The following is a 54995-nucleotide window of genomic DNA, read 5'->3' on the forward strand; positions in this document are numbered from 1 at the left end:
GCAACGCCGGTGATCACCTCAATGCGGGTGGGTCTGTCGTTGGGCATAAGCATGTCCCCAAGCACAGGCTTGAGCCTTCCATGGTCATGCCAGGCTGTCCGGTCGAAATGGGGGGCAGTTCAGTCGGATCACATCCGGATGAGCGAAGCAATGGCGTGCTGAGAAATACAGAGTTATCCCCAGAATTAGCCACGGTTAATTGGGGTACTTGTGCACAGAGGGCTTACTATGGCCTATGCCACCAAACAACTTGACGGCGCTTCCAACGGCTTCGACGGAACAACAGTATTTGTTATGACGGATGGCAGCATATATCGTCAGACCGAGTACTACTACCACTACAGGTATGAGTGGCGTCCCAAAGCGACGGTAATCAATGACCGGGAGATCCTGTTGGCAGGCATCTCCAAAGTCGTGCGTGTAGAACGACTTCGGTAAAGAACGGTCATATCGTGATCTGGTAAATCGAGGGCGAACACAGCCCCCGGCGCGGAACAGCGGCCGCAGGCCGCCGCGCATCGCCGGGCCGCCCCCCGGCCCGGCGATCTGGTGGGGCCGGGCGCTCGGTTTTGGACGTCTTCGGACGTGGCCGGGATAAACCAAGGGGTTCCCCGGTCGAAATCGCCGCGCTGCGGCCCGACGACGCGCGGCTTCGCTCTGCAAGCCCGAGGGCAGGGCGCAATTCGGACCGTATGGCTCCCTGGCCGGCGACGACCTCCATAGAGACGAGGCGTTCGGGCAAGGCCGCCGGCGCGGAACAAAGGCCGCAAGGCCGCCGCGCATCGCCGGGCCGCCCCCCGGCCCGGCGATCTGGTGGGTCTGGGCGCTCGGTTCTGAACGTCTTCGGACGTGGCCGGGATAAACCAAGGGGCTCTCCGGTCGGGATCGCCGCGCCGCGGTCCGACGCTGCGCGGCTTTGCGTCTCGCTGCGGGCGGCAGGAGACTCCGCGGTCATTGCGGCGACGCGACCGGCTCCACGACGCAATTCACGCGGAGCCGGCACTTTCCGGTGGCCCGCTCCCTTGCCCGGGCACGCGCCGTTCAGGCGGTGTGGGACAGCACGTTGACCAGCGTGCCGGCCGGGTCGCGCAGGAAGAAACGCCGCACGCCCCAGGGCTCGGTCACCGGGCCGTAGACCAAAGCGTGGCCCAGGGCGGTGGCGCGCGCCTCCACCGCATCGACATCGTCGACCTCGATCGACAGCGCCGGAACCTCGGTGCCCGAACCGCCCTCCGAGGCGATTCCCAGTTGCGTCAACGCGGTTTCGCCGGAGGCCAGCGTCACCATCCAGCCGTGGTCCATCACGGCCTCGAGGCCGAACAGCTCGGCGTAGAAGGTGCGGATCCCGGCGACATCCGGGGTGGCGATGTTGGCGACAATGCGGCGGACGGTCATGGCGGCTCCTCCGGGCTTGGCCCCGGAGACATAACACCTTGCCGCGCCGCCGTCCTGCCGGGCGCCCGCAGACGAAAACCGCCCGGAGCCGAGGGGCGCCGGGCGGGACAGGGATCGGAAACCGGGGGCGGTCTCAGTGCAGCAGCCGGCCCATCGCCGCCGCGGTGTCGGCCATGCGGGCCGAGAAGCCCCATTCGTTGTCGTACCAGGCCAGGACGCGCACCATGCGGCCCACCACCTTGGTCTGGTCGGGGGCGAAGATCGAGCTTGCCGTGGTGTGGTTGAAATCGACCGAGACCTTGGGCTCGGGATCGTAGGCCAGCACCGTGCCCATGCGGCCGGCGGCGGCCTCGCGGACGATCTCGTTGACGTCGTCCACGGTCACGTCGCGGCCGGCGAAGAAGGTCAGGTCGACGGCCGAGACGTTGGGCGTGGGCACCCGCATCGCGGTGCCGTCGAGCTTGCCCCTGAGGTTCGGCAGCACCTCGCCCAGCGCCTTCGCGGCGCCGGTCGAGGTCGGGATCATCGCCATCGCCGCGGCGCGGGCGCGGTAGAGGTCCTTATGGCGGCGGTCGAGCGTCGGCTGGTCGCCGGTATAGGAATGGATCGTCGTCATGATGCCGGATTCGATGCCGATCGCCTCGTCCAGCACCTTGGCCAGCGGCGCCAGGCAGTTCGTCGTGCAGGAGCCGTTGGAGATCATCCGCTCGTCGGCCATCAGGTCGCGGTGGTTGACGCCGTAGACCACGGTGCGGTCGACGTTCTTGGCCGGGGCCGAGATCAGCACCTTCTTGGCGCCGCGGTCGAGATGCACGGCGCTCTTCTCGCCGTCGTTGAAGTTGCCGGTGCATTCCAGCACCACGTCGCAGCCCGACCAGTCGAGCTCGGAGGGATCGTAGGTGGAGAACATCTCCATCGGGCCGCGGCCGAGATCCATGGTGTTGCCGGAGACGCGGACCTCGCCGGGGAAGCGGCCATGCACGCTGTCGTAGCGCAGGAGATGCGCCGAGGTCTCGATCGGCCCGGTGGCGTTGATCTTCACCACCTGCACGTCGTTGCGGGCGCTCTCGGCGATATGCGCCAGCGTGCAGCGGCCGATGCGGCCGAAGCCGTTGATCCCAAGCGTCACGGTCATGGCGGGGTCCCCTTTCCGATCATGTCGGACAGGCAGTTACGCGTCACTTCACCGGAAGGAAAGGCAAAAAGCCTTTTTTGACAATATGTTATCGCAAACAGGCTGGGTCTGTGGCGTGATGGCGCTAACCGCTGCGGCCCGTTCGCGCTAACGCGGCCGGATCGTCGCGGCGGCGGAAACCATGGTGCGGGACGGGCCCGAATCCTCCGCCGCATGGGGCCCGCGCGGTCGCCGGTGCGGCGTCCCACGCTAGGTTCAGAGCGAACTTGCAGCGGGGAGGCGCCACGCTAGGATTCCGCGCGCAGCAGAAAGGGTGAATGATGAGCGGACTTCTGGCGCTTCTCGACGATGTCTCGGCCATTGCGAAGGTGGCCGCGGCCTCGGTGGACGACGTGACCGCGCAGGCGCTGAAGGCCGGCTCGAAGGCGGCCGGGGCGGTGATCGACGACGCCGCGGTGACGCCGAAATACGTCACCGGCTTTCCGCCGGGCCGCGAGCTGCCGATCATCTGGAAGATCGCTCGCGGCTCGCTGTTCAACAAGCTGGTGATCCTGACCCCGATCGGGCTGCTGCTGGCGGCCTTCGCGCCCTGGGCGATCCCGCCGCTGCTGATGCTGGGCGGGGCCTATCTGTGCTTCGAGGGGGCGGAGAAGATCTGGCACGCCATCGCGCATCGCGACGACCACGCCGCGACGCCCGAGAAGCAGCCGCTCGAGGCGCAGCATCTCGAGGAGCAGAAGGTCAAGGGCGCGATCAAGACCGACTTCATCCTGTCGGCCGAGATCATGACCATCGCGCTGTCGGCGATCCCGGAATCGAGCTTCTGGATGGAGGCCGGCACGCTGGCCATGGTCGGCGTGCTGATCACCTTGGCGGTCTACGGCGCGGTCGCGGTGATCGTGAAGATGGACGATATCGGGCTCTGGCTGGCGCAGACCGCGCGCACCGGGGCGGGGCGCGGCTTCGGCCGCTTCATCGTCAAGGCGATGCCGGTGCTGATGAAGGTCCTGTCGGTGGTCGGCACCGCGGCGATGCTCTGGGTCGGCGGCTCGATCATCGTGCACGGCCTGGCGCAGATGGGCTGGCACGCTCCCGAGGACATCATCCACCATGGCGCGGTGGCGGCGGCGGCGCTGACGCCGGAAAACCTGCACGGCACGGTGGAATGGACCGTCACCGCGGCGCTCGACGGCGTGCTGGGCATCCTGCTCGGGCTGGCGCTGATCCCGCTCGGCACCCGGGTGATCGGTCCGGTCTGGACCTCGGTCTTCGGCGGCAAGGAGGAAACGGCGGCGCAGTGAGCGCCGCCGCTCGGGCCTCAGCTGGCGCTGCCCGGGGCGATCCGGACGATCTCGCCATCGGCGAAATCCGTGATGGCGAGCAGGCTGCCGTCATCATCCACGGCAAGGTCGCGGACGCGGCCCAGATCCATGTGCAGGCGCTCCTCGGCGGTGACCCGGCCCTCCGAGATCTCCAGCCGCACGATGCCGCCGGGGTGGAGCGAGCCGATCAGCACATCGCCCTGCCAGTCCGGGAAGGCGTCGCCGTCATAGGTCAGCATGCCGGCGGGCGCGATCACCGGGTCCCAGAAATAGACCGGCTCGGTCATGCCTTCGGCGCGGGCCTCGCCGGAGCCCACCGGCGAGCCGTCGTAGTTCTGGCCGTAGCTGACGACCGGCCAGCCGTAATTCGCGCCGGCCTCGATGCGGTTCAGCTCGTCGCCGCCCTGCGGCCCGTGCTCGATGGTCCAGAGTTCGCCGTCGCGCATCATCGCGCCCTGGATGTTGCGGTGGCCCAAGCTCCACACGGTCGGCAGCGCGTCGGGGCGGCCGGCATAGGGGTTGCCCTCGGGCACGCCGCCCTCGGGGTCGACGCGCACGACCTTGCCGTAGGTCTTGTCGAGATCCTGCGCATAGACCCGGGTTTTCTGCGAGGAATGCTCGCCCGTGGTGATGTAGACATGGCCCTCGCCGTCGAAGACCAGGCGCGAGCCGAAATGCATCGGCGTCGAGCTTCCCGGCTCCTGCACGAAGATGTCGCGCACGTCCTCGAGCGCGGTCATGTCCTCGGACAGGGTGCCGTAGGCCGCGGCGGTGGCGGACAGGCCTTCGCCCACCGGCTTGGCATAGGTCAGGTAGACCCGGCGGGAGGTCTCGAAATCCGGCGCCAGCGCCACGTCGAGCAGGCCGCCCTGTTTCTCGGCCATCACCTCGGGGGTGCCGGAGATCGGGTCGTGCACGGTGCCGTCCTCGGCGACGTGGCGTAGCCGGCCGGGGCGCTCCGTGACGAGATAGCCCTGATCGTCCGGCAGCACCTCGATGCCCCAGGGATGCTCGAGGCCGCTGGCCAGCGCCTCGGTCTCGCCGGTCGTCTCGGAGGTTTCGAGCGCGGCGCGGAACTGTTCGTCGAAGGCCGGCGCGAAGTCGGTGTGGCGCGGGCCGCGTTCGAAGTCCTGCGCGGCGGTGGCGGTGGCCGCGAGAGCGGCGGCGGCGGTCAGCAGGCTGCGATGGGGCATCGTGTCTCCTTCGGGTTGTCCCGTAGGGGATACGCATGCGGCAGCGGAGGCGTTCGCTCACAACGCGGTGACGTCGCCGGGGGCCGCCCGGCTGATCGGGCCGGAGGGCGGGCGGCGCGCCGGCCCGGGGCCCACGGGTCAACCCTCGGCCGGCGGGCGCATCCCGCCCCGGGGGCCGTTCAGAGCAGCGCCTTGACCTTGGCGGCCGCCGCCTCGGCGGTGATGTCGAAATGCTCGAACAGGACCTCGGCCGGGGCGGAGGCGCCGAAGCCCTCCATGCCGACGAAATCGGCCTTGTTCGGGCGGCCGCGCTCGCCGGTCAGCCAGCGGTCCCAGCCCATCCGGCAGGCCGCCTCGATGGCCACGCGGACCGGGCCCGGCGGCAGGATGCGGCGGCGATAGGCCTCGTCCTGCTGCGCGAAGAGCTCCATGCAGGGCATCGAGACGACGCGGGTGCCGATGCCCTCGGCCTGCAGCGCCTCGCGCGCCGCCAGCGCCACCTGCACCTCGGAGCCGGTGGCGATCAGGATCGCCTGCCGCTTGCCCTCGGCCTCGGCCAGAACATAGGCGCCCTGGGCGGTCAGGTTCTTCGACTTGTGCTCGCGGCGCACCGTGGGCAGGTTCTGCCGCGACAGCGCCAGCACCGACGGCGTCGCGTCCTGGGTCAGCGCGATCTCCCACGCCTCGGCGGTCTCCACCGTGTCGGCGGGACGGAAGACCAGCGTGTTGGGCGTCGCCCGGCTGATCGCCAGATGCTCCACCGGCTGGTGGGTCGGGCCGTCTTCGCCGAGGCCGATGCTGTCATGCGTCATCACGAAGACCGTGGGCACGCGCTGCAGCGCCGCCAGCCGCATCGCCGGGCGGGCATAGTCGGTGAAGCACATGAAGGTGCCGCCATAGGGCCGGATGCCGCCATGCAGCGCCATGCCGTTCATCGCCGCCGCCATGCCGTGCTCGCGGATACCGTAATAGACGTAGCGGCCCTTGCGGTTCTCGACGTCGAAGACGCCCAGATCGGGGGTCTTGGTGTTGTTCGACCCGGTGAGGTCGGCCGAGCCGCCGAGGGTCTCGGGCAGGATCGGGTTCACCACCTCGAGCACCATCTCGGAGGATTTCCGCGTCGCCACCTTGGGCGCGGTCTCGACGATCTGCTTCTTCAGCGCCTTGATGGTGGCCGACAGCTTCTTCGGCGCCTCGCCCGCGAGCGTGCGCTCGAATTCCTTGCGGCGGGCGTCGGAGGCGCCCTCCAGCCGCTCGCTCCAGGCCTGGCGCTCGGGGGCGCCGCGGCTTCCGATCTCCTCCCACTGGCGCTTGACCTCGTCGGGCACTTCGAAGGGGCCCCAGGACCAGCCCCAGGCCTCCTTGGCGTCGAGCAGCTGCTGCGGGTCGGTCAGCGCGCCGTGGCCCTTGGAGGTGTCCTGCGCCGCATGGCCGAGGGCGATGTGGGTCTTGCAGGCGATCATCGACGGGCGCGGGTCGGCCTTCGCCGCCGCGATGGCGGCGTCGATCGCCGCCGGGTCGTGGCCGTCGATCGACTGCACGTGCCAGCCGGCGGCCTCGAAGCGCATCTGCTGGTTGGTGCGGTCGGAGATGTCGACCTTGCCGTCGATGGTGATCGAGTTGTCGTCCCAGAACACCGTCAGGCGGCCGAGCTGCTGGCGCCCGGCCAGGGTGATCGCCTCCTGGCTGACGCCCTCCATCAGGCAGCCGTCGCCGGCGATCACCCAGGTGCGGTGATCGACATGCTTCTTGCCGAAGCGCGCGCGCAGGGATTCCTCGGCCATGGCGAAGCCCACCGACATGGCGATGCCCTGGCCGAGCGGGCCGGTGGTGGTCTCGATGCCGCGGGCGAGGAAGTTCTCGGGATGCCCGGCGGTGCGGCTCTTGAGCTGGCGGAAGTTGCGGATCTCGTCCAGCGTGATCTCCGGATCGCCGGTCAGGTAGAGCAGCGAATAGACCAGCATCGAGCCGTGGCCGGCGGACAGGATGAACCGGTCGCGGTCGGCCCAGTCCGGCGCCGAGGCGTCGAACTTGAGATGCTTCTCGTAGAGCACGGTGGCGACGTCGGCCATGCCGATCGGCGCCCCGGAATGTCCGGAATTGGCGGCGGCGACGGCGTCCAGCGTGAGGGCGCGGATGGCGCCGGCGCGCATCCAGTGGTCGGGATTGCGGGTGCGGAGCGCTTCGATATCCATGAGGGGGCCTGTTCCTTCAGGTCGGCAAGATCGGTTGCGCCGTCCTTAGCAGCCGGGGCGCCAAGATCAAGCGCAGGGCTCAAAGCCTTGACTCGGAAGGGTGCGCGGATTTGCATCTGGCCTAGCGAAGGTCGATAGAGGGGCGCAGACGCGATTCGGGCGCGCTCCGGCCCGCGGCGGCGACGGCAATAGGGACAGGCGATGAGCGAGATCGACGAGCTGCAGCACAGGATCGCATCGGCGCTGGACCGGATCGCGGTGGGCGCCGAGGCGCTGGAGCGCGTGCGCCCGGCGGCCGACCCGGAGCCCCCCGCAACCGATCCCGAGGAGCTGGCCGAGCTGCGCGCCGCGCTCGAGGACGAGCGCCTGGCCAACCGCCAGCTCGAGGAGCGGGTGCGGGCGCTGAAGGAGCGCCAGGAGGGCCAGCTGGCCGAGCTGCGCGCCCAGATCGGCGCCGGCCGCGAGGGATTGCTGCATCTCGACGCCGAACTGCAGCGCATGCGCCAAGCCAACGAGACGCTCGAGGCGGCGACGCAGGAATTGTCCCGGGCGCTGGCCGAGGGCGCCGGCGACAAGGCGATGATCGACCGCGCCATGCTGGCCGAGCTCGAGAGCATCCGCGCCGCGCGCGCCGCCGACGAGGCCGAGGCCCGCGCGGTGCTGGGCGCGCTGACGCCGCTGCTGGCCGATGCCGCGCGCGCCGAGGCCGCGGACCAGAACGGGGAGACCGGCTGATGCCCGAGGTTGAAGTCAGCATCGGCGGACGCACCTTCGCGGTGGCCTGTCAGGCCGGCGAAGAGGAATATCTGCGCAGCGCCGCGCGCATGCTCGACGAGGAAGCGCAGGTCCTGGTCGACCAGATCGGCCGGGTGCCCGAGGGGCGGATGCTGCTGATGGCGGGCCTGATGCTGGCCGACAAGACCGCCGGGCTCGAGGACCGGCTGAAGGCGGCCGAGGCGCGCGAGGCGGCGCTGGCCCAGCAGGTCGCCGACCTGCAATCCCGCCCGGCGCCCGATCCGCAGCGCGTCGAGGTGCCGGTCCTGCCCAAGGGCGTGACCGACACTCTGGCCGAGCTGGCCGCCCGCGCCGAGGCGCTGGCCGGCGAGATCGAGGAACGCGCCGCCGCGGCGGCGGACGAGACCGGCACGCCCTGACCCGGGCCGGAGCCCCGGGCCGGGACGCGCCCATGGTCATGCGCGGTCCGGGGTCGTGAGCGGTCTGGCCGGACCCCAGGCGCCGGGCCGGGACCTCAGTTGACGCGCGGATCCTGGGATTCGTCGACATAGGTGATGTCGAACGGTCCCATGCCGTTGATCTGCAGCACGGTTTCCTCGTCGGTCCAGGCGTAATGCGGCTGGCCGGCCGGCATCCGCACGAAGCTGCCGGCGCTCAGGATGTGGCTGTCTTCGCGGTTCAGGGTCTCGCCGGCATTCATTCCCAGCGTCCCCGAGATCACCGTGACGTGCTCCTCCTTGGAATGCGAATGCGGCGGCACCTCGTAGCCGGCGGGAAATTTCAGCCGGATGACGAACGGGCCTTCCTCGGCCGGGGAGCCGAACAGCACCGCGACCTGCGCGCCCTCGGGGAGGGTGGCGGGGCCGGGGGCGAAGGTCACCTGGTCGCTCGGCATCACCTTGTGGGCCTGTTCGCCGGCACCACCGGCGCCGCCCACCAGGGCGGCCAGGCCAAGCCCGCCGGACACGGCGAGCGCTTGCAACATGAAACGGGTAACGGGCATGACGTTTTCCCTCCTGTAAGGACAGCGGGCCGGGACGCGCGCAACGGCGCGCGGCGGACGCCTCTGGCTGCCATCCCCATCATGCGCCCCGGCCCCGGGGGCGATCCAGTCCACGAAGTGTAGTGGCCCCCGCCCAATCCGAGATGGATCGGGGCGAGCCGGCATGCGACACTGCCACCGGGGAGGGTATGCGCATGTCCGAGGCATCCTATCCGCTCTTCTGTCCGGTGGCGATGGCGGCCGATCTGCTGGAGCCGCGCTGGACCCTGCTGATCCTGTGCGAACTCTGGGCCGGGTCGCGGCGCTTCAACGATATCCATCGCGGCGTGCCCGGCATGTCGCCGACGCTGCTGGCGCGGCGCCTGCGCGAGATGCAGGCCCGCGGCCTGGTGCGCCGCAGCGCCACGGGCCGGGGCGGTCCGCCCGGCTATGCGCCGACGGAGATGGCCGAGGAACTGGAGCCGATCGTGGCCGCGCTCGGGGCCTGGGCGCATCGCAACATCCGGCCCGAGATCGCGCTGGCCGATCTCGACGACCGGGTGCTGATGTGGAACGTGCGGCGCAAGATCGACACCCTGGCGCTGCCGGTGCCGCGCTGCGTGATCCGCTTCGCATTGACCGATCCGGCCGGGGCGCGCAGCCGCTACTGGATGGTGATCCGGCCCGGGCGGGCGCCGGATCTGTGCTATGTCGACAAGGGGTTCGACGTCGATCTCTATGTCGAGGCGACGCTCCGGGCGTTCACCGCGGCCTGGATCGGGCATTCGAGCTTCGGCGCGGAGATCGCCGCCGGGCGCATCGCCCTGATCGGCCATCGCGGGCTGGCCGACACGCTGGAAGGATGGCTGGTGCGCAGCAGCTTCGCGGCGTCGGGCGAAGCCGGGGCGGCGGGGTTGCCGCCGCGACCGGCCCCGGCGCCGCAATGCGGGCAGGGCCGGCCGGTCTCCTGAGCGGGATCAGCCGTTGGCTTCGCGGATCTTCGCGGCGGCGTCCTTGTCGAAGGCCACGCCGTTCTCCTCGAACAGCTTGTCGAGCTCGCCCGACAGGGTCATTTCGGTGATGATGTCGCAGCCGCCGACGAACTCGCCCTTGACGTAGAGCTGCGGGATCGTCGGCCAGTCGGAATAATCCTTGATGCCCTGGCGGATCGCCTCGTCGGCCAGCACGTTCACGTCGGCATAGTCGACGCCCATGTAGTTCAGCACCCCGGCGACGCGGCTGGAGAAGCCGCATTGCGGCATCGTCTTGGTGCCCTTCATGTAAAGCACCACGTCGTGGGCCTTGACGGTTTCCTCGATCTGGCTCTTGGCGTCGGTCGTCGTCATCTGGGGATCCTTTGCTCTTCCGGCCGGGGCGGGCCCGGCGGCGGGGGCGGTCAGTCGGGCGCTTTGGTGGTCAGGGCGAGGGCGTGCAGCTCGCCCTGCGAGCCGTCCATCTTGCCCTTCAGGGCGGCGTAGACGGCGCGCTGCTGCTGCACCCGGTTCTGGCCGCGGAAGCTTTCGTCGATGACCTCGGCGGCGTAGTGATTGCCGTCGCCGGCGAGATCGGTGATCGTGATCTTGGCCTCCGGGAAGGCTTCCCGGATCAGGTTCTCGATTTCCTGGGCCTCAATAGCCATCCTGCGCGCTCCGTGTTCTTCGCCCCTGATGTATGCGAGCCCCGCCAGCGGCACAAGGGCAGGGCGCGGGCGGAGGGGGGTGCCGATCAGGCGGCGAGATCGATCCAGACCGGGACGTGGTCCGAGGGCTTTTCGCGGCCGCGACGGTCGCGGTCGATGCCGGCCTCCAGAAGCAGGTCGGCGGCGGCCGGGCTCAGCAGCGCGTGGTCGATGCGGATGCCGTTGTCGCGCTCCCAGGACCGCGCCTGGTAATCCCAGAAGCTGTAATGCCCGGGGCCCTGCACGCGGGCGCGGAAGGCGTCGGTGAAGCCCAGGTTGAGGATGCGCCGGAAGGCGTCGCGGCTCTCGGGCAGAAACAGCGCGTCCTGCCGCCAGGCCTCGGGGCGGGCGGCGTCCTCGGCCTGCGGGATGATGTTGTAGTCGCCGGCCATCACCGCCGGCATCTCCGCGTCGAGGAGGTCGCGGGCGCGCGCCTCGAGCCGCGCCATCCAGTCGAGCTTGTAGCCGTACTTGCCCTCGCGCAGCGGCCGGCCCGCCGCGTCGAAGGCGACCGGGTTGCCGTTCGGCAGATAGAGGCCGCAAACCCGCACCGCGTCCCGTTCGCCGATCACCGTGGCCTCGATCCAGCGCGCTTGTTCGTCCTCGGGATCGCCGGGCAGGCCGCGGCTGACATCCTCGAGCGGCAGGCGCGACAGGATGGCCACCCCGTTGAAGCCCTTCTGGCCGTGCGTCTCGACCCGGTAGCCCAGATCCTCGACCAGCTCGCGCGGGAAGCTCTCGTCCTGCGACTTGATCTCCTGGAGCAGCGCCACGTCGGGGCGCTCCTCTTCCAGCCAGGCGAGCAGGGTCTCGATCCGCGCCTTCACGCCGTTGATGTTGAAGGTTGCGATCCTCATCGGCTCCCCCTGTCTGCGGACCGCGTCAAGCGGGCCGGCCCCGTTGCCCGGCCCCGTATCGCCGAGGCGTGAAGCGGTGACAAGCGCTGCCGGGGGCAGATGATTCGCGCGCCGCAGCCGTTAACCCGCCCGAAACCCGGCAACCGGCAGGTTCGGCTGGAAAAAAGTTCGTCTTGTGGATTGTTTCCGAGGAGGAAACCGACCCGAAAGTTTATCGCGTGACCTTTGTGTGAGTAAGCCGGGGACAACTCGTATGACGATAAAAAATCGTTGTATGACGCTAAAATCGTGGAAGCATCAAGGGCATTCACCTCAACAAAGGAACCCTGCCATGACCCTCGCGATGCCCTGCCTCCCGACCTCCGACAATGCCTGGAACAGCCCGTCCCGCGCCGCGGCCCAGGCCCCGGCGAGCCTGTTCGACGGCGCCGAATGCGGGCTCTTCACCTCCGGCTCCGCTCCGGCGGCGAGCCGCGCCGAGACCGGCGACGCGGTGGCGCTCTTCACCTCGGGTTCCGCTCCGGCGGCGAGCCGCGCCGAGACCGGCGACGCGGTGGCGCTCTTCACCTCGGGCTCCGCTCCGGCGACGAGCCGCGCCGAGACCGGCGATGCGGTGGCGCTCTTCACCTCGGGCTCGGCTCCGGCGACGAGCCGCGCCGAGACCGGCGACGCGGTGGCGCTCTTCACCTCCGGCTCGGCTCCGGCGGCGAGCCGCGCCGAGACCGGCGATGCGGTGGCGCTCTTCACCTCGGGCTCGGCTCCGCGGGGCAGCGGCGGGATGACCGGCGAAGCCACCGCGCTGTTCACATCCGGATCTTGATTGACACAACCGGGGACAGGCACTCTGAGCCTGTCCCTGGCAGCGCCGCGGAGACGTCGAGATGGCCAATATCCTGCCTTTCCCCATCGCCCCGCGCCCGGATGCGGCGGGCCGCCTCGCGCGCCTGCTCGGGGCGGTGGCCGAGCTGCGCCGCGATCCCGGCTGCGTGTTCTGGCTGAAGGAATGCGCCGAGCTGCTGAACGTGGCGCAGGCGATCGGCGCCCCCGCCGGGGAGGCGGCGCTGATCCCGTTGCGCGGCTTCTACGACAGCGCCCGCGAGCGCTTCGCGTTCTTCCCGCAATATTACCGCTTCCTGCTCTCCATCATCCTCGACCTCGAGGATCTGGGCCTGCCCGGGGGCCGGGGGGCGGAGCTGGTGGCCGAAACCGCGCGCCGCGGACTGGCCGAGGCCGAGCTCTCCGATCTCCAGCGCATGGAGGCGCACCGCCTGATGGCCCGCCGCGACGGCCGGCCGCTGCTGCGCGACGCCGCGCTGGTGGCCCGGCTGCGCGACTTCGCGGCGCAAAGCGCCACCTTCGCGCTGCCCAACAAGAAGGCGGCCTACGAGCTCACTCACATCGTCTTCTACCTCAGCGAATACGGCCGCCGCGATCCCGACCTGCCGCCGGCGGCGCTGACCTCGCTGCATTACGCCGGCCTTCTGGCCTTCATCGAGCGCAATTCCGACCTGATGGCCGAGATCTGCATCGCGCTGCGCTATGCCGGCCGCCGGCCGCCGCAGGCCTGGACCGCCTGGCTGGCCGAGGCCAGGGCGCGCTTCGTGCTCCGCGCAGCCCCCGGCGCACCGGTCGAGGATGCCTGGCACGACTGGCTCGTCGGGCAATGGTGGGCCGGCCTGTCCGGGGCGGCGCCCTTCGACGTCCGCCTGCCCGAGGGCGCGCTGCGCATTCAGCGCCGGGGCCCGGGCGCCGCGCCGCTGCGCGAGGTGTCGCAGGCGCTCTACGCCATGGGCGGGGCCCGCAGCGGCGACTGGCACCGGATGCGGCCGCGGCTCGAGGCCCGGCTGTCGGCCGACACCGCGGCGCTGCTGGACCGCGCCGCCGCCTCCTGCGACGGGCCGGAGGGCGTGTTCGAGGGCTTCTTCGAGGGCTTCGCCCGGCCCGCAGGCGGCCTCCGCGCCTTGGGGGTGCCGGCATGATCCGCCCTTCGGCCCTCTGCGCGGGATCGCTGCTGGTGGCGCTCTACACGCTGGTGATCGCCGCCGCCGACGGCATCACCAAGCGCATCGCCGGCGCCTACGAGGCGCCGCAGCTCTTCGCGCTCTCCGCGGCGATCGTGGTGGCGCTCTGCTGGCTCGGCGCGCAGGCCACGCAGCGCGGCACGGCGAGCCTCGCCACCTCCTGCCGCGGCGCCATGGCGGCGCGCGCCGCGCTCACCGTGGTGGCGGCGGCCGGCTTCTTCATGGCCTTCCGGCTGCTGCCCTTCGCCGACGTCTTCCTGTTCATCGCGCTGATGCCGGTGATCGCGGCGCTGCTCTCCGGCCCGGTCCTGGGCGAACGGGTCCGCCCGGCGGCCTGGACGGCGCTGGCGCTGGGCTCGGCCGGGGTGCTCTGCCTGCTGCCGGCCGGCCCGGGCACGGCCAGCGCCGGGCATTTCTGGGCGGCGCTCGGCGCGGTCAGCGGCACCGGCTCGATGGTCGCCTCGCGCTGGATCGGGCGGCGCGAACGGGCGAGCCTCGCGCAGGTCTTCTGGCCCAACCTCGCGATCCTCGCGGTGATGGGCGCGGCCTTGCCCTGGGTCTGGCGGCCGATGCCGGGCGCCGATTGGGGCTGGGTCGCGGCCTATGCGGTGCTGCTCTTCGCCGCCCGCTGGCTGGTGGTCGAGGCGCTGCGCCTGCTGCCGGCCTGGCTCGCCACGCCGCTGATGAACCTGCAATTCGTCTGGATGGTGGCGATCGGCGCGCTGGCCTTCGGCGAATGGCCCGATGCCGGCACCTGGACCGGCGTCGCGCTGGTCATCGCCTCGGGGCTCTGGCTGGTGGCGGGCGAGCGCCGGCGGCCGGTGCAGCGGCCGGTGGCCTCCGCCGGCTGAAGGCCGGCGGTCTCACATCCGGACCTTACATCGAGAAGCTGGTGCCGCAGCCGCAGGACGAGGCGACGTTCGGGTTGTCGATGACGAAGCGGGCGCCGATCAGTTCCTCGGTGAAGTCGATCACCGCGTTCTCCAGGAAGGGCAGCGAGACCTCGTCGATCACCACCTTCTCGCCCTGACCCTCGAGCACCAGGTCGTCCTCGGCCGGGTTGTCGAGCCGGATGTCGTACTGGAAGCCCGAGCAGCCGCCGCCTTCGACCGCCACCCGCAGGGCCTGGCCCTCGGCGCCGGCGCCGATCTCCTTGAGGCGGGCAAAGGCGCGGTCGGTGACTTTCGGGGGCAGGCGCATGGGCAATCTCCTTTCGCACCGGCGGGCGGCTTTGCTTCGCCGGGCGCCTGCAATATATGGCCCTCCGGCACAGGCGACAAGGACGGCCCCCGAGATGACAGCGCCCTACGCATCCGATCCGGCGCAGAGCCGCGGCCGGCTTCACCCCGAACCGGAAAGCGCCTTCCGCTCCTGCTACCAGCGCGACCGCGACCGCATCATCCACGCCTCGGCGTTCCGCCGGCTGAAACACAAGACCCAGGTCTTCGTCGAGCATGAGGGCGACTTCTTCCGCACCCGGCTGACCCATTCCATCGAGGTGGCGCAGGTCGCCCGCACGATCTCCAACGCGCTCGGCCTCAATGTCGACCTGACCGAGGCGGTGGCGCTGGCGCACGATCTCGGCCACACGCCGTTCGGCCATACCGGGGAGGACGCGCTCGACGCGCTGATGCAGCCCTATGGCGGCTTCGACCACAACGCCCAGACCATCCGCATCGTCACCGCGCTGGAGCGCCATTACGCCGGCTTCGACGGTCTCAACCTGACCTGGGAGACGCTCGAGGGCATCGCCAAGCACAACGGCCCGGTGACCGGGGAGATCCCCTATGCGCTGGCCGAATACGTGGCGCGCCACGACCTCGAACTGGCGAGCCACGCCTCGGCCGAGGCGCAGGTCGCGGCGCTGGCCGACGACGTGGCCTACAACAACCACGACCTGCATGACGGGCTGCGCGCCGGGCTCTTCACCGAGGCCGAGATCGCCGCCCTGCCGGTGATCGCCGAGGCCTATGCCGAGGTCGATGCCGAATGGCCCGGGCTGGAGGCGTTCCGACGCCGCCACGAGGCCCTGCGCCGGGTCTTCGGCGCCATGGTGGGCGACGTGATCGAGACCTCGCGGGCGCGGCTCGCCGCGTCGGGCTGCGCCACCGCGCAGGACATCCGCGACCTCGGCCGCCCGGTCATCGCCTTCTCGGACGCCATGGCCGGGGCCATCCGCGCCATCCGCAGCTTCCTGTTCGGACGCATGTACCGCGCGCCCTCGGTGATGGCGCAGCGCGCCCGCGTCACCGAGGCGGTGGAGGACCTGTTCCCGATCTACCTCGCCCGGCCAGACCTTTTGCCGCGGCGCTGGCAGGCGGATATCGCGGCCGCCACCGACCGCACGGCCTTGGCGCGGCTGGTCGCGGACTACATTGCCGGCATGACCGACCGCTTCGCGCTGCAGAGTCATGCCGAACTGACCGGGCGCGACGTCCTGGCCGACCGGGTCTGACCGGCGGCCACGGCGGCGCGGGCGGCGGGCGGCGGGCGGCGCATCAGGGGACAACGGAACGAGGGGTGGTGCGAGTGGCGACGGGTGCGGAGGCGGGGCTGGCCCCGGTCTTGAGTTTCGCGCTGGTGGGCGCGTTGGGGGTGGGATCGCAATGGCTGGCCTGGCGGCTCCGGATGCCGGCCATCGTGCTGATGCTGGCCGCCGGCCTGCTGGTCGGGCCGGGGCTGCAGATCCTCGACCCGGGCCGCGATCTCGGCGAGCTGCTGCAGCCGATGATCGCCATCGCGGTGGCGATCATCCTGTTCGAGGGCGGGCTGAGCCTCGACATGCGCTCGCTCAAGGACGCGGCCACCGGGGTCACCCGTCTGGTGGTGATCGGCGCGCCGCTGGGCTGGGCGGCCTCGACCCTGGTGCTGCACTGGGTCGCCGGGCTGAGCTGGGCCACCGCCACGGTGTTCGGCGGCATCCTGATCGTCACCGGACCCACGGTGATCGCGCCGCTGCTGCGCCAGGCCCGGCTGCGCCGGCGCCCGGCGGCGCTCTTGCAATGGGAGGCCATCGTCAACGACCCGGTGGGCGCGCTGGCCGCGGTCCTGGCCTTCGAGGTGGTGCTGGTCCTGCACACCGCCACCGGCGCCGGCGAGGCGGTGCTGGACCTGCTCTTCGGCATCGCACTGGCGACCGCGCTGGGCCTGGCCGCGGGCTGGGGCCTGGCCCGCGCCTTCGCGCGCGGCAGGGTGCCGGAATACATGAAGGTGCCGGTGCTCTTCGTCGCGGTGCTCTTCGTCTTCGGCCTGTCGGATTATGTGCTGCACGAATCCGGCCTCTTGGCGGTGACGCTGATGGGGCTGCTGATCGCCAACGTGGAACTGCCCTCCTATACCGAGCTGCGCCGCTTCAAGGAGCAGGCGACGGTGCTGCTGGTCTCGGGCGTGTTCATCCTGCTCGCCGCCGGCATGGACCGCGAGACCCTGCTGAGCTTCGACTGGCGGGCGCTGTGGCTGATCCTGGCGATCATCCTGGTGGCGCGCCCGGCCGCGGTGCTGCTGTCGCTGGCGGGCTCCGACGTGCCCTGGCCGGAGCGGCTGCTGGTGGCCTTCACCGGCCCGCGCGGCGTGGTGCTGGTGGCGGTGGCCGGGCTCTTCGGCGAACGCCTGGCCGAGACCGGGATCGCCGACGGCGCGCAGATGGGGCCGCTGGCCTTCGCGCTGGTGGCCGCCACCGTGGTGCTGCACGGCTTCGCCCTGGCGCCAATGGCGCGGGCGCTGGGCCTGACCGCGGCGGACCGGCCCGGGGTGCTGATCGTCGGTGGCTCGGCCTGGTCGGTGGCCTTGGCCGAGGCGCTGAAGAAGCTCGACCTGCCGGTGATGATCGCCGACCCGAACCGCGCCCGGCTGCGCGCCGCCCGCGAGGCCGGGATCGAGACCTTCTGGGGCGACGTGCTCTCCGAGGAGGCCGAGCACCGGCTCGAACTGGTGCGCTACGAGCAGGTCATCGCGGCCTCCGACAACGACGCCATGAACACCCTCGTCACCACCGACCTGGCGCCGGAATTCGGCCGCGAGAAGGTCTTCCAGCTGCGCCGCCACGCCGAAGGCCAGGCCCGCCACACCCTGCCCGCGACGCTGGGCGGGCGGGCGATCGGCCCCAACGACACCTTCCTCGAGGCGCAGTCCCGCATCGCCAGCGGCTGGGAGTTCCGCACCACCCGGCTGACCGAGGCCTTCGGGCTCGAGGATTGGCGCGCCCGCAACCCCGAGGCGGTGCCGGTGGCCGAGATCGCCGCCCCGGGCGAGCTGCGCTTCCTCGGGCCCGAGGACGCCCCGGAGGATGCCGAGGACGTCCAGATCCTGGCCCTCGCCCCGGCCCGCGAGGAGCGCCGCGAGGCCGCCGGCCAGGCCTGACCCGGCCGCGGTCTCCCGCCCCCGCAGGCCGCCCTTCTTCTGAGCCGAAATATCCCGGGGGAGCCGCCGCAGGCGGCGGGGGCAGCGCCCCCATCCCCGCCCGCCGCCGCTGCAGACGGCCGGGCAGGAGCGCCCCCGGCCGTCTGCGCCCCCGGTCCCGGCGATCCGGGCCCGGCCGCCCGGCCCCGGGCCGCGCCGTTGACCCCGCCCCCCCGCGTGATATGACCGCCGCCGGCAGATCAAGGTGACGTTCATGAACCTCTTTTCCGAAATCGGCACGCTGGTGACCGGCGCGATCGGCGCGCTCGAGGCCGAGGGCGCGCTGCCCGGCGGTCTCGATCTCGGGCCGGTCACGGTGGAGCCGCCGCGCGACGCCAGCCACGGCGACATGGCGACCAACGCCGCGATGGTGCTGGCCAAGCCCGCGGGCCGCAAGCCGCGCGACATCGCCGAGGCGCTGGTCGCCCGGCTGGCCGCCGATCCGCGCATCGTCTCGGCCGAGGTGGCCGGGCCGGGCTTCATCAACCTGCGGCTCGCCCCGGCGGTCTGGCAGGGTGTCGCCCGCACGGTACTGGAGGCCGGCGAGGCCTATGGCCGCGCCACGCTGGGGCGGGGGCGCCGGGTCAATGTGGAATACGTCTCGGCCAACCCGACCGGGCCCCTGCATGTCGGCCATACCCGCGGCGCGGTGTTCGGCGACGCGCTGGCGGCGCTGATGGATTATGCCGGCTGGGAGGTCACCCGCGAATACTACATCAACGATGGCGGCGCCCAGGTCGACGTGCTCGCCCGCTCGGTCTACCTGCGCTATCTCGAGGCGCATGGCCGCGAGGTCGAGTTCGCCGACGGCACCTATCCGGGCGATTACCTGATCGCCGTCGGGCAGGCGCTGAAGGACGAGGTCGGCGACGCCTTCGTCGATGCCGGCGAGGACGAGTGGCTGGAGACCGTGCGCGCCTTCGCCACCGAGAAGATGATGGACCTGATCCGCGAGGACCTGCATCTCCTCGGCGTGCGCATGGACCGCTTCTTCTCGGAGAAGTCGCTCTACGGCACCGGCCGCATCGAGGAGGCGATCGAGACCCTGCGCGGCAAGGGCCTGATCTACCGCGGCACGCTGGAGCCCCCCAAGGGCAAGCTGCCGGAGGATTGGGAGCCGCGCGAGCAGACGCTCTTCAAGTCCACCGCCCATGGCGACGACGTCGACCGCCCGATCATGAAATCGGATGGCGGCTGGACCTATTTCGCCCCCGACATCGCCTATCACTGGGACAAGGTGAGCCGCGGCTACGACCTGCTGATCGACGTCTTCGGCGCCGATCACGGCGGCTACGTCAAGCGCATGAAGGCGGCGGTGGCGGCGCTGTCGGACGCCCGCGTGCCGCTCGACATCAAGCTCTGCCAGCTGGTCAAGCTCTACAAGAACGGCGAGCCCTTCAAGATGTCGAAGCGCGCCGGCACCTTCGTCACCCTGCGCGACGTGGTCGAGGAGGTGGGTGCCGACGTCACCCGCTTCGTGATGCTGACCCGCAAGAACGACGCGGCGCTCGACTTCGACTTCGCCAAGGCGGTGGAGCAGTCGAAGGAAAACCCGGTCTTCTACGTGCAATACGCCCATGCCCGGGTGCATTCGGTGCTGCGCAAGGCGCGCGAGGCCGGGCTCGACGTCTCCGACGCGGCGCTGGCCGGGGCCGATCTGGCGCGGCTCGAGGACGCCGCCGAGATCGCCGTGGCGCGCAAGCTGGCGGAATGGCCGCGGCTGGTGGAGATCGCCGCCAAGGGCCACGAGCCGCACCGCGTGGCCTTCTACCTCTACGACCTGGCCTCCGAATTCCACACCCTGTGGAACCGCGGCAACGACGTGCCGGCTCTGCGCTTTCTGCAGGACGGCGATCCGGACACGTCGGCGGCCAAAATCGCGCTGGCGCGCGCGGTCTCGGTTGTCATTTCGGCCGGCCTCGGTATTTTGGGCGTCACCCCGGTCGAGGAAATGCGCTGAGATAACAGCGCCCGCCGGCGGTCGAGATCGAGCAGGACAGCGGCCGCCCCGGATCGCCGGAGGGGCCGAAGCGAGGCAGTGATGGCGGAGACCTACCAGGCCGGTCCGGTGACCGGCGTCGCACCCGGTCACGGATTGGCCCAGGGCATGATCGACGGCATCGCGCGCTGGACCAAGCGGTCGGGCGCAGTGATGTCGCTGGCGCTGATGCTGGGCATCGGCGTCTGGGGCACACAGCAGGTGCTGCGCGACGTCTCGGGCGTGCCGGTGGTGCTGGCCACCGAGGGCCCGATGCGGCTGGCGCCCGAGGATCCCGGCGGCCGGTTCGCCGACCATCTGGGCCTCGCGGTCAACGCCGTGGCGGGGCTCGGCCTGGCCGAGGGCTCGGCCGAGACGCTGCGCCTGGCCCCCGAGATGGCCGGGCTCAGCGACGAGGATCTGGCGCAGGCGGCCTTTGCCGCCGCGGAGGCCGAGGAGACTGCGGCCGACGCCCCCGGCCCGGCGCCGCTGCCCAGCCTGTCGGAGCTGACCGCCTCGGCCTATCCCGATCCCACCGGGCGCGACCTCGCCGCCGCGGCGCCGAAGCCGCCGCGCGAGGACGAGGCGACCGCCGCCAGCATCGATTCCGTTCTGGCCGAGGTGCTGGGCGTTGCGCAGCCGGTGCTCGCCGCGGCCATCGTGCCGGCCTCGGTGCCCGGCGTCGCGGTGTCGCTGCGGCCGTCGATCCGCCCGGCCGGGGTCTACCGCGCGGTGGCGCTGGCCCCGGAACGCGCCCGCCCGGCCGAACCCGCGGCGGTGAAGGAGATCGCCTCGGAGACGCTGTCGGCCGGCACCCGGCTGGTCCAGCTCGGGGCCTTCGACAGCCCCGAGACGGCGCGCCGCGAATGGCAGCGCCTGTCCGGCCGCTTCGAGGCCTTCATGGCCAACAAGGTGCGGGTGATCGAGCAGGCGAGTTCGGGCGGCAAGACCTTCTACCGCCTGCGCGCGCACGGCTTCGACGACCTGTCGGATGCGCGCCGGTTCTGCGCCGCCTTCGTGGCCGAGAAGGCCGATTGCATCCCGGTGGTCACCCGGTGAGCCGCTTCGGGGCGGCCATCCTGGGCTGCGCCGGCCTCGATCTCGGCGCGGAGGAGCGGCGGCTCTTCCGCGAGGCCAACCCGTTCGGCTTCATCCTGTTCGGCCGCAATCTCGGCGACGCGGAGCAGATCCGCGCGCTGTGCGCCGATCTGCGCGATGCGGTGGGCTGGCACGCGCCGATCTTCATCGACCAGGAGGGCGGCCGGGTGCAGCGCCTGCGCCCGCCGCTTGGGCGGGACTGGGCGCCGCCGCTCTATTTCGTGCGCCGGTACGGAGCAATGGCGGGCCGCGCCATGTATCTGCGCTACCGCATCATCTCGGCCGAGCTGACGGCGCTCGGGATCGACGGCAATTGTGCCCCGATGCTCGACGTGGCGCGCCCGGACACCCACCATTTCCTGCGCAACCGCTGCTACGGCGAAACCGCCGCCGAGGTCATCGAGATGGGCTGCGCGGTGGCCCAGGGCTGCCTCGACGGCGGCGTCTTCCCGGTCATCAAGCACCTGCCGGGCCACGGCCTGGCCGAGGCCGACAGCCATCTCGACCTGCCGCGCATCCGGGCCGGCGCCGAGGAGCTCGCGGCGGTGGATTTCGCCGCCTTTCGGCCCTTTGCCGACCTGCCGCTCGGGATGACCGCGCATCTGGTCTACGAGGCCTTCGATGCCCGCCCGGCCACCGTCTCGGAACGGATGATCGGCGTGATCCGCGACGATCTGGGCTTCGGCGGGCTGCTGATGACCGACGACATCTCGATGCAGGCGCTGTCGGGCAGCGTCGCCGACCGGGCGCGCCGCAGCCTCGCGGCCGGATGCGACGTGGTCCTGCATTGCAACGGCGACGCCGCCGAGATCGCCGCGGTGATGGCCGAGGCGGGCACGATGAGCGCCGCGGCCCAGACCCGGGCCGAGGCGGCGCTGGCGGCGCGGCCCACGGTGCCCGAACTTGACTTGGCGGGCCTGAGCGCCGAACTTGACGGCCTGTCGTCGGAACGGGACTGAGGCCGCGCCAGCATGACCGAGGCCGAGGGTTCAGGGCAGGGCGGCAAGCCCGGAGCGGAGATCGCGCATCTCAGCGTGGCCGACCGGCTGGCCGCCGAGGCGCTGATCGTCGATGTCGACGGCTTCGAGGGGCCGCTCGACCTGCTGCTGACGCTGTCGCGGACCCAGAAGGTCGATCTGCGCCGCATCTCGGTGCTCGACCTCGCTAGGCAATACCTCGCCTTCGTGGAGAATGCCCGCGACCTGCGGATCGAGCTGGCCGCCGATTACCTCGTCATGGCGGCCTGGCTGGCCTTCCTGAAATCGCGCCTGCTGTTGCCCCCCGATCCCGAGGAGGAGGGCCCCTCGGGCGAGGAGATGGCCGCGCATCTGGCCTTCCAGCTGGAGCGTTTGCAGGCCATGCGCGACGCCGCGGCGCGGCTGATGGCGCGCGACCGGCTGGGCCGTGACGTCTTTGCCCGCGGCGGCCCCGATCCGGTGGAACGGGTGCGCCGGGTGGCCTACTGCGCCACCCTGCTGGAGCTGATGCAGGCCTATGCGCGGCTGCGCACCCGCGACGAGTTCCGCCCCTTCGTGCTGGACCGCGACCGGATCTACACGATGGAGCAGGCGCTGGAGCGGCTGCGCGGGCTGATCGGCTTTGCCGGCAGCTGGACCGACATCGCGGGCTACCTGCCGGAAGATTGGCGCGACGACCCGGTCAAGCGCCGCTCGGCCACCGCGGCGACCTTCGCGGCGTCGCTGGAACTGGTCAAGGAAGGCCGCGTGGAACTGCGCCAGTCCGCCACCTTCGCGCCGATCGAGCTGCGCCGCCGGGAGCGCGACAGATGAGCGACGAGGCGTTCGAGGACGAGCCGGAAGACACCGCCGGCGCGGCGGCGCGGGCGCCACGGCCGGGCGGGAGCTTCCCGCCGCCGCCGCTGGCCGAGCAGGAGCGCATGGTCGAGGCCCTGCTCTTCGCCGCCCCCGAGCCGCTGAGCGTGCGTGCGCTGAACGACCGGCTGCCGGTCGGCTCGGACGCCGCCGAGGCGCTGGCGCTGCTGCGCCGGCGCTACGAGGGCCGCGGCGTGCACCTGATGCGGGCCGGCGACGGCTGGGCCTTCCGCACCGCGCCCGATCTCGGCTTCCTGATGCGCGAAGAGACCGTCGAGACCCGCAAGCTCAGCCGCGCCGCCATCGAGACGCTGGCGATCATCGCCTACCACCAGCCGGTGACACGGGCCGAGATCGAGGAGATCCGCGGCGTCACGGTCAGCCGCGGCACCGTCGACCAGCTGATGGAGATGGAATGGATCCGGCTGGGCCGCCGCCGCATGACGCCCGGCCGCCCGGTGACCTTCGTGGTGACCGACCGGTTCCTCGACCATTTCGGGCTGGAATCGGCGCGCGACCTGCCCGGGCTCAAGGAGTTGCGCGCCGCGGGCCTGCTGGAAAGCCGGCCGCCGCCCGACATGGCGCCGCGGCTCGGCGAGGGCGACGCCGATGCCGAGGAGGCCGCCGATACCGGGCAGAGCGAGCTGTTCGAGGATTGAGCGCGCTCGGACGCAAAAAAGCCCCGGCCGAAGCCGGGGCTTTCTTGGTCTCTGTCAGATCGCGATCAGCGCAGCACGTGCACGATGCGGCGGTTCTCCGGGTCGATGACCACGGTCTGCTGGTTCACGTTCAGGTAGGAGAAGTCGCTCTCCGGAACCGAATAGACCTCGATGTCTTCCGGGATGCCGGCGCCGACGGCCACTTCGCCGTTGAGATAGACCGGCTCGACCGGGTTCTCGCGGACATAGGTCACGGTCTTCTCCTCTACGGTGCTGGCGGCACCGGTGGCGGCACCGATGATCGCGCCTGCGGCGACGGCGGCGGGGCCACCGACCAACAACGACCCGGCAGCGGCACCCCAAGCGGCGCCGGCGCTGCCGCCCACGGCCTTGTTGCCGTCGTCATAGGTCACGGTCTGGATTTCCACCGAGGAGGGCGCCTCGGTCAGGACCATCGGCTCGTTCTCCACCGGGGTGGTCAGGTAGGCGGCATAGGCCCAGCCGGTCTGACCGTCGAAGGTGACTTCGCACCATTCGGTGTTCTCCAGGCAGCCATTCACGTCGACTGCGGTTTCGGCGGGAATGACCCCCTGGATCTCGTATTGCGGCCCGGGACCGGAGCGGAAGTTGAGATCGGTGGTGGCGGAGGCGCTCATGGCGGCCAAGGCGGGGCTGGCCAGAAGACCGGCGATCAGGGTCGTAGACAGCGCGACATTTTTCTTAGACAGCATGGATAACTCCTATCGTCTTATGAAAAGGCGAGTGCCTTTCGGTGTGACAAACGAGCTATCCGGGGGCTGGTTCCGCGGCGCAGGCGGAGGAATGCCGAAAATCGGAACTATTTCGCCGATCCCCGGGGGCATCGGCGAAGATTGGCCGCAAGATCCCGGAAACAAACGGTTTCAGATTCGGAAATGCTTTCCGAGCTTGAGCCCCTGACCCTGGTAGTTGGAGGCAATGCCGGCGCCGTAAAGCTGGGCCGGAGTTTCCGCCATCCTTTCGTAAAGCAGCCGGCCCACGACCTGGCCGTGTTCGAGCACGAAGGGCGCCTCGTGGCAGCGCACCTCGAGCACGCCGCGGGCGCCGCCGCCGCCGGCCGGGGCATGTCCGAAACCGGGATCGAAGAATCCCGCGTAATGCACGCGGAATTCGCCCACCATGGCCAGATAGGGGGCCATTTCGGCGGCATAGCCCGGCGGGATGTGCACCGCCTCGCGGCTGACCAGGATGTAGAAGGCGTCGGGGTCGAGGATGATCCGCCCGTCGCGGCTGCGCACTTCTTCCCAGAACTCGGCGGCCGGGTAGTGGCCGACGCGGTCGAGGTCGACCACCCCGGTATGCGGCTTGGCGCGGTAGCCCACGAGGTCGCCGCGCTCGGGGCGCAGATCGACCGAGAAGCCCAGCCCGTCGCGGATCACCGCCGGCCCGCCGCTGACCAGGGTCTCGGCGGCGTGCAGCGCCTCGAGCTCGCCATCGTCGAGCAGCGCGCGGCCCTCGCGGAAGCGGATCTGGTTGAGCCGCATGCCGGGCCGCACCAGCACCGAGAAGGAGCGCGGGCAGATCTCGGCATAGAGCGGCCCGCGATAGCCCGCCGGGATGCGGTCGAACTCGGTCCCGCCATCGGTGATCGTGCGGGTGAGCAGGTCGAGCCGGCCGGTCGAGGACTTGGCGTTGGCCACGGCCGAGAGGCCCTCGGGCAGGGCGAGATGCTCCTGCAGCGGCACGACGTAGACGCAGCCCTTCTCGAGCACGGCGCCGGGGCCGAGATCGACGCGGTGCATCTCGAACTCGGCGAGCCGTTCGGCGACGCTGCGGGTCTCCCCGGCGAGGAACGAGGCGCGGACCCGGTGCGCCACCGGCCCGAGCCGGAGATCGAGGCTCGCCGGCTGGACCTGGCCCGCCACCGGCGGGGCATCGCTGCGGATGGCGCCCCGGTCAAGGAGCGTCTCGATCTGCTGGCTGGCTAGGACCCCGGTCATCGCACCTCCCCATACGGACGGCGCGCGTCCGTGATCCGGACCCGAACGGCTGCGCCGGACGGTCCGGCGAGAAATTGGGAGAATTTGGTCGGGCTAGCAGGACTTGAACCTGCGACCTTCCGTCCCCCAGACGGACGCGCTACCAGGCTGCGCCATAGCCCGACTTTCGCCGTGTGTTTACAGGTTCTGCCGACAGGGGCAACCCCTTTCGGCAGGGAAATCGCGGCGCGTCTCACGCCCCGTCGAACAGCCGTTCCAGCCGCTGCACGAGCGGCCGCATGGCGTGCGCCCGGTCGGGGGCGATGCGGGTCAGATGGCCAAGGTAATGCAGCGGTCCGGGGGCGGGCTCCGCGGGCTCATCGGGCGCCTCGGCGCGTTCGGAGAACGGCCGGGCCAGGAAATCCGGCAGGTCCGGCTGCGCGGAGGCGCCCTCCGGGCGGGCGGGGGCCGGGCCGGCCGCATCCGCGTCGCTCGGCGCGGCAGCTTCGGGCGCCGGGGCGTCCGGCCGGGCCGCGGATGCCGCGTCCTCCGCGGCCGGGGCCGCCTCGTCCTCGCCCTGCTCGGCGCCGGCCTCGGCGCGCCCCCCGCCCGGCCGCGGGTCGGTCATCTCCGCCGCGACCGGAGCGCGGGCCGGGGTGCGCGTGCCGGCGCGCGGGGCCGGGGCGAAGGGCACCACGCGGGCCTCGCGCTGCTCCTCCTCGGCCTCGAGCGCGATCGGCGCATCGGCGATGTCCGCGTCCTGGTCGCGGTCGACCGGCGGCGACAGCGCCGCCACGGCCTTCACGCCGCGTTCCGAGAGCAGCTTCTGCACGCCCTTGATGGTCATGCCGTCCTCGTGCAGGAGCTGCTTGATGCCGCCCAGCAGCGTCATGTCGGAGGGCCGGTAATAGCGCCGCCCGCCGGCGCGCTTCACCGGCTTGACCTGGGTGAACTTGCTCTCCCAGAACCGCAGCACGTGGGCCGGCGTGTCGAGCCATTCCGCCACCTCGCTGATGGTGCGGAAGGCGTCGGGGGATTTGGTCATCGGTCGAGGCCTCAGCGTTTGTTGCCGGCGGCGACGCGGTCCTTCATCAGATGCGACGGCCGGAAGGTCAGGACGCGGCGGGGCTGGATGGGCACCTCCTCGCCGGTCTTAGGGTTGCGGCCGATCCGGGCGGCCTTGTCGCGCACCGAGAAGGTGCCGAAGGACGAGATCTTCACCTGTTCGCCGGCCACCAGGGCGTCGGACATGTGCTGCAGCACCGCCTCGACCAGATCGGCGCTTTCGTTGCGCGACAATCCGACCTCGCGGAACACGGCTTCGCTCAGATCCATCCGCGTGAGCGTTTTTTCACCCATCCGTATCCCTCCCCGGTTTGGCGAAGCATGGGGCGGCGGCTTTTCAAAGTCAATATCAAGGGCTTGCAGCGCGGGGCCGGAGCGGCGGATTATCCGCCCGCCGCCTCATCCTTCGGCGCGTTCGGCCAGGTCGAGCCATTCCTCCTCGGCGGCGGCGAGTTTCACCTGGCGTTCGGCCAGCGCCTCGCCGGCCTTGCGGAACTTCACCGGCTCGCGGCTGAAGAGATCGGGATCGGCGAGCAGCGCGTTCAGCTTGCCGATCTCGGCCTCGAGCCGGGCGATCTCGTCGGGCAGCGCGGCCAGCCGGTGGCGCTCGGTAAAGCTCAGCCCGGCCGTCGCGGCGGACCCTTGGGCCGCCGGCGCGGACGGCGCGGGCGCGGCCGGGGCGGGCCTGGCCGGCTTGGCGGGTTTGCGGGCCGGCTCGGGCGCGGGGGCGCTGGCCCGGCGTTGCGCCTGGTAATCGCTCCAGCCACCGGCATAGACCACGGCGCGGCCATCGCCCTCCATCGCCACCGTGGTGGTGGCCACCCGGTCGAGGAAGTCGCGGTCGTGGCTGATCAGCAGCACCGTGCCGTCATACTCGCCCAGCAGATCCTGCAGCAGATCCAGCGTCTCGACGTCGAGGTCGTTGGTCGGCTCGTCGAGCACCAGGAGGTTCGATTCCCGCGCCATGATCTTGGCGAGGAGCAGCCGCGCCCGTTCGCCGCCCGAGAGCGAGCGCACCGGCGCGCGGGCGCGCGCCTCGTCGAACAGGAAGTCCTTGAGATAGGCCACGACGTGGCGCGGCTCGCCGCGCACCAGCACCTGGTCGGCCTTGCCCGAGACCCGCATCTCCGGGTCGCCGGTCAGGTTCTCCCACAGGCTGGCCTCCGGATCGAGCCGCGCCCGGGTCTGGTCGAAGACCGCCGGCACCAGCGAGGTGCCAAGGCTGACGGTCCCGGCATCCGGCTCAACCTCGCCCGTCAACATCTTGATCAGCGTGGTCTTTCCCACGCCGTTCGGACCGACGAAGGCGACCCGGTCGCCGCGCAGCACGCGCAGCGAGAAATCGCTGAGCAGGGTGCGGCCGTCATAGGTCTTGGCGATCCGCTCGGCCTCGATGACCTTCTTGCCGGAGGTCGGCCCGGAGGCCAGCTCCATCGCCGCGGTGCCCTGGCGGCGGATCATCGCGGCGCGCTCGGCGCGCAGGTCCTGCAGCGCCCGGACCCGGCCCTGGTTGCGCTTGCGGCGGGCGCTGATGCCCTCGACCGCCCAGCGGGCCTCGGCCTTGATCTTGCGGTCCATCTTGTGGCGCTGCGCGTCCTCCTCGGCCCAGACCTTGTCGCGCCAGGCCTCGAACTGGGCAAAGCCCGCCTCCTGCCGGCGCACCGCGCCGCGGTCGATCCACAGCGTGGCGCGGGTCAGCTCGCTGAGGAAGCGGCGGTCGTGCGAGATCAGCACGAAGGCCTTGCGGGTCGCCCGCAGCGTCTCCTCGAGCCAGCCGATGGCGGCGATGTCGAGATGGTTGGTGGGCTCGTCGAGCAGCATCAGGTCCGGATCCTCGGCCATGATCCGCGCCAGCGCCGCGCGCCGCCGCTCGCCGCCCGAGGCGGTGGCGGTGTCACGGCCGGGATCGAAGGCGAGGCCCTCGGCCGCGGCCTCGACGCGCCAGGCCTCGGCCGCATCGAGCCGTTCGGCGGCATAGTCGCCCAGCGTGGCGAAGCCGGCGAAATCCGGGTCCTGCTCCATGTAGCCGACGCTGATCCCCGGCGGCACCACGCGGGTGCCGGCATCGGCCTCGACGCGGCCCGACATGACCTTCATCAGGGTCGACTTGCCCGAGCCGTTGCGGCCCACCAGCGCCACCCGGTCGCCGGGCTGGACCACCAGCGAGAGGTCGGAGAATACCGGATCGCCGCCGAAGGTCAGCGCGATGTCGGACAATTGCAGAAGGGGTGCCTGTGCCATGCGCCGCCGCTAGCGCCGGGCGGCGGCGCGGTCAAGCATCGCCGGCGGCGAGCGCGCGCAGCAGCCGGGCCCGGCCGGGCGGGATGCGCGCCACCTCGACGCCGACGAAGACGTGCAGCGTGTCGAGATCGGCATCGATGACGGCGAAGTCCGAGACCCAGCCGCCGAGCGCCAGGTAGCTGCGCAGAAGCGGCGGCAGGGCGCTGGGGTCGGGCGCTCCGCCGGGCCGGGCGGCAAAGCGGTGGACCGGCGCCGGGCCGGGGGCGGGGCGCCAGCGCTCGGGCGCCATATGATCCTTGGCCAGCGCCGCCAGGGCGCCGACATGGCGCGCCGGGTCGGCGCCGACGAAGGAGGCGCAGCCGAAGAGCAGCCCGGCGCCCCGGCGGTCGACCTCGGCACCGATCGCCGCCCAGGCGAGGCGCAGAAGGTCGGGATCGGGCCGGCCCGGACTGAGGCAGAAGCGCCCGAGCTCCAGCATCGGCGCCGGGAAGGCGCCGAGGCGCGTCAGGTCGTAGAATTGCCCGGCATAGGACTGCGTGATCTCGGTGCCGTGCCAGGACCGCAGGCGGAACACCGCGCGCGGCGCGCCGCCCTCGCGCGGCTCCACCAGCATGTGCTGGCTCGCCGCGTCATGGCGGTCGGCATCGGCATCGGCGGCCGCGGCGCGGGGCCGGAAGGCGCTGCTGCGCAGGGCCAGCGCCGCGGTCCGGTCGGCGGCGTCGCGCGCCGCCCGCACCCGGTAGCGGCCGCGCACCAGATCCGGCGGCAGGGCCTCGGCCCGGCTCACTGCGAGCGCAGCAGTTCCGTGGTGTCGAGCCGCCCGATATTGCCGAACAGCTTGCGGATGAAGCTGATGTCGCCGCCGCCGGAGCGGGTCACCCGGCGCGACAGCGGCACGACGCGGCCATGCTCCAGCCCGTAACGCTCGATGCCCGCGACGGTGTCGTCGGCGGCGAAGGTGATCGCCACCACCTCGCGGTCGACGATCTCGGGCTCCTGCCAGGCGAAGTGCCGCATCCGCGACGCCACGTAATAATAGCCGGCGCCGTCGCTGAGCCCGGTCACGCCGGGCACGCCGACCGAGGATTCGACGGTGGCGCGGGTGTCGATCCCGGGCACCAGCTCGGCCAGTTCACGCTCCTCGGGAACGTAGCCGTGATTGCGGAACTGCGCCGAGCAGGCGGCAAGCGTCAGCAGGCCGGCCGCGCATGCGACCCGGCCCGCGCGCCGGATGATAGAGCCCTTGCCGAGCATGCCGCCCCTCTTGTCATTGGACGTTTTCGCCTTTTATTCCGCTTACAGAAGGAAATCGTGGCGATCAAGCAGAGGAAGGGGTCCCGTCATGACTGCTGCCCAAGGCTCTCCCGGGCCGTTCCGGACCGCGGACCTGTCGCAGGCGCGGCCCACCGCTTTTGCCGTTGCGCCGGACGGGGCGGCGCGTGCCGCGCTGGCCGAAACGCTGGGCTTCCAGGCGCTGCGCAAGCTCGCCTTCTCGGGCGAGATCGTGCCGCGCGGCAAGCAGGGCTTCCGACTGACCGGCGCCCTCGGCGCCACCGTGGTGCAGGAATGCGGGGTCACGCTGGAGCCCGTCACCACCCGCATCGACACCGAGGTCGAGCGGCTGTTCCTGCCGGCGGAACGGATCAGCGCGCCGGAACCCGGCTCGGAGACCGAGATGCCCGAGGATGACACCGTCGAGCCGCTCGGGGCGGTCATCGACCCGGCCGCGGTGATGGCCGAGGCGCTGCTCCTCGCGGCGCCCGACTTCCCGCGCGCCCCGGGTGTCGAGATGGGCGAGGTCGAGGCCCGGCCGGCCGGCGCCGCGCCGATCCGCGCCGAGGAGACCAAGCCGTTCGCCGGGCTCGCCGGACTGCGCGAGCGGCTGGCGGGAGACGGCGAGGAGCCCGAGGAGCGCTAGGCCGCATGCGGCGCTTGCGCGCGCCGCGGCAATCGCAATGGTCGCGCCCTCACGCGAGAATAAGGGTTGCTTCCGGCCCGGCTTCGGCACTAAGAGCGCGGGGATTCCGATGATCCCCGGGAGCGCGTCTGCGCCGGCGGGGTCGGAGCACACGAAACACGCCCCTGCGGGGGCCCGAACCATCCGGGGTTGAGACATGGCCGTCCAACAGAACAAGGTTTCCAAGTCGCGCCGCAACAAGCGTCGTGCGCACGATTCGCTCTCCGCGGCGAACCCGAACGAGTGCAGCAATTGCGGCGAGCTGAAGCGCCCGCACCACGTCTGCCCGTCCTGCGGCCACTACGCCGACCGTGAGGTCGTGGCGACGGCCGACGAGATCGATCTGGACGAAGACGCCGCGTAACAGCTGCAACAGGCCACCTTCCATGACCTCGAGGCAGGATCGACCGGAGGCGGGCCAGGGGCAGGTGGTGATTTCCGTCGACGCGATGGGCGGGGATCGCGGCCCGTCGGCCGTGGTCGCCGGTATCGCCGAATCGGCGAAGAAGAATCCCGACATCCGCTTCATCCTGCACGGCCCCCGGGCCGAACTGGAGAAGCTGGTTGCCAGGCGGCAGGTCGCCCGTCACCTCGATGGGCGCTGCGAGATCCGCGACGCCCAGGGCGTCGTCACCATGGACGACAAGCCGAGCCAGGTGATGCGCCGCGGCAAGGACACGTCGATGTGGTCGACGCTCGACGCGGTGCGCGGCGGCGAGGCCACCGTGGCGGTGAGCTGCGGCAATACCGGCGCGCTGATGGCGATGTCGATGGTGCGCCTGCGCAAGCTGCCGGGGGTCAACCGCCCGGCCATCGCGGTGCTCTGGCCGTCGCGCAACCCCCAGGGCTTCAACATCATGCTCGATGTCGGCGCCGATATCCGCGCCGACGACGAGGATCTGCTGCAATACGCGCTGATGGGCGCCTCCTATGCCCGCAACGGGCTGGCGCTGGAGCGGCCGCGGGTCGGCCTGCTCAATGTCGGCACCGAAGAGCACAAGGGCCGCGCCGAACTCAAGGCGGCGCATGACCTGATGGAGCGCACCGCGTCGCGGGCGAATTTCGAGTTCGTGGGCTTCGTCGAGGGCGGCGACATCCCGGGCCAGAAGGCCGATGTCATCGTCACCGACGGCTTCACCGGCAATGTCGCGCTGAAGACCGGCGAGGGCACCGCGCGGCTGGTCGGCGACCTGCTGCGCGAGGCCTTCGCCTATTCGCCGCTGTCGCGCATCGCCTCGGTGCTGGCGCTGACCTCGCTGAAGCGCCTGCAGAAGCGCATCGACCCGCGCCGCGTCAATGGCGGGGTCTTTCTCGGGCTCAACGGCACCGTGGTGAAGTCGCACGGCGCGGCCGACGCGACCGGCGTCTCGGCGGCAGTGAAGCTGGCCTTCCGGCTGGCGCAATCGGGCTTCTCGGACAAGCTGGCGGCCCGGGTTGCATCCGCGGCCGAGCTTGCCCACGATGCCGCAGCGCCGGAATCCGGCGCGAAGGACGGGACCAACTCATGACGTTACGTGCCGTGGTCGCGGGATGCGGCCACTACCTGCCGAAGAAGGTCGTCGAGAACGCGGCCTTCGAGCGCACGCTCGACACCACCGACGAATGGATCCGCGCCCGCTCGGGGATCGAGCGCCGGCACTTCGCCGAGGAGGGCGAGACCACCTCGGTGCTGGCCACCCGCGCCGCCGAGGCGGCGCTCGCGGATGCCGGCTTCGCGCCCGACGATCTCGACGCGGTGATCGTCGCCACCTCGACGCCGGATCTCACCTTCCCCTCGGCGGCCACCATGGTGCAATCGGCCCTCGGCATGACGCGCGGCTTCGCCTTCGACATCCAGGCGGTCTGCGCGGGCTTCGTCTACGCGCTCAGCACCGCGCATGGCATGATCCTGTCGGGCCAGGCGCGGCGGGTGCTGGTGATCGGCGCCGAGACCTTCTCGAAGATCATGGACTGGACCGACCGTTCGACCTGCGTGCTGTTCGGCGACGGCGCCGGGGCGCTGATCCTCGAGGCGCAGGAGGGCGAGGGTGCCGCCAGCGATCGCGGCATCCTGGCCACCGACCTGAATTCCGACGGCCGCCACCGCGACATCCTCTTCGTCGATGGCGGCGTCTCGACCCAGACCACCGGGCATCTGCGGATGCAGGGCCGCGAGGTCTTCCGCCACGCCGTCGAGAAGCTCGCGCAGACCGCCGAGACGGCGCTGGATAAGGTCGGGCTGACCGGCAGCGATGTCGACTGGGTGGTGCCGCACCAGGCCAATATCCGCATCATCCAGGGCACCGCCAAGAAGCTCGGCCTGCCGATGGAGCGGGTGGTGGTCACCGTCCAGGATCACGGCAACACCTCCGCCGCCTCGATCCCGCTGGCGCTGTCGGTGGGGGTCGCGCGCGGCCAGATCAAGCGCGGCGACCTGATCGTCACCGAGGCCATCGGCGGCGGCCTGGCCTGGGGCGCGGTGGTGCTGCGCTGGTAATCCCTTCGGGGTCCCGCCGGCGCGGCGTCGCTCCGCACCGGCCGGCACGGAGGCGATGACCTCCGCGCTCTTCATCGGCTCGACGATCTACCGCGCGCCGGCCTTCGCGCCGCGCCATCCGCTCGCCATCGCCCGGGTGCCGGCGGTCACCGATCTCTGCCGGGCGCTCGGCTGGCTGCCGGCGGCGTCCTACCGCACCAGCCCCCGGGCCAAGCCCGCGGCGCTGACCGGCTTTCACCATCCCGATTACGTCGCCGCCTTGATGCGGGCCGAGCGGAGCCAGGAGGTCGATGCCGGCACCCGGACGCGGCACGGGCTCGGCACGCTGTCGAACCCGGTCTACCCGGCCATGTTCCGGCGCCCCGCCACCGCGGTGGGCGGCGGGCTGCTGGCCGCGGAGCTGCTGATGGGCGGGGTTCCGGCGGTCTTCAACCCCGGCGGCGGCACCCATCACGGCCTGCCCGACCGGGCCGCGGGGTTCTGCTATCTCAACGAGCCGGTAGTGACGATCCGGCGGCTGCTCGCGCTCGGCTGCGGGCGCGTCGCGTATGTCGATCTGGACGCGCATCACGGCGACGGCGTCGAACTGGCGTTCCGCGGCTCCGACCGGGTGCGGGTGATCTCGGTCCACGAGGAGGGCCGCTGGCCTTTCACCGGGGCGCTCGAAGACAGGGCGGGCGGCGCAGCCTTCAACCTGCCGGTGCCGCGCGGCTTCCACGACGACGAGTTCGCCCTGGTCCTCGACCGGGTGATCCTGCCGGCGGTGGCGGGCTTCCGGCCGGACGCGATCTTCCTGCAATGCGGCGCCGATGCCTTGGCCGAGGATCCGCTGGCCCGGCTCGGCCTGTCGAACAACGCGCATCTGGCGGCGCTCCGGGCGCTGCGGCCGCTCGCCCCGCGGCTCGTGGTATCGGGCGGCGGCGGCTACAACCCGTGGAGCACGGCGCGGCTCTGGGCCCGCATCTGGGGGGAGCTTGCGGGCCATTCCCCGCCGCCGCTCCTGTCCGAGCCGGCGCGCGCCGTTCTGGGCGGGCTCGACTGGCCGCGGCGGGCGCGCCCCGACCGGACGATGCTACAGGGGCTGGCGGATGCGCCGCGGGGCGGGGCGATCACCGACGAGCTGCGCCGCCGCGTCGCGCGGCTGGCCGAGCGGGTCTGAGCGCCGGAGGTGGCTCAGGCGCGGCGGCGGAACGGCGCGGCCAGCGCGTTCAGCAGCACCCCGAGACAGGCCAGGGCCATGGCGAGGATCAGCCAATGCGTGCCGTGGACCAGCGCCGCGAGAAGCGTCGTGAGGGCGAGGGCGAGCGCGATCCAGCGCCAGCGCGGCGCATCGCCCCAATACATCGCCGCCCCGGCCAGCGCCACCGCTCCCGCCGCCACGGTCATGGTCAGCGCCGCGGTGGTGCCGGCGAGCGGCGCCTCGGGGGTGAGGTAGAGGTTGAGGATGTTCAGGGTGCCCACGAGCCCCGCCGCAAAGGTCACCAGCGCGCCCAAACCGCCCAAACGTCCGATCATCATCGCCCTGTTCCCCGTCTTCCTCGTCGCGGATCGCGCAGCCGAAATGGACGCCGCGCGGCGCGCCCGGTCACAGTGAGAACCAAGGCGCCAAGGCCGCGGTTCCGCAGCGTGCGGGGTGGAGGGCGGAGATCGGTAGGGGATGGAGCGGGTGAAGGGAATCGAACCCTCGTCGTCAGCTTGGGAAGCTGCTGCTCTACCATTGAGCTACACCCGCATCTCGGCCCGGATTAGCCGATGCCGCGGGCCGCGGCAAGCCCGATCGCATCGCGCCCGAGCGCGCAGCGCAGCGGCGCGGCGCGCATGCAATGGGCCGGCCCGGGAAGTCCCGCGCCGGCCCGTCGCTCACGAGGTTGCACCGGACGGGGATCAGCCGCCCATCTGCTTCTTCACCACCTGGGACAGTGCCTGGGAGGTGTTCTTGGCGTCGCAATCCGCCGGGGCGTCTTCGCCGCCCTGGGCGAGGACGTTGGCATCCACGTCGCAGACATTCGCGGCCACGCCGATCGGGGCCTGCACGGTGACCGGGATGTCGGAGACGTCGACGCTCAGGTTCTCGGCGAGGTCGTTGGCGACATTCTCGACGTTCACGTTGACCAGGTTGTTCGCGTTGACCTTCGGGCTGGCATTGACGTCCTGCGCGAAGGCCGGAGCTGCGGCGAGGCCCATGGCGGAAACGAGGGCGGCGGCAGTGAACTTGCGGAACATGAAAGTCTCCTGTGACTGGTTTCGCACCCGTCCAATGCGCCCGGGCCATAGATGTTTCCGTGCTGCATCTTTGACCGCCCGGCTTCGGCAGAACGGCGCTCATTGGCCCACCGCGCCCGGCGCCGGAGCGCCGAGGCGGCGCGCGGACGTGATTTGCCCGGACCCCGCCGGCCTGCGATGCTGGAGATGCACCCGCAGAGGAGGCGGAGAATGCATTACGGAACGAATTTCACCCTGCTGAAGGCAGTGATCCTGGCCCTGCTGATCATGCTGGGCCTGCTCGTCGTCCAGGTGCGGCAGGACCGCGTCGATCTCGGGACGCGGGAAGTGGCCCCGGCGCCGGCGGCAACCGAGCGCCCGGCCGGGGACGGACGGATGCCGGTCTGAGGCCCGGCCCCGGCGATGTTGCGATGCGCCCGGGCGTTGCAGCGCTCGGCGGAGGAGGGGCTCTGGCCTTCCCGTCATGGCTGCGCCAAGGTGGTCCGGCATCCGGGAGGGGCCGAACCGAATGGGACATCTCATCTTCAGCGATACCGTCTGCGAGCTTGGCGAAGGGCCGCTCTGGCACCCTTGGGAAGACGCGCTCTACTGGTTCGACATCCTGCGCGGCCGGCTGCACCGGCGCCAGACCGAGGGCGCGGAGCAGCACTGGAGCTTCGACCGCGCGGTCTCGGCCGCCGGCTGGGTCGAGAGCGGCCGCCTGCTGATCGCCAGCGAGACCGACCTGTTCCTGTTCGACACCGCCTCGGGGGAGGAGGAATCGCTGGTGCCGCTGGCGGCCGACGCCCCCGACCTGCGCTCCAATGACGGGCGCGCCGATCCGATGGGCGGCTTCTGGATCGGCACCATGGCCAAGGACGGGCGCTCCGGCGCCGGGGCGATCTACCGCTATTTCCGCGGCGAGCTGCGCAGGCTCTACGACCGGCTGACGATCCCGAACGCCATCTGCTTCTGCCCCGAGGGGCGCTACGCCTATTTCACCGACACGCCCACCATGATCATCCGGCGCGTCGCGCTCGATCACGAGGGCTGGCCGAAGGGCGACCCCGAGACCTTCGTCGATCTCTCGCCGGAAGGGCTGCGGCCCGACGGCGCGGTGATCGACAGCCGCGGCAATCTCTGGAACGCGCAATGGGGCGCCGGGCGGGTGGCCTGCTACAACCCCGAGGGCAAGTTCATGACCGCGGCGGGGCTCGCCGCCGGCCAGGTGAGCTGCCCGGCCTTCGGCGGGCCGGAGCTCAACATCCTCTTCGTCACCTCCGCGGCCGACGGGGCGCCGCAGGACGACCCGCTGGCCGGCGTGACCTTCTCGGTGCCGATGGGCTTCACCGGCCAGCGCGAGCACCGCGTGCTGCTCTGACCGGCGCGCCGCCGCCGCCTCAGCCCTGCCGGGTGAAGACCAGCGCCATGGAATCGCGCAGGACGATCGGCCCGGAAATGTAGTCGCCGCCGATGCCCGGGGACCGCAGGGCGCAGGTCCAGCCCAGCCCCTCGAGCCCCGGGATGTGCAGGCGCAGCGGGTCCAGATCGGGCGTCTCCTTGCCCTCCATGTGGATGATCGCGAAGACCTGTTCGCCGTCCGGGCCGTGGCGCAGCGCGGTGAAGACGGTGCGGCCGTCCAGCGGTTCGAGATAGCCGAAGCGGTCGCGCGGGCCGAAATTCTGCCGCAGCCAGGGCCGGGCGGCACGGAAGTCGCGCAGGCCCAGGGCAAACTCGACCTGCACCGGGTCGAGCCCGCCCAGCGAATGGCTGATGTTGCAGTAATCGTGCATGTCGTCCATCCAGGCCCGGGCCACCTCCTTCAGCGTCGCGACGCTGTAGCTGTCGGGCCCGGCGAGCTTGGGATCGGTGGCGTTGAGCAGCCGCGCGATGTCCTCGAGATCGTATTCCGTCACCTTCACCAGCGCCGGCAGGAATTCGCAGAACCGCGCCAGATCGGCCCGGGTGGCGAAGCCCAGCTCCTTGAGCCGGCGGAAGTTCGACGGGATCGAGTAGGAATATTCGTCAACCTGCCATTTCAGGCTGATCGCCTCCTCGGCCACGACCTTGACGCCGTAGCGGTCGTCCTGGTTGCGGATGAAGCCCCAGGAGGCGCGGGCCAGCGCGTTGAGGAAATCCATCGGCACCCCGGGCAGCACCGCGTAGGTCAGCGTGTGCGCCGCCGGGTTGTCATAGGCCTTGTCGAGGATCTCCATCCGCGTGTGGCCGAGCCGGGTGTTGATGTTCATCTCCGGGCTGACCTGGGTGCCGCGGCGCAGGGTGTCGTGGTTCGAGGTGCCCGAGATCCAGTTGGCGCCGACCGACAGGCATTCGCGGATGCGCCAGTACTTGCCCAGCCAGAACGTGTAGAGGAAGGGCGTGTTGTGCGCGAAGGTCAGCGGTCCCCACTGGAACACGTCGTCGTCGCGCTGCGCCTCGATCACCGAGCGGTAGGTCGAGGACAGTTCCCAATCGGCCTCGGGCCAGGGGCGGCCATCCTCGAAGATCATCCAGGGCCGGTAGCGGGTGCCGGCGACCTCCTGTTCGACATCGGCCATCGCCTGGAGATAGGCGTCGTCGTGGCGCAGCTCCTGCGCCCCGGCATCCCACCACTTGAAGTCCTGCGCGCCGTCGACGCGGACGCCGTCGGCGCCGTAATCGACCTTGCGCCGCTGCATCTCCAGCAGGATCGCCCGCACCGCCGGGTTCTGGTAGTCGAGGTTCTGGCCGTACATGTTGGGCCCGGCGAAGAAATGCCCGTTCAGCGCCCGCTGGCCCTGGTTGTCGGCATGGCCGAAGACCACGTCGAAGATCAGCTTCTTGGGCGCGCCGGGGAAATTGTGCAGCGCCGCGGCGAAGTCCACCAGCTCGTCCGGGCGACCGCTTTCCAAAAGCACCGGGTTCACCGCCGCCTGGCCCGCGATCAGGTTGTCGTAGCCCCAGTTGGTGGTGTCGGGACGGCGCAGCGACACCGTCACGCCGGCGGCATCGGAGCCGCTTTCCTGCCAGAAATCGTGCCCGGTCTCGTAGACCGTGGTGGGCTCGACCGGCAGCAGCTGGACCGCCTCGTAGCCGAGATAGATCTGATCCGCCGGGTCCAGCGGCAAGCCGCGATTGACGCGCTCGGCCAGCCGTTCGAACTGCCGGGTCAGCGACGCCAGGGTGCCGCCGGCCGTGCCGGTGGGCACGTGGATCTGCAGGATGTTGGACACCGGGCCCAGCTTGACCGTCTCGGCCCCGGCGAGGCCCTGCCAGTAGGCCCGGTCGGCGCGCCCGGCCTGCATCGCCGCGAGGTCGTAGAGCTCGGCCGGGGCCAGCGCGCCGAACGGCAGGGAGGCCGCCAGCGGGTCGAGGATGCGGTGCCAGCGGTCGTCGCTGTCGCGCCAGGACAGGGCGTAGAAATCGCCGATCCGGTCGCGCCGCCCGGCCCGCATGCCGCGGACCGCGGCGAAGCAGTGGTTCTCGGTCCGGATCACCGGCACCATGGCGCGCTCGAAGCGCAGGTCCTGGTGCGCGCGGGTCAGGTCGAGCGGTTCCACGGGGGCGAGGATCTCGAGAAAGATGTCGCCCGAAGGCACCCGCAGATCCTGCAGCTCCGGCACCCAGAAGCCGAACTCTGCCAGCCCATCCGCGTCGATATGGCCGCCCAGCCAGCGGGCGATGCGCTGCTCGGCCTCGAACCGCGACGGCGCGCTGATCAGCGCCTCCTCGCAGGCGGCGGCGCGGGCCGCGGCGGCGTCCTCGTCGAAGGCGATGCGGTCGGCGATGGGCATGGCGGAACCTGTCCTTTCGGGGCGTTCAGGTGATGACGTCGGGGGCGCTGCGGCCGGTGCGGCTGCGGATGCCGGCAAGCTCGTCGGCGGCGGCGATGATCGCGGCCAGCGCCGCCTGCGGGTCGCGGTCGAGCTGTGCCGGATCGGTCTCGACCTGCTCGAGGTAGACCCGCAGCGTCGCGCCCTCGGTGCCGGTGCCCGACAGACGGAACACGATGCGGCCGCCGGTGGCGGTGGTGACGCGCAGGCCCTGGGCCTCGGCGCGGCTGCCGTCGACCGGGTCGTCATAGGCGAACTCGTCGGCGGCCTCGATCTTCTGGCCGGCGACCTCCTGGCCCGGCAGGTCCGGCAGGCGGGCCCGCAGGTCGTCCATCAGCGCGTTGGCGGCGTCGCTGTCCACGGCCTCGTAATCGTGGCGGGAATAGTAGTTGCGCCCGTAGGTGCGCCAGTGCTCGGCCATCAGCTCGGCCACGGAGATCTTCCGCTCGGCGAGGATGTTGAGCCAGAACAGCACCGCCCAGAGCCCGTCCTTCTCGCGCACGTGGTCGGACCCGGTGCCGGCGCTTTCCTCGCCGCAGAGCGTGGCCCGCCCGGCATCGAGAAGGTTGCCGAAGAACTTCCAGCCGGTGGGCGTCTCGTAACAGTCGCAATCGAGCCGCAGCGCCACGCGGTCGAGTGCCCGCGAGGTCGGCATGGAGCGCGCCACGCCCTTGAGCCCGCCGCGATAGCCCGGCACCAGCGTGGCATTGGCCGCCAACACTGCCACCGAATCCGACGGCGTGACGTAGCAGTCGCGCCCGACGATCATGTTGCGGTCGCCGTCGCCGTCGGAGGCGGCGCCGAAATCCGGCGCGTCGGGCCCATGCATCGCGTCCATCAGCTCCTTGGCCCAGATCGGGTTCGGGTCGGGATGGCCGCCGCCGAAATCGCGGCTCGGCTCGCCGTTGACGACGGTGCCCTCGGGCGCGCCCAGATGCCCCTCGAGGATGGCGCGGGCATAGGGGCCGGTCACCGCGTGCATGGCGTCGAAGCGCATCCGGAAGCCGCCTTCGAAGAGCCGCCGCAGGGCGTCGAAGTCGAAGATCTCCGCCATCAGGTCGGCGTAATCGGCGACCGGGTCGACGACCTCGATCTCCATGTTGGCGAGCGTCCGCGTGCCGATGGTGGCGAGGTCGACGTCATGCGCCTCGATGATGCGGTATTGCGTGAGGCTCCGCGTCGCCTCGTGGATCCTGGCGGTCACCGATTCCGGCGCCGGGCCGCCATTGGCGGTGTTGAACTTGACCCCGAAATCGCCGTCGGTGCCGCCGGGATTGTGCGAGGCCGACAGGATGATGCCGCCATCGGTGCCGTTCTTGCGGATCAGGTGCGAGGCGGCGGGGGTGGAGAGCAGCGCGTTCTGCCCGACGATCACCCTGGCGGCGCCCGAGGCCGCGGCCATGCGCAGGATCACCTGGGCCGCGCGGTCCGAGAAATAACGGCCGTCGCCGCCCAGCACCAGCGTCTTGCCGGCGACGCCGCCGATGCCCTGCCAGATCGCCTCGACGAAATTCTCGAGGTAGTGGCGCTCCATGAAGGTGCGGGTCTTCTTGCGCAGGCCCGACGTGCCGGGCTTCTGGCCGTCGATGGGTTGCGTCTCGATCGTCAGGATTTCCATAGCGGAGCCCTCATCGTCCTTGGCGTTGCATGATGTCGGCGGTGCGCGCGAGCCGGGGATCGGCGGCGATCTGCTCGGGTCCCTTGGGCAGGCGGCGGCGCCAGTTCGGGTGTTCGTCGACGGTGCCGGGCAGGTTGGGCTGCTCGGCGAGGTCGAGCACGTTCTCGACCTGCACCGCGACCAGCCGCGAGCCGGCGGCGGCGAGGAAGGCGTGCATGCGCTCGGCGCTGTCGGGCGCGGCATCGGAATAGGGCGCGGAGGCATGGTCGAAGGCCGCCACCTCGACGGCCCGGGCGGCCTGAGCCTCGCGCTGCTGCTCCGGACCGATCTGGCCCAGCCGCGCGCGTTCGGCGATCTCGCCGCCGGCGCGCCAGCCGCGCCAGGTCGGCAGGTCGTGGGTGGAGAAGCTGGCCACCGCCGCCTCGGTATAGTCCTCCGGGCGGGTGAAGGCGGCGCTCTCGGCCTCCCAGTCCTGCTCGAACATCGCCAGCCGGCAGCCCAGCACGCCGGCGGCGCCGAGCGCCGGCGGCAGCTCCTCGGGCAGGTTGCCCAGATCCTCGCCGACGATGGTGGCGTCGCGCCGCGCCGCCTCGATCCGCGCCACCGCGAGCATCGCCTCGCGCGGCATCTGCACATAGGCGCCGGGGCCGTCCTCGGGCACCCAGAAGGCGCGTTCGAAGCCGAGGATGTGGTCGATGCGCAAAAGGCCCGCGAGGTCGAGCTGGCGGCCCAGCGTCTCGGCCAGGGCGGCAAAGCCGGTGGCGGCGAGGTGCAGCGGGTTGAACGGCGCGAGGTTCCAGCGCTGGCCGTCCTTCGAGAAGGCGTCGGGCGGGGCGCCGAGCGAGGCGCCGAAGGCGAAGCTCGCGCGGTCCTCCCAGGTCTCGGCGCCGTGCGGATGGGTGCCCACCGCGAGGTCGAGATAGAGCCCGTGCCGCATGCCGGCGGCGCGGGCCCGGTCATTGGCCGCGCGCAGGTCGGTCTCGGCGCGCCACTGCGCCCATTCATGGAAGGCCACCCGGTCGGCCAGTTCCTCGGCCGCGCGCCGCGTCTCGACGCTCTGCGGGTCGCGCAGCGCCGCCGGCCAGCCCGACCAATAGGCGCCGTGGCGTTCCGACAGCGCCTGGTGCAGCGCGAAGCTGCGCAGGGCCGCGCCCTCGGCCCGGCGCCAGGCCGCGAGGCGCGGATCGTCGCGTTCGGCGGCGAAGCGGGTCTCCAGCGCCGCCATCTGCGCCGCCCGCGCCGCGGGGTAGTCGATCAGCGCGCCATCCGCCGGCGGTTCGGCCCCGGCCGCCACGTGCAGGATGTTGAGCCGTCGGCGGTGCGACGGCGAATAGGGCGAGAAGCCCGCGGCATCGGCGGGGAACCCGGCATGGACCGGGTTGATGCCGAGAAACCGCGCGCCGTGCCCGGCCGCGCCCTCGGCCATCCGGGCAAGCTCGGCGTAATCGCCCAGCCCGCCGCGGCCCTCGGGGCGCAGCCCCGGCAGCGGCACCATCAGGCCCCAGCCGCGTTCGGGCAGGGGCAGGCGGCGCGGCGCGCTGAGAATCCAGCAGGTCTCGCCCGCGCAATCCAGCCGGTGTCGGCCAAGCGGCAGCGCCGGCAGCGCGCCGCGGCCCGAGCTTTCCGTGCCATCCTGAAGCGTCAGGCGCCACGCGTCCGGCACCGGCAGATCGGGCGCGCTGTCGGCCTCCGCCACGTGCCAGGCCGGCAGCCAGTCGTGCCGCGGCAGCGTGGCCAGCCGGTCGCGGGCTTCGGCCTCGCTCTCGGCCGAGAGGCCCATCGCGGCGAGCAGCGCGGCGCGGGTCGCGGGCGCGGTCTCGCGCCAGTCGTCCATCTGGTCCTGGTAGCGCGGCAGGATGCCGGCGCGCCGGGCCAGATCTGTCAGGGCGTCACTCATCGAAGCATTCCAACACGAAGACCAGCACGGAATGTGCGGCCATGTCCCAGGTCTCGCCCGCCGAGAGCCGCTCGGTCTCGGGCGCGGCGGTGTCGATATGGCAGCACCAGCAGCGGCCCTCGGGCGGGTCCGGAAGATCGATGGTCACCGCCTTGCCGGCGTTGAAGGCCAGGAGGATGGCCTCCTCGCGCTGGGCATAGGCCGGGGTGCCGGAGGCCATGCGCATCTCGGCGAGGCAGATCCGCCGCGCCGGGTCGTGCCAGTCCGCCCGGGTCATCTCCTCGCCGTCCTCGCGCCACCAGAACAGATCCTCGAGCCCGTCCTTTTCGCGTTCGCGGGCATGCAGGAAGCGCTTCTGGCGCAGGATCGGATGCGCCTTGCGGAAGGCAATGAGGCGGCGCACGAAGGCCATGGTCTCGGGCTCGGCGCTTTGCCAGTCGAGCCAGCCAATGGCATTGTCCTGGCAATAGGCGTTGTTGTTGCCGTTCTGCGAATTGCCGAACTCGTCGCCGGCCAGCAGCATCGGCGTGCCCTGCGCCAGCAGCAGCGTGGCCAGCAGGTTGCGCCGGCGCAGCGCCCGCGCGGCGCGGATCTTCGGATCGTCGCTCGGCCCCTCGACGCCGAAATTGTCCGAGTGGTTGGCATGGTGGCCGTCGCGGTTGCCCTCGCCGTTGGCGTGGTTGTGGCGCTCGCGGTAGCGCGTGAGATCGGTCAGGGTGAAGCCGTCATGGGCGGTGATCAGGTTGATGCTCGAGGTCGCCGGCCGTCCGGAATGGTCGAACTGCCAGGCCGAGCCGGTGATCCGGTCGGCCAGTTCGGCGACCATGCCGTCATCGCCGCGCCAGAACCGGCGCACGCCGTCGCGGAACTTGTCGTTCCATTCCGCGAAGGGCGGCGGGAAGGCGCCCACCTGGTAGCCGCCGGGGCCGATATCCCAGGGCTCGGCGATCAGCTTGACCTGGGCCAGGACCGGGTCCTGGCGCAGCGCGTCGAAGAAGGCAGCGCCCGGCTCGAAGCCGTCGGGCGTCCGCCCGAGCGCCGCGGCGAGGTCGAAGCGGAAGCCGTCCACGCCCATCACCTGCACCCAGTAGCGCAGCGAATCCATCACCATCCGCATCACCATCGGGTGGTCGATGTTGAGCGTGTTGCCGCAGCCGGTGTCGTTGACGTAGCGCCGGCGGTCGCCGTCGAGCCGGTAATAGCTGGCATTGTCGAGGCCGCGGAAGCTCAGCGTCGGGCCGGTCTCGTCGCCCTCGCAGGTGTGGTTGTAGACCACGTCGAGGATGACCTCGATGCCGGCCGAATGCAGCCGCGCCACCATGTGCTGGAACTCCCAGATCCGCCCCGCGGACAGGTAGCGCGGATCGGGGGCGAAGAAGCCCAGCGTCTGGTAGCCCCAGTAATTCGACAGCCCGCGATCGACCAGGAAGCGGTCGTCGAGGAAGGCCTGCACCGGCAAGAGCTCCAGCGCCGTGATGCCGAGCCCGGTGAGGTGGTCGAGCATGGCGTCCGAGGCCAGCGCCAGAAAGCCGCCCTTGGGCCCGGCTTCGGGGTGGCGCTGGGCCAGGCCCTTGGCATGGGCCTCGTAGATCACCGTCTCCTCCATCGGCGTGTCGGGCCGCCGCGTCCGGCCCCAGGAGAAGCAGGGATCGACCACGACGCCCTTGGGCATGAAGGCGGCGCTGTCGCGGCTGTCGAAGGAGAGGTCGGCCTCGGCGGCGCCGCGGCGGTAGCCGTAAAGCGCGTCGTGCCACTGCGGAAGCCCGGTCAGGCGCTTGGCATACGGGTCGAGGAGCAGCTTGTGGGGATTGAAGCGGTGGCCCTCGTCGGGGGCGTAGGGGCCGTGCGCGCGGTAGCCGTAGCGCTGGCCCGGCATGATGCCCGACAGGTAGCCGTGCCAGACATCGCCGTCGCGCTCGGGCAGGTCGATGCGCGCCGTTTCGCGCCGCCCGTCATGCGAGAACAGGCACAGCGTCATGCGGGTGGCATGCTGCGAGAACACGGCGAAGTTGGTGCCTTCGCCGTCGAAGGTGGCGCCCAGCGGATGGTCCCGGCCCGGGCGCGGGGGATAGGCGGTCCGGTCGTTCATCGCGCGGCGGGCACGAGGCTCGCATAGAGGTCGGCATAGGCCCGGGCCGAGACGTCCCAGCCCACCGGATGCGCCATGGCGTTGCGCATCATGCGCTGCCAGAGCGGCCGGTCCTGCCAGAGCGTGGTCATCTTCACCAGCGCCTGCGCCAGCGTGTCGGCGTTGACCGGGCGGAATTGCAGCCCGGTGGCGCACCCCGTCGCCAGCGCCGCGGGGTTGGCGTCGATCACCGTGTCGGCCAGCCCCCCGGTGCGCGCCACCACCGGCAGGGTGCCGTAGCGCAGCCCGTAGAGCTGGGTCAGGCCGCAGGGCTCGAAGCGCGAGGGCACGAGGATGGCGTCGCCACCGGCCATCATCCGCTTGGAGAGGTCCTCGTCGTAGCCGATCTGCACCGAGATGTCGGGCGAGGCCTCGGCGGCCTCGAAGAAGGCGGCCTCGAGCTCGGCCTCGCCCGAGCCCAAGAGCGCCAGCTGTCCGCCGGTGCCGGTCAGCGCCGGCAGCGCCTCGAGCAGCAGGTCGAGCCCCTTCTGGTGGGTCAGGCGGGAGATCACGATGGCCAGCGGCGCGTCGCGCTCCGGCAGGCCCAGCTCCTCGCGCAGGGCGCGGGTGTGGCGGGCCTTGCCGCGGGGCATCCGGTAGGGCGGCGCCCAGGCCTCGGTGTCGATGCCGTTGAGGATGCCGCAGAGCGCCCCGCGCCGGGCCCGCAGCACGCCGTCGAGCCCCATGCCGAATTCCGGCGTCAGAAGCTCGCTGGCATAGGTCGGGCTGACGGTGGAGATGGCATCGGCATAGACCAGCCCGGCCTTGAGCGCGCTGACCTGTCCCCAATATTCGTAGCCGCCGGGCCGGAAGCCGCTCTCCGGCAGGCCGAGCGGGCCGATCAGGTCGGCCGGGAAGACGCCCTGGAAGGCGATGTTGTGCACCGTCATCACCGTCGCCACCCGGCCCGCGGCCGGCCCCTGGGCGAGGTAGACCGGCGCAAGGCCGGCCTGCCAGTCATGCAGGTGCAGCACGTCGGGGCGCCACGCGCCGTGGCCGTCCTCGGCGATGCGGACCGCCACCTGCGACAGCGCCGCGAAGCGCTGCGGGTTGTCGGGCCAGTCCCGCCCGTCGGGGCCGAGATACGGGCCGCCCGGCCGGTCGTAGAGATGCGGCGCGTCGAGCGCGTAGAGCGTCGCGCGGCCGAGCTTGCCCTCGACCAGCCGCGCCGGGCCGCCGAACAGCTCGCCGAGATCCTGCGCCGCGCCGCGCATCCGCGCCATCACCGCCGGATAGCCCGGCAGCAGCGTGCGCATCTCCACCCCTTCCGCCGCCAGGGCCGCCGGCAGCGCGCCGGCGACGTCGGCCAGCCCGCCGGTCTTGATCAGCGGCACGCATTCCGAGGCGACGGAAAGGACGTTGGTCATTGCGCGGCCGCGCGCTTGTCGAGCATCTTCTGGGTGATCAGCGTCACGCCGCCCTCGGTGACGCGGAACCACTTGGCGTCCTCCTCCGGATCCTCGCCGACCACCAGCCCCTCGGGCACGTGCACGCCGCGGTCGATCACCACGTTCTTCAGCCGGGCATGGCGGTTGATCACCGCGTAGGGCAGCACCACCGCGCGTTCGAGCGAGGCGTAGCTGTTGGCATGCACCATGGTGAAGAGCAGCGACTCGCGGATCTCGCTGCCCGAGACGATGCAGCCCGAGGCCACCAGCGACGAGACGGCCGAGCCGCGCCGGCGCTCCTCGTCATGGATGAACTTGGCCGGCGGCACGCTCTCGGAATAGGTCCAGATCGGCCAGTCCTGGTCCCAGAGATCGAGGTCGGGGGTGAAGTTGGTCAGGTCGATATTGGCCTTCCAGAAGGCGTCCACGGTGCCCACGTCGCGCCAGTAGGCCGGCGCCTCGCGCGAGGAGCGCACGCAGCTGTCCTGGAAGCGGTGGGCCTGCGCCTTGCCGTTCTTGACGAGGTCCGGGATGATGTCGTGGCCGAAATCGTGGCTCGAGTTGGGGTCGTCGCCGTCGCGCACCAGAAGGTCGCGCAGGAAGTCCCACTTGAAGACGTAGATGCCCATCGAGGCCAGCGTGACCTCGGGGTCGTCGGGCGTGCCGGGCGGGTCGGCGGGCTTTTCCAGAAACGAGGTGATGACGTCGTTGCCGTCCACCGCCATCACCCCGAAGGCCGAGGCCTCGGCGCGCGGCACCATCAGGCAGCCCACCGTCACGTCGGCGCGGCTGTCGACATGGTGCTGGATCATCCGCTCGTAATCCATCTTGTAGATGTGGTCGCCGGCGAGGATCAGCACGTAATCGACGCCGTAGCTGTCGATGATGTCGATGTTCTGCGCCACCGCGTCGGCGGTGCCGCGGTACCACATGCTTTCCGAGACGCGCTGGCTGGCCGGCAGGATGTCGAGAAACTCGTTGCGCTCGGCGCGGAAGAACGACCAGCCGCGCTGGCAATGGCGGATCAGGCTGTGCGCCTTGTACTGCGTCGCCACCGCCATCTTGCGGATGCCGGAATTCATCGCGTTGGAGAGCGCGAAGTCGATGATCCGGCTCTTGCCGCCGAAATAGACCGCGGGCTTGACCCGGCTGTCGGTCAGTTCCTTGAGCCGCGATCCGCGTCCCCCCGCCAGAACGAAGGCCATAGTGCGGCGCGTGAGACCGCTGGATGGTGTCGACATGTCTTCCTCCCGTTCCTCGTTCCGGCCGCGCATTCTGCGCCTGTTAGCGTTACCATGCCGTCCCGCCCCGGCATGTGCTAGTCCTTGACGAGATAGACCGCGGCCAGCGGCGGCAAGACCAGTTCGGCGGAAGCTGCCTGTCCGTGCAAGGGCTTGTCGGTCGTCGCCTCGACGCCGCCCATGTTGCCGCGGTCGCCGCCGCCGTAGATCCCCGCATCGGTGTTGAGCGCCTCGCGCCAGCGGCCCGGGCTTGGCAGGCCGAGCCGGTAGGCGGACTGCTCCACCGGGGTGAAGTTGACCGCCACCACCACCTCGGGGTCGTCCTTGCCGCCGCTGCGCCGGATCCAGGCAAAGACCGAACGGTCGGCGTCGCCGGGCTCGATCCACTGGAAGCCGCCCGGGTCGCAATCCAGCGCGTGCAGCGCCGGCTCGGCGCGGTAGAGCGTGTTGAGGTCGCGCACGAGGCGCTGCATGCCCTTGTGGTCGGGCCGTTCGAGGCAGCCCCAGTCCAGCTCCACGTCATGGTTCCATTCCCGGGCCTGGGCGAATTCCTGGCCCATGAACAGCAGCTTCTTGCCGGGATGGCCCCACATGAAGCCGTAATAGGCCCGCAGGTTGGCGAACTTCTCCCAGGTCGTGCCCGGCATCTTGCCCAGCATCGCGCCCTTGCCGTGCACCACCTCGTCGTGGCTGATCGGCAGGATGAAGTTCTCCGAGAAGGCGTAGTGCAGGCCGAAGGTCATCTGGTGGTGGTGGTGCTTGCGGTAGAGCGGGTCGGTCTTGATGTATTCGAGCGTGTCGTTCATCCAGCCCATGTTCCACTTGTAGCCGAAGCCCAGCCCGCCCTCGTGGACCGGCTGCGAGACCTTCGGGTAGGAGGTGGATTCCTCGGCCACCGTCATGATTCCGGGCGCGGCGCCGTAGGTCAGGGTGTTGACCGTCTGCAGAAGCTCGATGGCCTCGTAATTCTCCCGCCCGCCATGCTTGTTGGGCACCCATTCGCCCTCCTTGCGGGAATAGTCGCGGTAGAGCATCGAGGCCACGGCATCCACGCGCAGGCCGTCGGCGTGGTATTCCTCCAGCCAGTAGAGCGCGTTGGCGGTCAGGTAGTTGCGCACCTCGCGGCGGCCGTAATTGTAGATCAGCGTGTTCCAGTCCTGGTGGAAGCCCTCGCGCGGGTCGGCATGCTCGTAAAGCGCGGTGCCGTCGAACTGGCCGAGCCCGTGCGGATCGGTCGGGAAATGCCCCGGCACCCAGTCGAGGATGACGCCGATCCCGGCCGCATGCGCGGCGTTGACCAGGTCGCGGAACTCGTGCGGGGGGCCGTGCCGGACGGTCGGCGCGAACAGCCCCACCGGCTGGTAGCCCCAGGAGCCGTCAAAGGGATATTCGCTGATCGGCATCAGCTCGATATGGGTGAAGCCCATGTCGCGGACATACTCGACCAGCTCGGTGGCGGCCTCGACATAGGAGATGCGGCGGTTGCCGGCCTTGCGCCGCCAGGAGCCGAGATGCACCTCGTAGACCGAGACCGGCGCGGTGCGGCCGTTGCGGTCGGCGCGGATCTTCATCCACTCGTCGTCGGACCAGCCATAGCCCGAAATGTCCCGCACCATGGAGGCGTTCTCGGGCGGGTGCTGGCCGCCGAAGCCCACCGGGTCGGCCTTCAGCGGCTGGGCATGGCCGTGCGCGCCGATGATCTCGTACTTGTAGAGCGTGCCGTCGCCGAGACCGGGCAGGAACAGCTCCCAGACCCCGGTGGTGCCGCGCCGGCGCATGACGTGGCGCCGCCCGTCCCAGGCGTTGAACGGCCCGACCACCGAGACGCGGCGCGCATTCGGCGCCCAGACCGCGAAATGCGTGCCCCAGACGCCCTCATGCGTCATCACGTGGGCGCCGAGCGCCTGCCAGAGCCGGCGATGGGTGCCCTCGCCGAGGAGGTATTCGTCGATCTCGCCCAGCACCGGGGAGAAGCGGTAGACGTCCTCCATGTCCCAGCTGTCGCCGTCGGCGTCGGTGCCGCGCAGGCCGTAGGGCTCGGACCCGGGCACCGGGCCGTGGAAGATGCCGCGCAGCCCGGCAACGCGGGCGAGCGGATGCTCGGTGCTGCCGATCACCGCCAACAGCGTCTCGGCGTTCGGGTCGAAGGCGGTGACGTGCCGGATCCCGGCCACCTCGCGCGGGCCGAGAATGGCGAAGGGATCGTCGCAGGTGCCCTCGGCGATGCGCCTCAGGAGGTCGAACGGGAGGGGTGCGGTGTCATGTGCCATGAGCGCTAGCCTAGGCGCTCATGGCGGCGGATCAATAGCGTGGCGGCCTGTCAGGGACGGATCAGACTGTCGGCCGCCCAGATCTCGCGCATGTAATCGGTGATCGTCCGGTCCGAGGAGAACCAGCCCGACCGTGCGGTGTTGATCGCGGCCATCTGGGTCCAGCCGACGCTGTCGGTGAAGGCGTGGTCGACCTTGCGCTGGGTGCGCCAGTAATCGCTGAAGTCGGACGCCACGAGGAAATAGTCCGGCCCGGCGATGTTCTCGACGATGCCGCGGTAGCGCTCCGGTTCGTCGGGCGAGAAGGTGCCGTCGGCGATCGCCGCCAGGGCGCGGGCCAGCCGGGGATCGGCGGCGATGGCGCGGGCGGCGTGGTCGGGCAGCTTGCGCCGCGCCGTCACCTCCTCGGCGGTCATGCCGAAGAGGAAGAAGTTCTCCGCGCCCACATGGTCGCGGATTTCCACGTTGGCGCCGTCCAGCGTGCCGATGGTGGGCGCGCCGTTCAGGGCGAACTTCATGTTGCCGGTGCCCGACGCCTCCTTGCCGGCGGTGGAGATCTGCTCGGACAGGTCGGCGGCGGGGATCAGCCGTTCGGCCAGCGTGACGTTGTAGTTCGGCAGGAACACCACCTGCAGCAGGTCGCGGGTGACCTTGTCCTCGTTCAGCACCGTGCTGACATCGTTGATCAGCCGGATGATGTCCTTGGCAAAGAAGTAGCCCGGCGCCGCCTTTCCGGCGAAGATCTTCAGCCGCGGCGTCCAGCCGCCGGTCGGGTTGTCGCGGATCTCCTGCCACAGCGCCACCGCCTCGAGGATGTTGAGGTGCTGGCGCTTGTATTCGTGCATCCGCTTGATCTGGATGTCGAACATCATCTCGGGATCGACCGTCAGGCCCTGGGTCTCGGCGATCCACTGGGCCAGCTCGGCCTTGTTGGCGCGCTTGGCGGCGGAGAAGCGCTCGCGCCAGGCGGTGTCGATATGGCCCTCGAGCTCGGAGAGCTGCGACAGGTCGGCGACCCAGGCATCACCGATCGTGTCGGTGATCAGGTCGGACAGCCGCGGGTTGCAGGACAGCAGCCAGCGCCGCGGCGTGACGCCGTTGGTCTGGTTCAGGATGCGCTCGGGGTGCAGGCGGTGCAGGTCCTGGAACACGGTCTGCTTCATCAGCCCGGTATGCAGCGCCGAGACGCCGTTGACCCGGTTCGCCATGACGAAGGACAGCTCGCCCATGCGCACCTGGCCGGCGCCGCGCATCGACGACTTGCGGTCGGGATGGGCGCGGGCATGGGTGGCGTCGATGCGGTCGACGATCTGCAGATGGCGCGGCAGCAGCTTGCCGAAGACGCCCTCGTGCCAGCTTTCCAGCGCCTCGGGCAGCAGCGTGTGGTTGGTGTAGTTCAGGCAGCCGCGGGCGATCTCCATCGCCTCGTCGAAGGGCAGGCCGCGCTCGTCGTGGAGCAGGCGGATCAGCTCCGGTCCGGCGATCGCCGGATGGGTGTCATTGAGCTGGATCGCGACCTTGGAGGGCAGGGCGCGCAGGTCGTCGTGCTCCTGCCCGAAGCGGCGCAGGATGTCGCGCAGCGCCGCGGCGGTGAAGAAGAATTCCTGCTTCAGCCGCAGTTCCTTGCCCTGCTCGGTGGTGTCGTCGGGGTAGAGCACGCGGGAGATCGTGCGGGCCAGCGCCTCGGGCGCGGCGGCGCCGGCGAAATCGCCGCGGTTGAAGCTTTCGAGGTCGAACGGGTCGACCGCCTTGGCCGACCAGAGCCGCAGCGTGTTGACCCAGCGGTTCTGCCAGCCGGCGATCGGGGTGTCGAAGGCCTCGGCATCGACCATCTCCGCCGGCGTCCAGATCGCCCGGCCGGCGGTCTGGCTGACCTCGCCGCCGAAGCCGATGCGGTAGCGCAGTTCCGGACGTTCGAATTCCCAGGCATGGCGCTGCAGCAGCCAGGTCTCCGGGCTCTCCATCTGGCGGCCGTCCTGGAAGGATTGCCGGAACAGGCCGTGCTCGTAGCGGATGCCGTAGCCCATCGCCGGGCAGCCCAGCGTCGAGAGCGATTCCAGGAAGCAGGCGGCGAGCCGGCCGAGCCCGCCATTGCCGAGCGCCGCGTCGGGCTCGTCGGCCAGGACGGTGTCGTAGTCGAGCCCCAGCTCCTCGAGCGCGCCGCGCACCTGGTCGACCATGCGCAGATTGACGATGCCGTCCTCGAGCAGGCGGCCGATGAGGAATTCCATCGACAGGTAGTAGACCCGCTTGGCGCCCGCGGTACGGGCCCGGGCGAGCGAGTCGACCCAGACATCCACCATCCGGTCGCGCACCGCGAAGGACAGCGCCATGCGCCAATCCTCGATCTGCGCCGCGTCCGGGGTCTTGCCGAAGCTGTAGCGCAGATGCGCCAGCAGCGCGGTTCCGAAATCGGTGGCGGTGGCGGTCGAGCGGTTGGCGATATTCATGACAGATCTCCGGAGGGAGGGGCCGGGCATCCGGGTTAAGGCCATCAAACCCCCTTGCCGCGTCTTGGCAAGGCAGGGGCCGCCAAAAAAGCCGTTATGTGACGCAACGACCGCGCGCTGCCCGATCCGCGTGCGGCCCCGGGGCGCAGGCGGCCGGCGTCGCGCAGCCTAGCGGGCGGCGGTGAGGATTTCATGAAGATGTGCGGCCGATCCGGTCAGCGCCGCGTAATCGTCGGTGACGAGGTGGACGGGAAACTGCGCCATGAAGTCGGTGAACCGGCCCTTGTCGCAAAACGCGTCGGCAAAGCCCATCTCGGCCAGCCACGGGCCGAAATGCCGCGCCACGCCGCCGCAGAGATAGATGCCGCCGAAGGGCAGGGTGATCAGGGCGAGGTTGCCCGAGACCCGGCCCAGCATCCGGGTGAACATCGCCACGCTGCGCCGGGCGCGGTCGTCGCCGGCCTCCGCGGCGGCCATGATCTCGCCCGCGGGGAGCGGGTCGCCGGCGCCGTCTTCCGCGCAGAGCCAGGCATGGACGCGCTCGAAGCCGCGCCCCGAGAGCACGTCCTCGACCCCCGGCTGGCCATGGTTGAGGGCGATGAAGTCCTTCAGCCGCAATTCCTCGGCCGATTGCAGCGGCAGGGTGATGTGGCCGGATTCCGAGGGCGGCACCAGCGTCTGGCCGTTCAGCCGGAAGACCGGCGCGGCGTTCATGCCGGTGCCCACCCCGATCACCAGCCGGGCCGCCTGCGGCGAGGCCGGCTGGCCGGGCATCACCAGGGTCAGCGCCGCGGGGTCGAGCGCATCGAGCGCGTGACCCTGGGCCGACAGGTCGTTGAGCACCGCCACCGTGGCGGCGCCGGTGGCGCGGGCGACCGCGCCGCGCTCCACCACCCAGTCGAGATTGGTCAGCCGCCCGACACCGTCGCGCACCGGCCCGGCCATCGCCACGCAGGCCGCCGCGGGGCGGGCGCCGGTCTCCGCCAGGTAGCGCTCCAGCACCTCGGCCAGGGCGCCGAACTCCGCGTTGCGGTAGCGCCGGATGGTCTCGGTCTCGACCCGGTCGCCGCGGGCCAGCGCCACGCGGGTATTGGTGCCGCCGAGATCGGCGACCAGGGCCAGGGGGGCGAGCGGGGCGGTGTCGGTCATGCAGCGTCTCCCAGGGCGGCGGCGAGCGCATGCCAGGAGGCTTTCGGCCGGCGCTCGAGCGTGTCGAAATCCACGTGCACCAGGCCGAAGCGCTTCTCGTAGCCCAGCGCCCATTCGTAATTGTCGAGCAGCGACCAGATGAAGTAGCCCTGCACCGGAACCCCCTCGGCGACGGCGCGGCGCACCGCGTCCAGGTGATCGTCGAGAAACGCGGTGCGGTGGGAATCGTTCACCCGGCCGTCGGGCTCCAGCCGGTCGGGCGCGGCCATGCCGTTCTCGGTGACGTAGAGCGGCAGGTCGCCGGTATACTCCGCGGCGGTGCGCTTGAGGAAGCGGTAGAGGCCCTCGGGGTAGATCTCCCAGTCCATGAAGGTCTTGGGCAGCGGCCCCTCGACCTCTGCCAGCGCCGGCCAGGGGCCGGGCGCCGGGGCGATCACCTTGCGGGTGTAGTAGTTCAGCCCGACCCAGTCGAGCGGCGCGCCGATCACCGCGAAATCGTCCTCGTAACCCGTCGGCAGATGCGGCGCGAAGCCGTCCAGCACCGCCTCGGGATAGGCGCCGCGGAAGATGCCGTCGAGGAAGAAGCGGTTGTAATAGGCGTCGAAGGTGGCGGCGGCGCGGGCGGCCTCCGGTCCGGCATCGGCGGGTTCGGGCCATTCCATGTTGAACACGCCGCCGAGATTGCCGATCCCCATGGCGCGCATCGCGGCGATCGACTGGCCATGCGCCAGCAGCACGTGGTGCATGGCCCGCGCGGTGGCGCGGATGTCGCGCAGGCCGGGCGCGTGCAGGCCGAGGAAATGGCTCATCCAGCCGACGCACCAGGGTTCGTTGATCGGCGCCACCGAGAACACCCGGTCGCCGAGACGGCGCATCACCACCTCGGTGAAATCCGCGAACCAGTGGGCGATGTCGCGGTTGGTCCAGCCGCCGCGATCGGCCAGCGCCGAGGGCAGTTCCCAGTGGTAGAGCGTGGCGCAGGGCTTGAGGCCGCGCGCCAGCGCCGCGTCGACCAGCCGGTCGTAGAAGTCGAGTCCCTCGGCGTTCACCGCCCCCGTGCCCTCGGGCAGCACCCGCGCCCAGGAGGTCGAGAAGCGGTAGGCGTCGAGCCCGGCGCCCCGGACGAGGTCCAGATCGGTCTCGACGCGGTGGTAATGGTCGCAGGCCCGCGCCCCGGTCTCGGCCCGCACCACGTTGCCCGGCGTGGCGGCGAAGCTGTCCCAATGCGTCGGCCCGGCGCCGCCGAAGGCGTGGCCCTCGATCTGGTAGGCGGAGGTGGCGGTGCCGAAGAGGAAGCCCTCGGGCAGGTCGGAGCGGCGGGTGCGCATCGGCTCTCCTATCGCAGCGCGGGCTCGGGGGCGGGGGCGCGCGCGGGGCCGGTGGACTGGCCCAGTATCAGCTCCGCTTCCATCAGGGTTTGCAGCGGTGCGCAAGCCGGGTCGTCGATCAGCCGGAGCAGCATCGCGGCGGCGCGGCGCCCGGCCTCGCGCACCGAGGAGCGGGTGGCGGTGAAGAGCGGCACCTCCTGCCGGTTCCGCAGGTAGCCCAGGTCGTCGTCATGGCTGATCACCGAAACGTCGCGCCCGATTTCCAGCCCGGCTTCGCGCAGCGCCCGCGCCACGCCGAGCGCGGTCACCATGGAGGAGACCAGGAAGGCGCTGGGCG

Annotated in this window: 51 protein-coding genes and 2 tRNA genes (1 of these 53 running past the window's edge); 22 read left to right on the forward strand and 31 right to left on the reverse strand. The window is 71.0% G+C overall.

From position 1 onward, the window contains the following. The first annotated feature begins 228 nt into the window (after window positions 1–228). On the forward strand, window positions 229–438 hold the full coding sequence (locus ACXYMW_RS04760) for a hypothetical protein (RefSeq protein ID WP_459034152.1): 210 nt from the start codon (window positions 229–231) through the stop codon (window positions 436–438). Between the two features lie 603 nt (window positions 439–1041). Here ACXYMW_RS04760 and ACXYMW_RS04765 read toward each other — a convergent pair. After that, window positions 1042–1395 carry a VOC family protein gene (locus ACXYMW_RS04765; RefSeq protein WP_459034153.1) on the reverse strand — a complete coding sequence of 118 codons (354 nt, stop codon included), beginning with the start codon at window positions 1393–1395 and terminating at the stop codon, window positions 1042–1044. Window positions 1396–1528: 133 nt separating this feature from the next. Further along, the gene (gene gap, locus ACXYMW_RS04770) at window positions 1529–2530 is read right to left on the reverse strand and encodes a type I glyceraldehyde-3-phosphate dehydrogenase (protein ID WP_459034154.1); all 1002 of its coding nucleotides are present in this window, start codon (window positions 2528–2530) and stop codon (window positions 1529–1531) included. 320 nt (window positions 2531–2850) lie between these two features. Between gap and ACXYMW_RS04775 the strand changes: the two genes are divergently transcribed. Then, complete coding sequence (locus ACXYMW_RS04775) at window positions 2851–3831, forward strand: DUF808 domain-containing protein (protein ID WP_459034155.1); 981 nt, start codon at window positions 2851–2853, stop codon at window positions 3829–3831. A gap of 17 nt (window positions 3832–3848) precedes the next feature. On the opposite strand, the gene ACXYMW_RS04780 is transcribed toward ACXYMW_RS04775, so the two are convergent. Further along, entirely contained in the window at window positions 3849–5045 is a 1197-nt protein-coding gene (locus ACXYMW_RS04780; protein ID WP_459034156.1) for a PQQ-dependent sugar dehydrogenase, read from the reverse strand. 179 nt (window positions 5046–5224) lie between these two features. After that, window positions 5225–7240, reverse strand: a complete 2016-nt coding sequence (gene tkt, locus ACXYMW_RS04785) for a transketolase (RefSeq protein WP_459034157.1) — start codon at window positions 7238–7240, stop codon at window positions 5225–5227. A gap of 201 nt (window positions 7241–7441) precedes the next feature. Here tkt and ACXYMW_RS04790 point away from each other — a divergent pair, with 201 nt between their 5' ends. Next, a complete protein-coding gene (locus ACXYMW_RS04790) occupies window positions 7442–7975 on the forward strand; it encodes a hypothetical protein (RefSeq protein ID WP_459034158.1) in 534 nt (177 codons plus the stop codon). Further along, window positions 7975–8394 carry a cell division protein ZapA gene (locus ACXYMW_RS04795; RefSeq protein WP_459034159.1) on the forward strand — a complete coding sequence of 140 codons (420 nt, stop codon included), beginning with the start codon at window positions 7975–7977 and terminating at the stop codon, window positions 8392–8394. The genes ACXYMW_RS04790 and ACXYMW_RS04795 overlap by 1 nt, the downstream gene beginning before the upstream one ends. A gap of 95 nt (window positions 8395–8489) precedes the next feature. Here the strand turns inward: ACXYMW_RS04795 and ACXYMW_RS04800 are convergent, their stop codons facing one another. Next, the gene (locus ACXYMW_RS04800; RefSeq protein ID WP_459034160.1) at window positions 8490–8978 is read right to left on the reverse strand and encodes a cupin domain-containing protein; all 489 of its coding nucleotides are present in this window, start codon (window positions 8976–8978) and stop codon (window positions 8490–8492) included. A gap of 194 nt (window positions 8979–9172) precedes the next feature. Between ACXYMW_RS04800 and ACXYMW_RS04805 the strand changes: the two genes are divergently transcribed. After that, entirely contained in the window at window positions 9173–9928 is a 756-nt protein-coding gene (locus ACXYMW_RS04805) for a winged helix-turn-helix transcriptional regulator (RefSeq protein WP_459034161.1), read from the forward strand. Window positions 9929–9934: 6 nt separating this feature from the next. On the opposite strand, the gene grxD is transcribed toward ACXYMW_RS04805, so the two are convergent. From grxD to xth, 3 genes are all read right to left on the reverse strand, one after another. Further along, entirely contained in the window at window positions 9935–10303 is a 369-nt protein-coding gene (gene grxD / locus ACXYMW_RS04810; RefSeq protein WP_459034162.1) for a Grx4 family monothiol glutaredoxin, read from the reverse strand. Window positions 10304–10353: 50 nt separating this feature from the next. Continuing rightward, window positions 10354–10596: a BolA/IbaG family iron-sulfur metabolism protein gene (locus ACXYMW_RS04815; protein ID WP_459034163.1), complete on the reverse strand. Its 243-nt coding sequence runs from the start codon at window positions 10594–10596 to the stop codon at window positions 10354–10356. Between the two features lie 86 nt (window positions 10597–10682). Then, window positions 10683–11492 carry an exodeoxyribonuclease III gene (xth, locus tag ACXYMW_RS04820; protein ID WP_459034164.1) on the reverse strand — a complete coding sequence of 270 codons (810 nt, stop codon included), beginning with the start codon at window positions 11490–11492 and terminating at the stop codon, window positions 10683–10685. A 331-nt stretch (window positions 11493–11823) separates the two neighbouring features. On the opposite strand from xth, the gene ACXYMW_RS04825 reads away from it, so the two are divergent. The 3 genes from ACXYMW_RS04825 (at window position 11824) to ACXYMW_RS04835 (ending at window position 14364) form a co-directional block, all read left to right on the forward strand. After that, window positions 11824–12312 (forward strand): hypothetical protein, encoded by a 489-nt coding sequence (locus tag ACXYMW_RS04825; protein WP_459034165.1) that lies wholly within the window; start codon window positions 11824–11826, stop codon window positions 12310–12312. Window positions 12313–12373: 61 nt separating this feature from the next. Beyond that, entirely contained in the window at window positions 12374–13471 is a 1098-nt protein-coding gene (locus tag ACXYMW_RS04830) for a DUF6902 family protein (RefSeq protein WP_459034166.1), read from the forward strand. After that, the gene (locus ACXYMW_RS04835) at window positions 13468–14364 is read left to right on the forward strand and encodes a DMT family transporter (RefSeq protein WP_459034167.1); all 897 of its coding nucleotides are present in this window, start codon (window positions 13468–13470) and stop codon (window positions 14362–14364) included. The genes ACXYMW_RS04830 and ACXYMW_RS04835 overlap by 4 nt, the downstream gene beginning before the upstream one ends. A 25-nt stretch (window positions 14365–14389) precedes the next feature. Here the strand turns inward: ACXYMW_RS04835 and ACXYMW_RS04840 are convergent, their stop codons facing one another. Then, on the reverse strand, window positions 14390–14713 hold the full coding sequence (locus ACXYMW_RS04840) for a HesB/IscA family protein (RefSeq protein WP_459034168.1): 324 nt from the start codon (window positions 14711–14713) through the stop codon (window positions 14390–14392). Window positions 14714–14807: 94 nt separating this feature from the next. On the opposite strand from ACXYMW_RS04840, the gene ACXYMW_RS04845 reads away from it, so the two are divergent. The 7 genes from ACXYMW_RS04845 (at window position 14808) to scpB (ending at window position 23478) form a co-directional block, all read left to right on the forward strand. Continuing rightward, a complete protein-coding gene (locus ACXYMW_RS04845) occupies window positions 14808–15968 on the forward strand; it encodes a deoxyguanosinetriphosphate triphosphohydrolase (protein ID WP_459034169.1) in 1161 nt (386 codons plus the stop codon). A gap of 74 nt (window positions 15969–16042) precedes the next feature. Then, complete coding sequence (locus tag ACXYMW_RS04850; protein WP_459034170.1) at window positions 16043–17872, forward strand: cation:proton antiporter; 1830 nt, start codon at window positions 16043–16045, stop codon at window positions 17870–17872. Window positions 17873–18125: 253 nt separating this feature from the next. Then, window positions 18126–19871, forward strand: coding sequence for an arginine--tRNA ligase (gene argS / locus ACXYMW_RS04855; protein WP_459034171.1), 1746 nt, complete (start codon window positions 18126–18128; stop codon window positions 19869–19871). 81 nt (window positions 19872–19952) lie between these two features. Next, complete coding sequence (locus tag ACXYMW_RS04860; protein ID WP_459034172.1) at window positions 19953–20948, forward strand: SPOR domain-containing protein; 996 nt, start codon at window positions 19953–19955, stop codon at window positions 20946–20948. After that, window positions 20945–21946 (forward strand): glycoside hydrolase family 3 N-terminal domain-containing protein, encoded by a 1002-nt coding sequence (locus ACXYMW_RS04865; RefSeq protein WP_459034173.1) that lies wholly within the window; start codon window positions 20945–20947, stop codon window positions 21944–21946. Before ACXYMW_RS04860 ends, ACXYMW_RS04865 begins: the two co-directional genes overlap by 4 nt. A gap of 12 nt (window positions 21947–21958) precedes the next feature. Beyond that, a complete protein-coding gene (locus ACXYMW_RS04870; RefSeq protein WP_459034174.1) occupies window positions 21959–22777 on the forward strand; it encodes a segregation and condensation protein A in 819 nt (272 codons plus the stop codon). Beyond that, window positions 22774–23478 (forward strand): SMC-Scp complex subunit ScpB, encoded by a 705-nt coding sequence (gene scpB, locus ACXYMW_RS04875; protein WP_459034175.1) that lies wholly within the window; start codon window positions 22774–22776, stop codon window positions 23476–23478. Before ACXYMW_RS04870 ends, scpB begins: the two co-directional genes overlap by 4 nt. A gap of 65 nt (window positions 23479–23543) precedes the next feature. Here the strand turns inward: scpB and ACXYMW_RS04880 are convergent, their stop codons facing one another. The 8 genes from ACXYMW_RS04880 to ACXYMW_RS04915 all read right to left on the reverse strand — a co-directional run bounded on the left by ACXYMW_RS04880 (window position 23544) and on the right by ACXYMW_RS04915 (window position 29996). After that, a complete protein-coding gene (locus ACXYMW_RS04880; protein WP_459034176.1) occupies window positions 23544–24209 on the reverse strand; it encodes a DUF1236 domain-containing protein in 666 nt (221 codons plus the stop codon). Window positions 24210–24380: 171 nt separating this feature from the next. After that, window positions 24381–25457 (reverse strand): 2'-deoxycytidine 5'-triphosphate deaminase, encoded by a 1077-nt coding sequence (locus ACXYMW_RS04885; RefSeq protein WP_459034177.1) that lies wholly within the window; start codon window positions 25455–25457, stop codon window positions 24381–24383. 85 nt (window positions 25458–25542) lie between these two features. Then, window positions 25543–25619 (reverse strand) — tRNA-Pro (locus tag ACXYMW_RS04890). A 70-nt stretch (window positions 25620–25689) separates the two neighbouring features. Next, the gene (locus tag ACXYMW_RS04895; RefSeq protein WP_459034178.1) at window positions 25690–26481 is read right to left on the reverse strand and encodes a MerR family transcriptional regulator; all 792 of its coding nucleotides are present in this window, start codon (window positions 26479–26481) and stop codon (window positions 25690–25692) included. Between the two features lie 11 nt (window positions 26482–26492). Beyond that, complete coding sequence (ihfA, locus tag ACXYMW_RS04900) at window positions 26493–26795, reverse strand: integration host factor subunit alpha (protein WP_459034179.1); 303 nt, start codon at window positions 26793–26795, stop codon at window positions 26493–26495. Window positions 26796–26900: 105 nt separating this feature from the next. Then, window positions 26901–28742: an ABC-F family ATP-binding cassette domain-containing protein gene (locus ACXYMW_RS04905; protein ID WP_459034180.1), complete on the reverse strand. Its 1842-nt coding sequence runs from the start codon at window positions 28740–28742 to the stop codon at window positions 26901–26903. A 31-nt stretch (window positions 28743–28773) separates the two neighbouring features. Beyond that, window positions 28774–29529, reverse strand: coding sequence for a GNAT family N-acyltransferase (locus tag ACXYMW_RS04910; protein ID WP_459034181.1), 756 nt, complete (start codon window positions 29527–29529; stop codon window positions 28774–28776). After that, complete coding sequence (locus ACXYMW_RS04915; protein WP_459034182.1) at window positions 29526–29996, reverse strand: outer membrane protein assembly factor BamE; 471 nt, start codon at window positions 29994–29996, stop codon at window positions 29526–29528. The genes ACXYMW_RS04910 and ACXYMW_RS04915 overlap by 4 nt, the downstream gene beginning before the upstream one ends. A gap of 88 nt (window positions 29997–30084) precedes the next feature. On the opposite strand from ACXYMW_RS04915, the gene ACXYMW_RS04920 reads away from it, so the two are divergent. The 5 genes from ACXYMW_RS04920 (at window position 30085) to ACXYMW_RS04940 (ending at window position 34334) form a co-directional block, all read left to right on the forward strand. Beyond that, window positions 30085–30660, forward strand: a complete 576-nt coding sequence (locus tag ACXYMW_RS04920) for a YceD family protein (protein ID WP_459034183.1) — start codon at window positions 30085–30087, stop codon at window positions 30658–30660. Between the two features lie 196 nt (window positions 30661–30856). Beyond that, window positions 30857–31063 carry a 50S ribosomal protein L32 gene (gene rpmF, locus ACXYMW_RS04925; protein WP_459034184.1) on the forward strand — a complete coding sequence of 69 codons (207 nt, stop codon included), beginning with the start codon at window positions 30857–30859 and terminating at the stop codon, window positions 31061–31063. A 22-nt stretch (window positions 31064–31085) separates the two neighbouring features. Further along, the gene (plsX, locus tag ACXYMW_RS04930; RefSeq protein WP_459034185.1) at window positions 31086–32207 is read left to right on the forward strand and encodes a phosphate acyltransferase PlsX; all 1122 of its coding nucleotides are present in this window, start codon (window positions 31086–31088) and stop codon (window positions 32205–32207) included. Further along, entirely contained in the window at window positions 32204–33175 is a 972-nt protein-coding gene (locus ACXYMW_RS04935; RefSeq protein ID WP_459034186.1) for a beta-ketoacyl-ACP synthase III, read from the forward strand. The genes plsX and ACXYMW_RS04935 overlap by 4 nt, the downstream gene beginning before the upstream one ends. 55 nt (window positions 33176–33230) lie before the next feature. Beyond that, the gene (locus ACXYMW_RS04940; RefSeq protein ID WP_459034187.1) at window positions 33231–34334 is read left to right on the forward strand and encodes an acetoin utilization protein AcuC; all 1104 of its coding nucleotides are present in this window, start codon (window positions 33231–33233) and stop codon (window positions 34332–34334) included. 14 nt (window positions 34335–34348) lie between these two features. Here ACXYMW_RS04940 and ACXYMW_RS04945 read toward each other — a convergent pair whose 3' ends face one another. The 3 genes from ACXYMW_RS04945 to ACXYMW_RS04955 form a co-directional block, all read right to left on the reverse strand. Next, on the reverse strand, window positions 34349–34693 hold the full coding sequence (locus ACXYMW_RS04945; RefSeq protein ID WP_459034188.1) for a hypothetical protein: 345 nt from the start codon (window positions 34691–34693) through the stop codon (window positions 34349–34351). A gap of 140 nt (window positions 34694–34833) precedes the next feature. Further along, window positions 34834–34907: transfer RNA gene (locus ACXYMW_RS04950), tRNA-Gly, on the reverse strand. Window positions 34908–35059: 152 nt separating this feature from the next. Continuing rightward, window positions 35060–35398: a hypothetical protein gene (locus tag ACXYMW_RS04955; protein WP_459034189.1), complete on the reverse strand. Its 339-nt coding sequence runs from the start codon at window positions 35396–35398 to the stop codon at window positions 35060–35062. Between the two features lie 210 nt (window positions 35399–35608). On the opposite strand from ACXYMW_RS04955, the gene ACXYMW_RS04960 reads away from it, so the two are divergent. Further along, window positions 35609–35785 carry a hypothetical protein gene (locus ACXYMW_RS04960; protein WP_459034190.1) on the forward strand — a complete coding sequence of 59 codons (177 nt, stop codon included), beginning with the start codon at window positions 35609–35611 and terminating at the stop codon, window positions 35783–35785. 121 nt (window positions 35786–35906) lie between these two features. Continuing rightward, window positions 35907–36758 (forward strand): SMP-30/gluconolactonase/LRE family protein, encoded by an 852-nt coding sequence (locus ACXYMW_RS04965; protein WP_459034191.1) that lies wholly within the window; start codon window positions 35907–35909, stop codon window positions 36756–36758. Window positions 36759–36777: 19 nt separating this feature from the next. Here ACXYMW_RS04965 and gghA read toward each other — a convergent pair whose 3' ends face one another. From gghA to ACXYMW_RS05020, 11 genes are all read right to left on the reverse strand, one after another. Next, window positions 36778–39150, reverse strand: coding sequence for a glucosylglycerol hydrolase (gene gghA / locus ACXYMW_RS04970; RefSeq protein WP_459034192.1), 2373 nt, complete (start codon window positions 39148–39150; stop codon window positions 36778–36780). 25 nt (window positions 39151–39175) lie between these two features. Further along, window positions 39176–40807: an alpha-D-glucose phosphate-specific phosphoglucomutase gene (locus tag ACXYMW_RS04975; RefSeq protein ID WP_459034193.1), complete on the reverse strand. Its 1632-nt coding sequence runs from the start codon at window positions 40805–40807 to the stop codon at window positions 39176–39178. 10 nt (window positions 40808–40817) lie between these two features. Continuing rightward, window positions 40818–42704, reverse strand: a complete 1887-nt coding sequence (locus tag ACXYMW_RS04980) for a 4-alpha-glucanotransferase (RefSeq protein WP_459034194.1) — start codon at window positions 42702–42704, stop codon at window positions 40818–40820. Beyond that, window positions 42697–44793, reverse strand: a complete 2097-nt coding sequence (gene glgX / locus ACXYMW_RS04985; RefSeq protein ID WP_459034195.1) for a glycogen debranching protein GlgX — start codon at window positions 44791–44793, stop codon at window positions 42697–42699. The genes ACXYMW_RS04980 and glgX overlap by 8 nt, the downstream gene beginning before the upstream one ends. Beyond that, on the reverse strand, window positions 44790–46199 hold the full coding sequence (gene glgA / locus ACXYMW_RS04990) for a glycogen synthase GlgA (RefSeq protein WP_459034196.1): 1410 nt from the start codon (window positions 46197–46199) through the stop codon (window positions 44790–44792). Before glgA ends, glgX begins: the two co-directional genes overlap by 4 nt. Beyond that, on the reverse strand, window positions 46196–47425 hold the full coding sequence (gene glgC, locus ACXYMW_RS04995; protein ID WP_459034197.1) for a glucose-1-phosphate adenylyltransferase: 1230 nt from the start codon (window positions 47423–47425) through the stop codon (window positions 46196–46198). The genes glgA and glgC overlap by 4 nt, the downstream gene beginning before the upstream one ends. Before the next feature lie 113 nt (window positions 47426–47538). Then, window positions 47539–49731, reverse strand: coding sequence for a 1,4-alpha-glucan branching protein GlgB (gene glgB, locus ACXYMW_RS05000; RefSeq protein ID WP_459034198.1), 2193 nt, complete (start codon window positions 49729–49731; stop codon window positions 47539–47541). Window positions 49732–49781: 50 nt separating this feature from the next. Continuing rightward, window positions 49782–52181: a glycogen/starch/alpha-glucan phosphorylase gene (locus ACXYMW_RS05005; protein WP_459034199.1), complete on the reverse strand. Its 2400-nt coding sequence runs from the start codon at window positions 52179–52181 to the stop codon at window positions 49782–49784. 168 nt (window positions 52182–52349) lie between these two features. Further along, a complete protein-coding gene (locus ACXYMW_RS05010) occupies window positions 52350–53330 on the reverse strand; it encodes a glucokinase (protein ID WP_459034200.1) in 981 nt (326 codons plus the stop codon). Next, window positions 53327–54658: a GH1 family beta-glucosidase gene (locus ACXYMW_RS05015; protein WP_459034201.1), complete on the reverse strand. Its 1332-nt coding sequence runs from the start codon at window positions 54656–54658 to the stop codon at window positions 53327–53329. The genes ACXYMW_RS05010 and ACXYMW_RS05015 overlap by 4 nt, the downstream gene beginning before the upstream one ends. A gap of 8 nt (window positions 54659–54666) precedes the next feature. Beyond that, window positions 54667–54995: the 3' portion of a LacI family DNA-binding transcriptional regulator gene (locus ACXYMW_RS05020; protein ID WP_459034202.1), read on the reverse strand. The gene runs 721 nt beyond the window's last position; 329 of the gene's 1050 nt are visible here — the last part of the coding sequence; its start codon lies beyond the right edge, outside the window; its stop codon occupies window positions 54667–54669.

The organism is Roseivivax sp. CAU 1761 (genome assembly GCF_054482755.1).

What these genes read in the sequence shown, in the direction of transcription:
- ACXYMW_RS04965 (WP_459034191.1), top strand. Translation starts at nt 35,907, where the DNA reads ATGGGACATCTCATCTTCAGCGATACCGTCTGCGAGCTTGGCGAAGGG.
- glgA (WP_459034196.1), bottom strand. Translation starts at nt 46,199, where the DNA reads ATGACCAACGTCCTTTCCGTCGCCTCGGAATGCGTGCCGCTGATCAAG.
- ACXYMW_RS04790 (WP_459034158.1), top strand. Translation starts at nt 7,442, where the DNA reads ATGAGCGAGATCGACGAGCTGCAGCACAGGATCGCATCGGCGCTGGAC.
- ACXYMW_RS04895 (WP_459034178.1), bottom strand. Translation starts at nt 26,481, where the DNA reads ATGACCAAATCCCCCGACGCCTTCCGCACCATCAGCGAGGTGGCGGAA.
- ACXYMW_RS04800 (WP_459034160.1), bottom strand. Translation starts at nt 8,978, where the DNA reads ATGCCCGTTACCCGTTTCATGTTGCAAGCGCTCGCCGTGTCCGGCGGG.
- ACXYMW_RS04830 (WP_459034166.1), top strand. Translation starts at nt 12,374, where the DNA reads ATGGCCAATATCCTGCCTTTCCCCATCGCCCCGCGCCCGGATGCGGCG.
- ACXYMW_RS04955 (WP_459034189.1), bottom strand. Translation starts at nt 35,398, where the DNA reads ATGTTCCGCAAGTTCACTGCCGCCGCCCTCGTTTCCGCCATGGGCCTC.
- ACXYMW_RS05010 (WP_459034200.1), bottom strand. Translation starts at nt 53,330, where the DNA reads ATGACCGACACCGCCCCGCTCGCCCCCCTGGCCCTGGTCGCCGATCTC.
- ACXYMW_RS04975 (WP_459034193.1), bottom strand. Translation starts at nt 40,807, where the DNA reads ATGGAAATCCTGACGATCGAGACGCAACCCATCGACGGCCAGAAGCCC.
- ACXYMW_RS04935 (WP_459034186.1), top strand. Translation starts at nt 32,204, where the DNA reads ATGACGTTACGTGCCGTGGTCGCGGGATGCGGCCACTACCTGCCGAAG.
- ACXYMW_RS04760 (WP_459034152.1), top strand. Translation starts at nt 229, where the DNA reads ATGGCCTATGCCACCAAACAACTTGACGGCGCTTCCAACGGCTTCGAC.
- tkt (WP_459034157.1), bottom strand. Translation starts at nt 7,240, where the DNA reads ATGGATATCGAAGCGCTCCGCACCCGCAATCCCGACCACTGGATGCGC.
- gap (WP_459034154.1), bottom strand. Translation starts at nt 2,530, where the DNA reads ATGACCGTGACGCTTGGGATCAACGGCTTCGGCCGCATCGGCCGCTGC.
- ACXYMW_RS04945 (WP_459034188.1), bottom strand. Translation starts at nt 34,693, where the DNA reads ATGATGATCGGACGTTTGGGCGGTTTGGGCGCGCTGGTGACCTTTGCG.
- ACXYMW_RS04880 (WP_459034176.1), bottom strand. Translation starts at nt 24,209, where the DNA reads ATGCTGTCTAAGAAAAATGTCGCGCTGTCTACGACCCTGATCGCCGGT.
- ACXYMW_RS04835 (WP_459034167.1), top strand. Translation starts at nt 13,468, where the DNA reads ATGATCCGCCCTTCGGCCCTCTGCGCGGGATCGCTGCTGGTGGCGCTC.
- ACXYMW_RS04940 (WP_459034187.1), top strand. Translation starts at nt 33,231, where the DNA reads ATGACCTCCGCGCTCTTCATCGGCTCGACGATCTACCGCGCGCCGGCC.
- xth (WP_459034164.1), bottom strand. Translation starts at nt 11,492, where the DNA reads ATGAGGATCGCAACCTTCAACATCAACGGCGTGAAGGCGCGGATCGAG.
- ACXYMW_RS04805 (WP_459034161.1), top strand. Translation starts at nt 9,173, where the DNA reads ATGTCCGAGGCATCCTATCCGCTCTTCTGTCCGGTGGCGATGGCGGCC.
- ACXYMW_RS04780 (WP_459034156.1), bottom strand. Translation starts at nt 5,045, where the DNA reads ATGCCCCATCGCAGCCTGCTGACCGCCGCCGCCGCTCTCGCGGCCACC.
- argS (WP_459034171.1), top strand. Translation starts at nt 18,126, where the DNA reads ATGAACCTCTTTTCCGAAATCGGCACGCTGGTGACCGGCGCGATCGGC.
- ACXYMW_RS04960 (WP_459034190.1), top strand. Translation starts at nt 35,609, where the DNA reads ATGCATTACGGAACGAATTTCACCCTGCTGAAGGCAGTGATCCTGGCC.
- ACXYMW_RS04825 (WP_459034165.1), top strand. Translation starts at nt 11,824, where the DNA reads ATGACCCTCGCGATGCCCTGCCTCCCGACCTCCGACAATGCCTGGAAC.
- ACXYMW_RS04845 (WP_459034169.1), top strand. Translation starts at nt 14,808, where the DNA reads ATGACAGCGCCCTACGCATCCGATCCGGCGCAGAGCCGCGGCCGGCTT.
- ACXYMW_RS04885 (WP_459034177.1), bottom strand. Translation starts at nt 25,457, where the DNA reads ATGACCGGGGTCCTAGCCAGCCAGCAGATCGAGACGCTCCTTGACCGG.
- gghA (WP_459034192.1), bottom strand. Translation starts at nt 39,150, where the DNA reads ATGCCCATCGCCGACCGCATCGCCTTCGACGAGGACGCCGCCGCGGCC.
- ACXYMW_RS05005 (WP_459034199.1), bottom strand. Translation starts at nt 52,181, where the DNA reads ATGAATATCGCCAACCGCTCGACCGCCACCGCCACCGATTTCGGAACC.
- rpmF (WP_459034184.1), top strand. Translation starts at nt 30,857, where the DNA reads ATGGCCGTCCAACAGAACAAGGTTTCCAAGTCGCGCCGCAACAAGCGT.
- ACXYMW_RS04840 (WP_459034168.1), bottom strand. Translation starts at nt 14,713, where the DNA reads ATGCGCCTGCCCCCGAAAGTCACCGACCGCGCCTTTGCCCGCCTCAAG.
- ACXYMW_RS04860 (WP_459034172.1), top strand. Translation starts at nt 19,953, where the DNA reads ATGGCGGAGACCTACCAGGCCGGTCCGGTGACCGGCGTCGCACCCGGT.
- ihfA (WP_459034179.1), bottom strand. Translation starts at nt 26,795, where the DNA reads ATGGGTGAAAAAACGCTCACGCGGATGGATCTGAGCGAAGCCGTGTTC.
- ACXYMW_RS04905 (WP_459034180.1), bottom strand. Translation starts at nt 28,742, where the DNA reads ATGGCACAGGCACCCCTTCTGCAATTGTCCGACATCGCGCTGACCTTC.
- ACXYMW_RS04915 (WP_459034182.1), bottom strand. Translation starts at nt 29,996, where the DNA reads ATGCTCGGCAAGGGCTCTATCATCCGGCGCGCGGGCCGGGTCGCATGC.
- glgX (WP_459034195.1), bottom strand. Translation starts at nt 44,793, where the DNA reads ATGAACGACCGGACCGCCTATCCCCCGCGCCCGGGCCGGGACCATCCG.
- ACXYMW_RS04815 (WP_459034163.1), bottom strand. Translation starts at nt 10,596, where the DNA reads ATGGCTATTGAGGCCCAGGAAATCGAGAACCTGATCCGGGAAGCCTTC.
- glgC (WP_459034197.1), bottom strand. Translation starts at nt 47,425, where the DNA reads ATGGCCTTCGTTCTGGCGGGGGGACGCGGATCGCGGCTCAAGGAACTG.
- grxD (WP_459034162.1), bottom strand. Translation starts at nt 10,303, where the DNA reads ATGACGACGACCGACGCCAAGAGCCAGATCGAGGAAACCGTCAAGGCC.
- scpB (WP_459034175.1), top strand. Translation starts at nt 22,774, where the DNA reads ATGAGCGACGAGGCGTTCGAGGACGAGCCGGAAGACACCGCCGGCGCG.
- ACXYMW_RS04765 (WP_459034153.1), bottom strand. Translation starts at nt 1,395, where the DNA reads ATGACCGTCCGCCGCATTGTCGCCAACATCGCCACCCCGGATGTCGCC.
- ACXYMW_RS05015 (WP_459034201.1), bottom strand. Translation starts at nt 54,658, where the DNA reads ATGCGCACCCGCCGCTCCGACCTGCCCGAGGGCTTCCTCTTCGGCACC.
- glgB (WP_459034198.1), bottom strand. Translation starts at nt 49,731, where the DNA reads ATGGCACATGACACCGCACCCCTCCCGTTCGACCTCCTGAGGCGCATC.
- ACXYMW_RS04795 (WP_459034159.1), top strand. Translation starts at nt 7,975, where the DNA reads ATGCCCGAGGTTGAAGTCAGCATCGGCGGACGCACCTTCGCGGTGGCC.
- ACXYMW_RS04980 (WP_459034194.1), bottom strand. Translation starts at nt 42,704, where the DNA reads ATGAGTGACGCCCTGACAGATCTGGCCCGGCGCGCCGGCATCCTGCCG.
- ACXYMW_RS04775 (WP_459034155.1), top strand. Translation starts at nt 2,851, where the DNA reads ATGAGCGGACTTCTGGCGCTTCTCGACGATGTCTCGGCCATTGCGAAG.
- plsX (WP_459034185.1), top strand. Translation starts at nt 31,086, where the DNA reads ATGACCTCGAGGCAGGATCGACCGGAGGCGGGCCAGGGGCAGGTGGTG.
- ACXYMW_RS04920 (WP_459034183.1), top strand. Translation starts at nt 30,085, where the DNA reads ATGACTGCTGCCCAAGGCTCTCCCGGGCCGTTCCGGACCGCGGACCTG.
- ACXYMW_RS04870 (WP_459034174.1), top strand. Translation starts at nt 21,959, where the DNA reads ATGACCGAGGCCGAGGGTTCAGGGCAGGGCGGCAAGCCCGGAGCGGAG.